Here is a 57671-nt window from a genome sequence, read left to right as displayed (position 1 = left end):
CGCCCACACCAAACATTTTCTGCATGGTATCGGGTAATTTTCCGTGAACTGCCGAAATATTAACACCACCTTTTTCAAAAACAGCTCCGTTTTCAATAACACGCGTTCTTCCGCCACCGCCTTCCGGTCGCTCCCAAAGGTCTTCCTGAAATTTGGCTTTGCCGTCAATATCTTCTAATCCTTTACAGATTTGATCTTGTAATTGTTGTATGTAGGCGTAAAATTTATTTTTCATTTTTTAAATATTCGAAAACAAATTGAACTGCATCTTTTTCAGATTTAAAAAATTCAACATTTGTTCTATTTCCTTTTTCATCTATTGAATACCAAACATATAACCCTTCTAAATCTTCTCCTGTATCAGTTAAATATCTTTGATCTGGTATAAAAGTGTTTTTAATGTTATTATTTAGCATCCATTTTTCAAGTTCATTTATTGTTTCCATATTTTCTGTCAACTGAACACTGCGACTACTTACTTTTTATACTCCTTCACCGCTTCAATAAATGCTTTCGCATGATCTACAGGAATGTTTGGTAAAATTCCGTGACCTAAGTTTACGATGTAATTATCTTTTCCGAATTCGTCAATCATTTCGTGAACCATTTTCTTGATCGTCGGAATTGGCGACAACAAACGACTTGGATCAAAATTACCTTGTAATGTAATTTTTCCACCTGTTAAATAACGTGCATTTTTAGGCGAACAAGTCCAATCCACTCCTAATGCAGAAGCTTTTGATTTTGCCATGTCGTTTAATGCAAACCAACACCCTTTCCCGAAAACAATCACTTTAGTTTCAGGCGCTAATGCTTCCACAATTTGGTTAATGTATTGCCAAGAAAACTCCTGATAATCGGTTGGCGATAGCATGCCTCCCCAAGAGTCAAAAATTTGAACGGCATTCACTCCGTGTTTTACTTTTTCTTTTAAATAAGCAATAGTGGTATCGGTGATCTTTTGTAATAATAAATGTGCTGCAACCGGTTCTGAAAAGCAGAAACCTTTCGCTTTATCGTAACTTTTTGATCCTTTTCCTTCTACAGCATAACAAAAAATAGTCCATGGCGAACCTGCGAAACCAATCAGTGGCACTTCGTTATTCAACATTTCTTTTGTCATGTCGATCGCATCCATTACATAACCTAAACTTTCATTGATATCCGGAATACGAACTTGCTCCACATCTTTCAACGAACGAATAGGGTTTGGAATGATTGGTCCGATTCCGTCTTCTAATTCTACGTCAATTCCCATAGCTTGCGGAACTACTAAAATATCTGAAAATAAAATAGCGGCATCCGGTTTTACAATTCGAATAGGCTGCACGGTAATTTCTGAAGCTAGTTCCGGTGTTTTACAACGGGTAAAGAAATCATATTTTTCGCGTAATGCTCTAAATTCAGGTAAATATCTTCCTGCCTGACGCATCATCCAAACCGGCGGACGTTCTACCGTTTCGTTATTTAAGGCTTTTAAGAATAAATCGTTTTTTATCATCTTTTTAATGTATTGCCTCTTATTTTTAAGCAGGCACGTTTTATTTATAATATTTGATTACTGTTTCTATTACCGCTTCTACAGATGGCTGCGGGGCAACAATACAGTTTTCGGTTCTATCTTCTAAGGCTTTTGCTGTGGTTTTTCCAATGCAAAAACAGTCTTGTTCTTCTAATTGATTTTCTTTCAGAAAACTTTGTACTCCCGATGGACTGAAAAACAATATTGCATCGGTTTTTACATTTATTTTATAAGGCTTAATAACGGTTTCATAGACTTCAATTTCATTGAAAACAATTTTGTGTTCTACTAGTAATTGAGGCAACTCGTTTCGTCTTAAAGAACCGGAAAAAAACGTAAAACTTCTGTTGTTGTAATCTTTCACGATTAGCTTTCCTAATTCTCTTGCATTTTCGGCTTGTGCCAAAACTTTAAATTCTTTTTTCTTTAAAAATTTTCTAGTTTGCTTGCCTACACATAAACACTCTCTTCCTTTGATTACGGAAAGTTTCTTTTTGTTTTTCAAAACGCTTTTGACAGCATTTTTACTGGTAAACAATAATAGATCATAACATTTATCGAGTTGAAAGTGTTTGGGTCTTATTTTAATAAAACTTCTTTCCATGATTAAGAAACCCGCATCTTCCAGCCTGATCTTGTTCTTTTCAGAAAGCTTTTTTGTTGATAAAACCGTTTTCATTTATTTTCTAATCTCGTGCTCTTCTTGTCCTAAACAATAATGTTCGATGTCTTTGTTATTTCCATACACTACTAAAATATCGCCTGCTTGAATAATTGTTTCGGAACTTGGTCGGCCAATAGATTCTTTAATGATGTTCTTTTTACCAATTAAATTGCGTTTTTCTCTTTTGCGAATAATGGTAATCAATGTCAAATGATATTTATCCACAGTATCTAATTCTTCTACCGTTTTCTCAAAGAATTCAGGTTTAGCTAAGACTTCAGAAATAGTAAAATTATCGTCTAACTGGTAATTTTCAAGCGTTGATTTAAAGTTGATTTGCTTGGTTAAACGGTCAGCGCTATCTTGCTCAGGATGAATAATATTTTGAATTCCCATAGCCTCCAATACCGTATCGTGGATGGGTGATAATGCACGACTGATGATCTTTACATCACTCAATTTTTTGATAATTGCCGTTGTAATAATCGCAGCTCCTTCATTTTCTCCGATAGCTACTACTACTTTATCAGCATCTTTTAACGGAACCGCTTCATAAGCTAATTCGTTCGTTGAGTCCATACAAATAGCATGTGAAATTTTGTCTTTTACAAGATTTACTTTTTCCATGTTTTTGTCAATACCAATCACTTCATTTCCGGTTTCTGTCAAACTTAAAGACAACGACATACCGAAATTTCCTAGACCAAAAACAATGATTTTCATAGTTGTTCCGTATTAGTTAATCAAAATATTTTCTTTTGGATATTGATAAAACTGATGATTCATTTGACGAAGGATTCCTATCATCAAGTTCAACATACCAATTCTACCGATAAACATTACTGCAATAATTACATATTTACTTGGCTCTGATAGAGTAGATGTAAAGCCTAAACTCAATCCTACTGTACTATAAGCCGAAAAACATTCAAAAGCCACTGTAAGCAAAGGCGTTCCTTGAGGTTCCAAGATTAATAACGCCATAATAGCAATACCAATTACAATTAAGGAAATACATAAAATAGCAAAAGCGCGAGATGTAGATTCACTGGAAATTCTTCTTCCAAAAATCTGAATGCGTTCTTTTCCTTTGGCTATTGCTATAATATTTAAAGTTGCTAATGCAAATGTACTTGTTTTAATACCACCACCAGTTGATGCGGGCGATGCTCCTATCCACATTAAAAAAATTACAAAAAGCAACGATGGAACCGTCATTTGACTAAAGTCGATTACGTTAAAACCGGCAGTTCTTGGTGTAACGGAGTTAAACGCAGCCGTAGTTAATTTACCAAAGAAAGTTCGATGAATTTCCATTGTGTTATGATATTCTGTAATAAATAAGAATACCCAACCGGAAACCAATAAAAAAATAGTGGTATAGATAACTATTTTAGAATTTAAGGTGATTATTTTAATGTCTTTGTGAATTAATTTTCTATCACAAATCTCCGTGAAATATGTTTTAATATATTGATAAAAGTTGAATACAATATTGTGTCCTAAACCTCCAAAAACAATTAGTGTCATTACTACCCATTGCAAATAATAATTAAAACGAATGCTTTCATCATACAATCCAGACGATAGAATTGAAAATCCGGCATTACAAAAAGCCGAGATAGAGTGAAAAATGGAGAAAAACAATTTATTTTCAACTGCGGAAGTATTCAAAACAGAGGTGTAAATAAAAAAAGCACCTACGATTTCTACCGAAATTGTAAAGATAACTACATTTAACGCCGCTCTAAACACATCCTTTAATCCTTCATGTGCAATAAAATCCCGTGTATTTAATCCTTCTTTGAACGAAGAACTACCTCTAAAGAAGAAAGCAAAGAATGAGGTAAAAGTCAAAATCCCAATCCCTCCTAACTGTATCAACACTAAAATAATGGATTGTCCAACAATAGTAAAATCATTTGCTGTATCTACGACTGATAAGCCTGTCACACAAACGGCACTGGTTGCTGTAAACAAAGCATTTGTGAAAGTGATTCCATTAGTAGTTGCACTTGGAAGCATCATCAAAAAAGCACCTGTTAAGGCCAATATGATAAAACTCCCTACAAAGACAATCGCGGGATTAAAATAAATATCATAAATATGACGAACAAAAACCATTAAACGAAGGAGAAAATAGAAAATAAGTCCGCCTTCTAAAACCGGTTTTATTTTTTGAAGTACATAATGCGTGCTAAAATCGTTATTGCTTATCGCTAAAAAGCCTGAAACAACTAATAATGATGTTAAAATCACGATGTTAACCAAGGCGACTTTAATATTGCTTTTGTATTTGTACCGATAGAATTTAAAAATGTTGAAACCTAATAACCCAAAGGTTAATGTAATTAAAACAATGACATGAGGTGTATTGAAATTTTCTTCAAAATCATATCCAAAATCAAACACTATAAAAAGGAGAACAATAAGATCAAAAAATCGATATATATAATTGAGTAAAGATTCTCTTTCCATTTTTTAGTGCTCTAATTTACTTGGTCTTCAATACTTCTCGCAATTGTTGCATTAATTGATTTCCACCATTAGATAGAATCTCATTTGCACAATCTCCTCCAAAAGTATTATAATCGACAAAATTACAACTTTTTTCGATAAGATATTTTTCTTTACCATCTAATGAAAATAAAGAGCCTGTAAAATGAACTGTTTTGTCTTCTTTAATTTTTGCTAAAGCGCCAATAGGAGCCGTACAACCTCCTTCTAAAGTCTTTAAAAATTGTCTTTCAACATGCACACACACTGCGGTTGCTTCATCGTTTAAGTGTGAAGTTGCTTCAATTGCAAACGAATCGTTTTCAAGGGCTACCACTAGCATTGCTCCTTGTGCCGGAGCAGGAATCATCCAATCTAAGTCTATATAACTATCGGGTTTTAAGTTGATGCGTTCTAAGCCTGCTGCTGCAAAAATAGCTCCGTTCCAATCGTTGTCCTGCAATTTCTGCATACGCGTATTTACATTTCCGCGTAAATCTACTACTGTATGATTTGGGTAACGATGCAACCACTGCGCCTTTCTTCTCAAACTCCCGGTAGCAATAGTAACCGATTCATCAGTTAAATTAGGATTCCCCTTATGCACCAAAATATCAAAAACATTGGCCCTTTTCAAAACTGCAGTTTGAACAATTCCTTTAGGTAAACTTGTTGGCACATCTTTCATAGAATGCACAGCAATATCTACCTGACCAGCCAACATAGCAATGTCTAATGTTTTGGTGAAAATTCCGGTAATACCTAATTCGTACAAAGGTTTGTCTAAAATGATATCACCTTGTGATTTTACGGCAACAATTTCCGTTTTATAACCTAAATCGTTTAATTTTTTTTCAACTGTATGGGCTTGCCAAAGTGCTAATTCGCTATCTCGGGTTCCTATTCGTATCGTTTTCAAGGGAAAAATGTTATTGGTTGTCTAATTGAAAAACTTTCTCAATCCACTGAATGCTTTCATCAACCATAGTATCTTCATGCTTTAAATGATTAGCAAAATGCGTAGTGATTTTTTGAATAATGCGGTTACTGATAATTTCAGCTTGTTCCTCATTAAAGTTTTCCAACTTTTTACGTTGATAATTCAGCTCTGCTGTTTTAATGTCGGCCAATTTCTCTTTTAGCGAATGAATCGTTGGTGCAAATTTTCGAGCTTTTGTCCAAGCAGAAAATTCCTCAGCAACTTCAGTAATGATTCGTTCTGCGTCGGGAATATGTTGTCTTCTTTTTTCTAAAGTTTCATCGGTGATTTGCGACAAATGATCCATGTGAACCAATGTTACGCCTTCTATATCGCGAACATTTTCGTTTACATTTTTCGGAATTGACAAGTCTAAGATCAACAACGGTTTTTTCAAATTTAGAATAGCTGCATCAACGGTAGGATTTTGAGCTCCGGTTGCCACAACTAACACATCGGCTTTTTGAATTTCTACCTGTAAATCGGCATAATCTTTAACTACCAAATTGAATTTACCGGCAATTTGCTCGGCTTTCTCTTTGGTACGGTTAATTAAAACGATATGATCATTTTTCGTATGTTTTACTAAATTCTCGCAAGTGTTTCTCCCGATCTTTCCTGTACCAAAAAGCAAAATTCTTTTATCTCCGATATCAGGAATAGTATTCATGATATACTGAACGGAAGCAAAGGAAACAGAAGTAGCTCCTGAACTGATTTCGGTTTCGTTTTTAACTCTTTTGCTGGCTTGGATTACCGCATTAGTTAATCGCTCTAAATAAGAATTGGCTAAATTTTCTTTTTTACTTTCTACAAAACCTTGTTTGATTTGAGAAATAATTTCGAAATCGCCTAAAATTTGACTATCTAAACCTGTTCCGACTCTGAAAATATGCTCAACAGCTTCTTTGTTCTTATACACATAAGCTACTTGTTGAAAATCCTCAACAGAACCTTGGCTATTATCACAAAGTAATTTGATTAATTGAAAAGGATGTTGCGCAAAACCATAAATTTCTGTACGGTTACACGTAGATATAGTGACTAAACTGTCTATATGTTCGTTTTTTGCCTGTTGTAACAAATGACTTTTAGCTTTTTCATCCAAGCTAAATTTTCCTCTCATTTCGGCATCTGCCTTCTTATAACTAAGTCCTACAACGTAAAAGCTCAACGGCTTGTTTGTATTACTATGATCCATAATTTTTACTCTCACCTAAAAAGTATAGCAAATGTATGATTATGGTTTTTATAAAAATAACGCTAAAAGTACTTTTTGTATCGTTGCATGTTTTTTCGAATTAAAAATAGCATTCTATCAAACTTTATCATAAATTTGTAGTAAACACAATACTTTAGATAATCATAATATAGAATGATTCTAAATAAAAAGAATTCTGTTTCTATAACTAAAGTAATAAAAAAATGTCGCTATGAGTTCATTTGAAGAAATAAAAATAGAACAAGATTTGACTTTGTTGCGTTTTCAAAATGACACCGATGAAAAACAACATTTTGAAAAGCAGGTTAAAATAGGTTTTATTCAATTTCACTTTAATATTAAGGGAAAAGGGAAATTTATTTTTAACCAAGGTACTTATGCTCTGGATTTGAGAGAAGAAAAATCATTGTTACTTTACAATCCTCAAAAAGAATTGCCTTTACATTTAGAATTAGCACCAAAATCATGGGTTATATCGGTTCTCATCTCTATTAAAAAGTTTCACACTCTCTTTTCTTCTGATGCTGAAAAGATCCCTTTTTTGAGCGATGATAATCTTGAAAAAAAGTATTATGGAGAGGAAGATATTAGCCCTTCGATGGCAATTGTTTTAAATCAAATTTTTAATTACAATCAAAATTCGTCTTTAAAAACCCTTTATTTAAAAGGAAAATGTTATGAATTGATGAGTTTGTATTTCAATCAAAATGAAGATGCGAATGCAGAAAACTGCCCTTTCTTAATTGATGAAGAAAATGTTTTAAAAATTAAAAAGGCAAAAGAAATTGTCATTAGCCGATTAGCCGAACCACCCGGATTACAGGAACTAGCTGACGAAGTGGGATTATCGCTCAAAAAGTTAAAGGTTGGCTTTAAACAGATCTATGGTGATACTGTATTCAATTTTCTTTTCGATTATAAAATGGAAGTTGCTCGAAAAATGTTAGATTCAGGTTCTTACAATGTTAATGAAGTAGGTTTAAAAGTGGGGTATAGTACATCCAGTCACTTTATAGCTGCTTTTAAAAAGAAATATGGTGTTACTCCTAAGAAATATTTATTGAATTTGAGTTTGAATCCATAATTCACGATCTTACAAGCTCAAAAAGCAAAAAGAGGTTGCCTACATTAGACAACCTCTTTTCAACAAACACAAACACAATCTAACTACAACAATTCATATTCAAAAACCGGATGTCCTCTTTCCCCATCTTCATTCGTTAGAGCGAGGAATCTTAGTTTATAAATATTACCATCGTTATCTTTTACCACATAAAAACGATCATCTTTAATGCTTGGACTAGAAGTTTGACTACCACCATTTCTCCAGTTGCTTCCAATCATTCTCTGGTCTGTAGTAGAAGCCTCAAAATTGGCATTTACAACATTTGCCAGTGAAAAATTAGCATACGTACTTTCTATATCTGCAGCTTCTCCTACCACTTCATAAACTTGTGTTCCGCCATGAATATTAGATGTAATAAAGTCTGAGAAATAATAGGTGATTTGAGATGTACCATAAGGATAATAATTTGTGAATCCGGTAAAGTTAATATCCCATTCATTCTTTTTCGGTTCTACAGATACTTTTTGTCCGTTATCTAAACTTACAAATACAAAATTATAATCCGTATCTTTTGAAATCGTCACAGCTTGTGCCGTTGTAGCATCTAAATCAGCATATTGCAATACATAATTATTTCCTTGTTTCGTAATTCTGATCTTTTTCCATCCTCTGGCATCTCCGTCTAAATCGACTCCCGAAGCAGGAAGAACAGTTTCTACCTCATATCCCAGATTAACTAAGTATACTTTGTTATCTTCAGCATTATCTGATATTTCTGCAATAGCAGTTCCTTCTCCACTTCCTGCTCCTGTTAAAATACCTGTAGGATTATCTACATATCCTAAAGTTGCAAACGTAGAATATCCTACAGCAACTGATTCATCAACGGTTTGAACTTCTGTAATATCAGTTGTGTTCAACTGTTTTACAGCCATTTTAATTGAACCATTAATAATTACTCTGAAATCGCTTCCTGTCGAGAAACCTAGATCCCAGCTATCTCTTTGCTTCAAGTTTTCTGTATTTGAACTTAAATCAAAATAAACCTGATTGGGTTGATTAGGACCTCCTACTGTTGGCGCAACAACAGCCTGTTCAACAGGTCCTGTAGTGTCGTCACTTCCATTGTTTCCATTATTTGTTGCATCATCATCACTTGAACAAGATCCTAAGAATAGCGTGATCATTGATAAAATAAAAATACTTTTTTTCATAATTACTATAATTTGAGTATGTTAAAAATTAAGATTATACGTTAGTTTTATAAAATAGCTTCGTCCATAAGCCAACAACATTTGAGAAGATTGAGCATGAGCTACTCCTTGATTTAGATTGGACTGGTTAACGCTTTTAATATTGAACAGATTTCTAGCTCCTATCGTAGCTTCTATTTTCTTTTTCCAGAAAAGCTTTCTTGCAGAAACATCTAGCCAGCTATAAGGTTCTATGTCAGAAAGCACATATCCATCGCCGCTTTCGGCATATATTTGTGTTTTTCCGGTATATTTATAGTATGCCGAAAAAGTTGTTTCCCATTTTGGAATGGTATAAGAAATGCTGTTATTAATATTAAAATTGTATAGATATTTATCGTCTGTAGCAGCATATTCCAAATTATCGATCAAACGTGAAATTCCTGTTAGAGAAAACCCTAAACTAAAATTCCAATTTCCATATTTGAGTTGATTGGTTAGTGAAAAATTAATACTGTTGTACTTACTGATATTAATATATTCATACATAGGTGTAGCTCCTTGATTGCCTATATAAGCCTGAGTAATTCTGTCGCTAACATCTGTAAAGCTGACCATTAAACTATTGGAAAGCGTTACATTATTTTTAAAAGAAGTCTGTTTTTTAATACTCGCTTCATAAGAAGTACTTTTTTCCGGAGTTAAGTTTTCATTCCCTACAAAATAATGACCGTCAAATATATTACGACTATACAATTCCTCGAAAGTTGGTGTTCTAAATGACTTTCCGAAAGAAATTCTGGTTTCAAAATTTTTAGGAAGTAAATATCTTGTACCTAAAGATAACGCGTACTGATTCTCAAACAGAGATTGTATGGAATACCTACCTCCGGGACGTATTGAAAATTTATCATTGATCTTAATCTCAGAAACAGCGAAGAAATCAATATTATCTATTTCTTTACGAACTGCTTCTTCCGTTTGATTTTCACCGCTAACTATAGAAAATCCATTATTCTTTACTGCTTCATATCCTAGTTGCAGATCAAATTTTTTCTCTTTAAAGAAATTACTCAGCGTTCCTATGGAATAAAAAACTTCCATAGATTGATCTTTTTGCTTTTCATTATTCGATTCCAGATCATACGTAATATTATAGTTAAACGTTTCTACTTCTCTTTTTTGATACTGATGAGAAAGTGAAACATTATAATTCAATTGTGAGAATAACTTCCCTACAACATTCAAATGATGATAAAATCTATCGGTAAAATAACGTTCATCATCTGCTCCTTTGTAACTACCATATTCCGAATTAAATAAAGATTGTACTGAAGAATCATAAAAATCAATTTTTTCTTTTAGAATCTCAAATTTGTAGAAAGCTCTAAAATTATTTTTCTTATACGAAAGTAACGCATTACCTTGCCACTGTTCTTTAGGCAACCAAGTATAGCCTCTTGTTCCATCATTAAAACTATAGTTTTTACCTTGCTCGTCTCCTAAATATCCTTGAAAATCATTATGATTTCCTCCTACCGATACAAACCAATTCTCATTTATATTATGAGCTATTTTTAAATTCTGAATGTGTTTTCCTTCATCAAAAAAAGCGAATTCATTTCCAACCGTTTCTTCCTGAGTTGTCGCCGAAATATTCCATTTATATTCTGATGATTTTTTAGTTATAATATTTAAGATCCCTGAAACCGCATTGGCTCCATGAGTAACTCCCATAGAACCTTCAATGATTTCAATCTGTTCAATATCATTTAAGTTGATTTGAGATAAATCGGTATTATTTCCTAAACCTCCCTCATTAACTAAGGGAACGTTGTCTACCAAAACTTTAAAATATCCTGCATCTAAACCAAACATGGAAACTGTAGATCGCCCACTGCTACTGCTGGGGCGAACAGTTATATTCAAGTATTGGTTTAATACATCTCCTAGTGTATTTGCTGCTAAATTCTTAATATCTGCTGCAGTAATTACTCTTACATTATGAATTGATTTTTTCAATGATTGCGGTTCAAACTGAGCCGTTACAACAACCTCTTTCAATCCGTTAACGGCTACTGAATCTTTGTTTTTCTCTTGAGCTCCTGCGCTGAATAAACCTGCAAAAAGTAAGTATATGGAAAATTTGTTTTTCATTATTTATAATAAATCCTAATTAAAATAATTTTGACAAATGTATGTATTATTTTTATTTATTCTAAATTAATTTAATACTTTTGTTGAAATTTAAACTCTAATTGATATGAAAAAAACTGTTTTTATACTTCTATGTTTACTCTCTTACAGCCTTTATTCAAAAGATAACACACAAAGAATCATAAGTTTAAGCGGAGCCGTAACCGAAATTATCTGTGAACTAGGCTTTCAAAAAAATATTGTTGCTACTGATGTTACCAGTACATATCCTGAAAATTTAAACGTTAAAAACTTGGGGCACGTTCGAAACCTGTCTGTTGAATCCGTTTTAGCATTAAAGCCAACTTTAGTTTTAGGAACTGAAAAAGACATAAACCCTAATCTGATTGCACAATTAAAGTCTGCGGGAATAAAAACGGTTTTCTATACACAAGAGTTTTCAGTTGAGGGAACCAGAAAACTGATTGAAGACGTTGCTAAAACGCTTCATGCTAAAAACTATGCTTCGCTACAAAAAAAGATCGATCAAGATATTTCAAAAGCAAAAAAAATAGCTGCTCCAAAAGTGCTATTTATATACGCAAGAGGTGCCGGAACTTTAATGGTTGCCGGAAAAAACACTCCTATGGAAAAAATCATTGCTTTATCGGGTGGAATAAATGCGGTTAACGGCTTTGAAAATTTTAAACCTTTAACACCTGAAGCGCTTCTAAATGCTAATCCTGATTATATTTTGCTTTTTTCAAGCGGACTGGAAAGTTTAGGCGGGATAGAAGGTGCTTTGAAAATTGATGGTATAAACAAGACTAAGGCGGGAAAAAATAAAAAAATCATTGCCATGGACGGGGCTCTTCTTTCCGGTTTTGGTCCAAGACTTGGAGAAGCTATTCTACAATTAAATACTTTGTTAGGAGGAAATGGAAAATAGAAAATATCTTTTTTTATCAGCACTTATTATTCTACTCATTCTACTGACAGTCATTTCTATGTTTGTAGGTGTTTATGAATTTGAGATGCCTTATACTTCCATTCTAAAAAATACTTTTTTCGACAAAAATTTAATTCCTGAGACCGATTTTTATATCCTTTATGAATTGCGACTGCCGAGAATTGTCATGGCAGTTTTGGTCGGAAGCGCTTTAGCTGTGGCAGGAGCTTCTTTACAAGGAATGTTTAAAAATCCTTTGGCAACACCTGATCTTATCGGAATAACTTCCGGAGCCTCTTTTTTTGCCGCAATTTCCATTGTTCTAGGAAGTTACATTAAGGATGTTTTGCCTGATGTTTTTCATTTTTCATTGATTAGTATCATGGCTTTTATCGGTTCTGTGATTACTATGATTTCTGTTTATAAAATTGCTACCATAAACGGAAAAACCAATGTAGTTATGATGTTATTGACCGGGGTAGCTATTACTGCTTTAGGATTTGCCTTTACCGGTTTTATGATCTATTTATCTGAAGATGACGAATTGCGAGATCTAACCTTTTGGAACATGGGAAGTCTGGCAGCTTCAAATTGGACAAAGATTACAATATTAGCTTCGGTCATAGTAATATCTTATTTCTTCTTACTTGGAAAAGGAAAAGCGCTTAATGCCATGATGCTGGGAGAAAATGATGCTGCCCATTTAGGCATTCCTGTTGAGAAGATAAAAAAACAAATCATTTGGTTTTCCTCTTTGTTAGTAGGAACATCTGTTGCTTTTTGCGGCACTATTGGTTTTGTTGGTTTGATTATTCCTTATATCATAAGACAGCTATTCAAATCCAATTATCAAATCATATTGCCTTTTTCTGCTATAGCCGGAGGTGTTTTATTATTAGGCGCCGACACCTTAAGCAGAACTATTGCAGCGCCTTCAGAAATACCTATCGGTATCCTAACAGCCATAATGGGAGCTCCTGTATTTGTTGCTATTCTGATTAAAAATAAAAAAGCGTTATAACATGTTAGAAACTGAAAAATTATCCTATAACATAAAAAAGCGCAATCTGCTTCAAAACATAAATATTAAAGCAGAGCAGGGCAAATTAATTGCTATTGTGGGACCAAATGGCGCAGGAAAGTCTACTTTACTGAGTCTATTGTCTCATGAAATACAAACAAAAAACAACACCATTTTATTCAAAAAAAAGGAATTAGATAATTGGAATTCAAGTGAATTACCAAAACATAAGTCTAAATTTTCACAGCATTACCATCATGATATACCATTACTTGTGGAAGATGTTGTATTGATGGGACGTTATCCTTATTTCAATACAAAACCTTCTGTACAGGATGAGGAAATTGTATTAAAAAAACTGAAAGAATTGGGCATAGAGCATTTGGCTAAAAGAGATTATGGGCAATTATCGGGTGGAGAAAAACAACGCGTTCATTTGGCAAGAGTATTGGCTCAACTTGAGAATTCCATCGAACATAAGCTGGCTTTTTTCGACGAACCCTTAAACAATTTAGATATTATGCACCAACATAGCATAATGAAAAATATAAAAAACTTTACAAAGTCGGGTAACACTGCGATGGTAGTACTTCACGATTTGAATATTACCGCGGAATATGCCGATCATATTGTATTAATGAAAAACGGGCAAATTGTAAAACAAGGAATACCAGAAGATGTCTTTAATCATGAAATTATTTCTAAAGTTTATAATTTTCCGTGTACCGTATGCAAAAATCCGGTTAATAACAATCCGCTAATATTATTTGGAATCTAAAATTTTTAAACACTTATATAATGAATACAGCCGAAACATCACTAAAAGAAAAATGGGAAGAATTAAAAGCAAATAATCCTTCTTTAAGAATACGAAATGCAGCACTTGAACTAGGTGTAAGTGAAGCAGAATTACTAGCTACTAAAATAGGTGATACCGTTACAAGGCTACGTCCCGAGTTTGCACAGATATTACAAGAAATAGAATCATTAGGGAAAGTAATGGCTTTGACTCGCAATGAAGAGTGTGTGCATGAAAGAAAAGGAATTTATTTGAATCCCGATTTCAGTAGTCCTCATGCCTCTTTATTTGTTGGAGAAGACATTGATCTGCGTATTTTTCTTTCTGCATGGGCTAAAGCATATGGTGTAATTGAAAACACAGAACATGGTCTTCGTAAAAGTTTACAATTTTTCGGAAAAGACGGTTTAGCTATCCACAAAATCTATTTGACTCCAAAAAGCAATGAGGATGCTTTTGATGCCTTAATTGAAAAATACAAAAGTGACCACCAAGAAGCCATAGAAACTGTAGAAACTGTGGTTGTTAACTTGGAAGAGAAACCCGATGCAGAAATTAATGTTCCTGATTTTCAAAAAGAATGGGAGACCTTGAAAGACACTCATGATTTCTTTGGATTATTAAGAAAGTACGGAATCACCAGAACTCAAGCTATGCGATTGGCTCCAAGTCAATATTATGCGAAACCGGTTCATAAAGATAAAATTACATCCATGTTGGAAACAGTTGCTGAAAAACAAATTCCTATTATGGTATTTGTCGGAAATCGAGGCAACATTCAAATTCACACGGGTGAAATCAAAAGAACATTATGGCACGGAGACTGGTTTAATGTTATGGATCCCGATTTTAATCTGCATTTAGACATGAGTAAAATTGCTCAAACATGGATTGTGAGAAAACCAACAGAAGACGGTATTGTTACTTCTATTGAAGTTTTTAACGAAATGGGCGATATCATTGTTCAATTCTTTGGAAAAAGAAAGCCGGGTCTTCCTGAAATAAAAGAATGGCAGGAAGTTGTGGCTGGTTTATAAGTTTAACCATAAATAAAAAAGCGAGAAAAATTTCTCGCTTTTTGTTTATTGCTCCGGTGCAATTTACGCTCCCAAAAAAATAATTTTTTAAAATTTTGGTCTTTCTATAATTTCGTATACAAAGTTTTGCTATTCGTCCCAAAAAAGCAAATTCTTTTGTAAACTATTTTATTTTTGCAAAAACCTTAATCATGAAACAAAAATATTTTTTTTCTTTTTTTATGCTTTTTTATTTTGTCTTAACTATTGGTCAAAATAATGCTATGCAAATTACTAATGATGATTATTTTAGTTGTAACCGAAGATTTTATAATACTTATTACGACTTAGACAGCAGTAATTTCACTATTGAATATGATTTTTATCTAAATTCCCTAACAACTTATAATGGTAGATTTACTGCATTTCAATATAATAGTTCATCAACAGTTGCCAAACCTATTCATTTTTATATTAATAATTTGGGAGAGTCCAACTTACTTTTAGGAAATGGTTCAACAGAAGAATCGGTTCCCGAAATGCCTTCTTTTAATGATCAACAATGGTATCATATTGCGATGGTAGTAACCAATACCGCAACCAAAAATGTTAAATTGTATGTCAATGGGGTGGCTACAGTTGATTATGACTTTACTGCTACTTTAGATGGATTTGACACACAAACATTTTTACATCTTGGAGCAACTAATCTCACTTCAGCTTCTAATACCGGTAATGCAAAATTTGATAATTTGCGAATTTGGTCTACGGCACGAACTGCAACAGAAATACTAGATAATTATGCTAGTTGTTTGAGTGGAAATGAAACAGGACTAGTAGGCTATTTTAATTTTGATGGATTTAATGGTAGATTCGTAAAGAACTTAGCTATTAATTCGAATCCAATTAATGTTTCTGTTTCAAGCACCTACATTTCATACGTCCCAGGAAGTGGCTGTACTGTAACACCATTATACGCTCCAATAACTGTTACGGGAACATATCCTGGAATCTATTATTATGTGGGACAATATAATGGGAAACCTTATTACAAAACTGATAATTTAGAGATTAACTGTAGTGACAGTAATACTCAAGCAAAATGTCAATCTAATCCGCATATCTCAAAAATTATATGGGAAAACAATCAATGGGAATTACAAGGAGAACACTGTGTATGGGAACTTGGCGAATCATGTGTGACATATTTTAATGTAATTAGCTATAATACAGATGAACCAGCCGCCATTAATACCGCTGATACTGCTTTTCCTCCATGTAGCGGGTGGTCTTTTACTAACTCCGGTGAAAACGGCACATTCTCATCTGATGATTGCACAGCATTATCAATTTCAAATCTTGAATTTGAAAAAAATATTTTGGTCTATCCTAACCCTACAAAAGATTACTTAAATATTGATGCAAAAGAAACTATTTCTATTGAACTTATCAACCTTTTAGGCGAAGTGATTAGTACAAAATCTAACTTTGACGGCTTTCATAAAATAGATGTTTCTTATTTAAACAGTGGAATTTATTTTTTAAAAGCTACTAACCAAAGTGGTAAAAATAAAAGCTTTAAAATAATTAAAGATTGATAGATATGAACAAAAAAGCGAGAAAAATTTCTCGCTTTTTTTTATTGCTCTGGTGCTATTTGCACTGCTAAACCTTCTAAACTTTCTGTTATAGGAATTTGACATCCTAACCTGCTATTTTCTTGTACATGATAGGCTTCATCAAGCATCGCTTCTTCGTCAGGATTTCTGTCGATAGGAACTACATCATTTAGAACATACACCTGACAAGAGGCACACATAGCCATTCCTCCACAAATTCCTAAAGTTCCTTCTTCGGCTAATTCGTAAGAACGAATCAACTCCATAAGGTTCATATTCATATCCGTTGGAGCCAACACTTCGTGAGTAACTCCGTTTCGGTCTGTAATTTTAATTGTAACGTCTTGAGGCATGCTTAATCAATAGATTTTACAACTGCTTTTTCTGCTTCTTTACGAGTTCCATCGAAACCATCAACACCAGAAACGGTTGTATATTTCAGAACATAACGTTTTCCCGGATTGATTCGGTTATAAACACTTTGGCACATTAATGTTGCTTCGTGGAAACCACATAAAATCAACTTCAATTTTCCCGGATAGCTATTTACGTCTCCAATAGCATAAATCCCTTCAACATTTGTTTGGTAATCTAAAGCGTTGTTTACTTTAATGGCATTTTTTTCGATTTCCAATCCCCAATTTGCAATAGGTCCTAACTTTGGTGTTAATCCAAATAACGGAATAAAATAATCACACTCCGTTTTCATACGAGCTCCATTCACTTCAATATCAACTGCAGTTACTCGTTCGCTACCATTAAAACCAACAACCTCAGCAGGAGTGACTAATTTAATTTTCCCAGCGTCTTTTAATTCTTTCACTTTTTCTACCGAATCTAAAGCACCACGGAATTCATTTCTACGGTGAACCAAAGTAACGGATTTAGCTACATTTGACAAGAAAATAGACCAATCTAAAGCAGAATCTCCTCCACCGGCAATCACAATATTTTTATCTCTATATTTTTCAGGATCTTTTACGAAATAGTCTACACCTCTATCTTCCAATTCATAAAACTCAATGTCTTTTAAAACAGGTTTACGAGGTTCAAAGGTTCCCAAACCACCTGCGATAGCAACTGCTTTTGCCTTATGTTTAGTTCCTTCTTTTGTAGTCACAATGAATGTACCATCTTCTAATTTTTCAATAGTTTCAGCAGTTTCTCCCAAAGTAAATCCTGGTTGGAATTGTTTGATTTGTTCCATTAAATTGGTTACTAAATCTCCAGCTAAAACTTCAGGATAACCCGGAATATCGAAAATCGGTTTTTTAGGATATAACTCTGCTAATTGTCCTCCGGGTTGCGGAAGCGCGTCTATAATGTGGCATTTCATTTGAAGCAAACCGGCTTCAAAAACGGCAAAAAGCCCGGTTGGGCCAGCACCTATAATCACAATATCTGTTTCAATCATTTTAAAATAGTTTTTTCAAGGGCAAATTTCAAACATGTAAAATTATAACCCAATGATTTTTATCAGTTTTAGCATTTAAGAATCAGGTTTTAATTTGTTTTTATTTCACAAAACCTAACTCTTAAATACCAAACTAAAGTAATATATTGAATTTGTTTCGTTTGTAACTTATGCTACATTCTCAACTGTTTCAATTTGAGGAACATACTTTTTAATTGTTGTTTCTACACCTGCTTTCATCGTACTGATGCTTAAACTACAACTTGTACAAGCTCCTTCTAATCGAACTTTTACATGCTTATCATCGATAATCTCAACCAGAGAAATATTTCCTCCGTCAGAATTCAAAAACGGACGAATTTCGTCTAGTGCTTTTTCAATGTTGCTTTTTATTTCTTCTTTCGTCATACTTTTTGTATTTAGTAATTAGTAATAGTGATTAGTAACTGGCTTTTAAACCGAATACTAATAACTTAATACTGCCTACTTTTTATTTACTGCAGAACAACCTGCCATTGTTGTAATCTTCACTATTTCTGTTGGCGGAAGGTTATCATTTCGGTTTACGGTTTCTTGAACAACGTTACGTGCTAATTCTTCAAAAGATTTTTCCAATGTAGTAGCCGTTTGTAATGCTGCCGGACGACCATAATCTCCAGCTTCACGGATACTTTGCACCAATGGAATTTCTCCTAAAAAAGGAATATCTAAATCTTCTGCTAAATTTCTTGCTCCTTCTTTTCCGAAGATATAATATTTGTTATTTGGTAATTCTTCCGGAGTAAAGTAAGCCATGTTTTCAATGATCCCCAATACCGGAACTTTGATGTTATCGTTTTGGAACATTGCTACTCCTTTTTTGGCGTCGGCCAATGCAATGGCTTGAGGTGTACTTACTACAACAGCACCTGTTATCGGTAAAGACTGCATGATTGACAAGTGAATATCTCCGGTCCCCGGTGGAAGGTCGATTAGCATAAAATCAATATCACCCCAATTGGCATCAAAAACCATTTGATTTAAGGCTTTTGCAGCCATAGGTCCACGCCAAATTACTGCTTGGTCAGGCTTAGTAAAAAATCCAATTGACAGAATTTCAACACCATAACTTTGTACCGGTTGCATTTTTGATTTTCCGTCTACTTCAACAGAAACAGGTTTAGCCTGCTCTACATCGAACATTATTGGCATTGAAGGCCCATAGATGTCAGCGTCTAAAACCCCGACCTTGAAACCCATTTTAGCTAAAGCTACCGCTAAATTAGCTGTAATGGTTGATTTACCAACACCTCCTTTACCTGAAGAAACAGCTATGATATTGCTAATCCCCGGAATTTGTTTTCCTTTAATTAGGTTTTCTTCTTCTTTTTTCTCCGGAGCTTCTACTTTGATATTAACTTTCACTTTTGCTTTTTCATACACTTTTTCGTGTATTACTTTCATAATATCAACTTCGGCTCTTTTTTTAATGTGTAAAGCGGGTGTATTTAATATAACCTCAACCACCACTTCGTCACCAAACGTAAGTACGTTTTGTATAGCACCACTTTCCACCATATTTTTTCCTTCACCTGCAACAGTAATGGTTTCTAGTGCTTTTAATATCTCTTTACGATCTAACTTCATTGTGTATTGTAATTTAATTTCCTTGCATTCAATCTTTTATTAAGACTGATTTTAGATTACAAAGATAAGTTGAAATTAGAAATGCACAAGAATCAATTTGTAAAACTTTTGTTATTTTACAGAAATAAAAAAAGCATCCTTGTCTAAGGGATGCTTTTAAAAACCAAATTGAAAAAAACTATTTAATATTAAAATAGAGATTAAAATCTATATCTACTTGGTTATTGACAACAATGGCGCCAAGTAGTTTTTTGGGGGCTTTAAGGGCAAAATCCTCAATATTAATTTTGAGTAATCCTTTTACATTATTGTTTTTTGCATTGTATTGAACCGGTAAAGTGTAGGTGTTTTTTTGTCCTGCTATAGAAACATTTACTTTTGCTGTAATAGGAGTGGCGATATCATTTAGCTCTAAAAGTTCAATTTTTATATTAGGAAATTCATCAGCTTGTAAGATCGTTTTTAAATCTTTTGTAATCATTTTATGTTTACAGTCAAACCCATTACTTTTTATCTCGATTGCTGCTCCGCGACATACAATTGCATTTCTTTGTTTCAAAAAACTAATACAATATTCTTCTTCTAACAAAGACGAATCATATTGACATTGGAACGAATTTACATTTGATTTTCCTTTGATTACGATTTGACTTTGTTCTGTGATAACAACTCTTGTTGGGTTAATTGACACAAAACCAAGACAAATAAAGATTCCGACTATAAAACCAATTGCTTTCATGACTCTTGATTTTAAGCAGCACGAAACATTTAAAAATCGTTTCGTGCTGCATGAAAAAAGTTTTTTTATTATTAGAAACTAATCACAGCTTCTGCGACGAATCCGTTGAATTTACCACCGTCTAATTTGTCGCCAGGTGCAAATCCATCATATTTTTGGTTTACATATTCAATTTTAGCTAACACGTTTTTAGTCATAAACCAACCGCCACCAATATTGAATCTTGTAATATCTACATCATATCCAGAAACATCTTCTGCTGATACACTGTTGTAACGACCTCCGAAGTAGAAGTTTTCATGACTTCCAAAGCGGTATAATAATTCTGCTCCTAATTGAGTAGCTTTTCTTCTATCTGTTTCTCCTAAGTTTCTACCATTTGTAAGTTCTACTACACCAAAGAATTCTAGACCTTGATATTTCACAAATGGATTAAACATGATTGCTGTTAATTTGTTATTAAAGCTAGGATCATATCTACCAGATCTGAAATCTGTTGTTGCAGTAACATCCGGAGTTGACATAACCAAGTAGTATCTTGCCCCTGCTCTATCACCAGCATATAGGTAAGTTCTTGTAGCCCAAGCTGTATTATAGATAGATCCTGTTAAACGTACTCTTAAATCATCGTTCAACTGTTTATCAAAACCTAATTTACCTATTACTGAAGGACTTGGATTTCCATTTACTTCATCGCTAACAACACTTTGGTTTAATTTTGTATTTGTTACACCAACCATTGCTAAAAAGCCATCTTTTTTAAAGTAAACTTCTCCACCAACTTCTGTAGTAAATGAATCCATTAAATAGTTACCCACAAACGGGTTGAAAAGAGCTTGTGCATTATCAGATCTTCTAAAGTGAGTATCACCGTAGTTTACTTCCATGTGACCTACTTTAATAGTTACATATTTCATTAAATCTGATGCTAAACCTTCTTTAATGAAGTCTAAATTATCTACTTGAAAATACCCTCCTTTTACATAAGTTTCATTGTGGTGGCGAGAAGATAAATAAGTTCTTAAGTGCATACGCAAACCTTTTGCTAATGCCACATCTAAGTCTAAGTTAGCTGTTGCCAAGTTAAAATTATTAGTGATTGGCATAAGATCGGCTGCTCCATCAGCATTTTCGTGATCAATCGCTTGATATTGTAAAGCGAATGCTCCTCCAATTCTTACTTTAATATTTTCGAAAGTAGAGGCTGTATCTTTAGGTGATTCAAAAACATTGATTCCGGTTTTATCTTGCTCTCTATAATTATCTAACTTTCTAGTTTGAGCTTCCATACTACCGCACATGCTTACTAAAGCAATTAGAAGTGCAGATTTGAATATTGTTTTCATGTCTATTGATTTTATTTTGATTTGTAATTTTATTTATAAGTCACGTTGAAATTTACGGTTACACTTTCTCCTGTTTTGATAGTTCCCATTAGAGCTGTTGGAGGTTCAACACTATAATGAGTCATATTAAGTGTTTGTTTACCTGACAATTGCACTTTACTATCAACTACTTTAGCTGTAAAAGATTGCGCTACATTTTTAGTTACTCCGTTAATAGTCAGATCTCCTAAAGTTTCAATAGCGAAAGTTCCGTTACTGTTTTTAGTTATTTTAACAACTTTGGTAACTTTGAAATTGATAGTTTTGTATTTCGAACTGTTTAAAGCTTTAAAAGTATTTTTATCCATTCCGCTTTTACCGCTTTTTAATTGTTCAACTTCAAGGGCAAAAGTTAAGTTTTTCAAGGCTGTAATTTCGGTTCCTGAAACTGTAAAACCTGCAGCACCTGACATTGCTTTTGCTTCAATTGACCAGTCATGCAAATTAGAAGTTCCATCAACTGTCAACTTACTTTCGCTTAATAAAAGTTTATATTCTTGCGCATTTAAAAAATTGAATGTCAAAAACATAAACAATAAAGCATTTAGTAATTTATATTGCGTTTTCATAACCTTTGATTTTAAATTATGAGTCAAAGTTCGTCTGAAAATGCGACAGAAAACATGACTTTTGTCACTTTTGTTACAAAAGGATATTGTAAGGATTAACTCAAACGTTATAGTTCGTATATTTTCAAAAAAAATCCTAAAAAAGTTTTTAAACTTTTTTAGGATTAGATAAGATTGTAATTTTCAGTATGTTACAAATCAGCTATAGCTCATTATGTTTTAAAAGATTCATTTTAATGGTTGTGAACTGAATCATTAATTGGTTCTTCAATACATCATATTGTGATTGCAGTAATTGGTTTTTAACCGAATTAAAAGTAATAGCTTCTATTTTTCCACTTTCAAACTTAGCCTGAGACGTTCTATACGAAAGCTTGGCAAAATCTACAACTTGTTGAAATCCTTTTTGTAATTGTTGGTATTGTTCTTTTTTTTCATTCTCTAAGGTCAATTGTTTTTCCAATTGCTGTTTTTCAAAGGTCATCTGGACTTTTGCTTTTTCGGTTTCTATTTTAGCCGAAGCGACTTTCTTACTATTTCTAAATCCGTTAAAAATCGGGACATTGAGTTGTAATCCAACTTGATGATTCTTATTATCTTGAAGTTGTGTTTGCAGGTTATTTACAATAACATCCGGCTGATTTAATGGTTTATAATAAAACGTAGAAAATTGGTAATAAGCCGACAATGTTGGCAAAGTATTCGATTGATATTGTAGAATAGTTTTTCTATTTAATTTATAATTTATTGTGGCTAAATCTAGTTTTGGATTCTTGAATTCATTTTCAACCAATTGCGAATTAAAATCTTCCAGCAAAACTTCGCTTACTGCAACATCTGTTTTATTAATTAATTGGAATAATTGTAATTTCAGTAGTTTTAATTGTTGTTCACTTTCCAATAATTGTGTTTCTTCTGAAGTATATGATAATTGCATATCATACTCGTCACTTTTAGGCTTACTTCCTATCTCAACTTCTTTAACAACTCTGTCTAAGTTATTTTTAGAGTTTTTAAGTTGTTCTTTTTTAATGGTTACCAATTCTTGAGCATATAATGCCTGATAATAACTTTCTGCTATTTGCAATTTATATTCATTTTCAAAAACAGCTCTTTCTGCCTTTGCTTTTTCCAACTCTAATTTGCTTTTACTTTTTGATGCCAGATTATTAAAATCCAACACATTGACCGATGCGTTGAGATAAAAATTATCATATAAAATATTAGAACTGACTCTTCCGTTTGTTGATGGATCAATGGTTGATCCAAAATTATAGGAATGATTTCCTGCTAAATTAATCGTAGGAAGCCAATAATGAATCAATGAGGTTTTACTTCTTTCTGCCCTTTTCACTTCCAGTTGCTTGAGTTGTTCTTCTAAACTTTGTGTTAGTGACGTATCAATACATTCTTGTAGCGACCAAACTTTCGCTTGGCCGGCAACAAGAACGCTAAAAGCAAATGAAAAGAGAATATATATAACCTTTTTATTCATATTTTAAGTATTTTAAAACATCTACTTTAGTCGCTTGATACGCTTTTGAAAGCACAACCGCTAAGGTTAAAACAATGAGTAATATAAATCCAATTAAAAATGGCAAAACATCTATTGAGACTCTAAATACAAAATTTTCTAACCATTTTTGCAATAAATAATAGGTCGGAAAAACGGCAATTAAAAAACCAATAATTCCAAATACAATATATTGTTTCGATAATTCTTTTAACAATGATCCGGTTTCGGCGCCTAATGTTTTTCTTATAGCAATTTCTTTCATGCGTCGCTCTATAGAAAATGCTGCTAAAGCAAACAATCCAAAAAGAGCAATTAAGATTACAACAATATTTAGCATCGAAAATAAATTGCGTTGTTTTACATATTGCTCATAAGTTCGTGCATAATTTTTATCCACAAAATCATATTCAAAAGGATACTCGCTATCTACATTTTGCACCCAAAATTTTTCAATATTTCCAATAGTTTCTTCCATATTTTCCGGATCCACTTTTACGTAAATTTGATTGACATTCCCTAACATCCATTTTACTGTTTTGAAATGAAAGAAAGCCATTGGGGGAATTTCTGCTTGCGGACCATATACATGAAAATCTTTTACAATGCCCACTACTTTTAATTTATAATTATTCCAATCAACCTCTTTACCGATTAAAGTTGAATCGTTCATCATACGGGCTGCCGTTTCATTAACCAACATAGAATTTATAGTATCAGATGCGTATTTTGGCGATAAGTTTCTTCCTTCTTTAATCTTAATATTCATCATCGGTAGCATTTCAAAATCAATTCCCATATTTTGCCCCTGAATACTTACGTTTTTATACATAAAACTTGAAGATGAATTAGCTCCGTTCCCAAAATTAAATGCTCCAGTTGCTACACCTTGAACGCCTTTTATTTTTGCAATTTCTTGCTTTATCATGCTCAAACGTGAATACATTTTATCTTCGTATCCTTCTTCGTTGTAATCATAAGAATTTTTGTACTTGATTTGTAATATTTGTTCTCCTTTAAAACCTAAATCCTTATTTGCCATAAAATTGACTTGTTGAAAGACTATATAAGAACCGACAATAAAGAAAGATGCAATAGCAAATTGCAAAATGAGCATAGCGTTTCTAAGCCAAATTCCGCTTTTACTTCTACTAAAATTTCCTTTTAAAACTTTTAATGTTTCAAAATTAGAAACATAGATTGCCGGAAAGATCCCTGCAAAAATTACTCCTAAAATGAATATTATAATTAATTGAACAAAAAACAACGAACCATTCAATTCGAGTGATTTTCCCAAGAAATCATTATAGTAAGGCAATGATAATTCTACAATAACCAATGCAAATAAAATAGAAAACAATACCAAAATAACGGTTTCAAAAACAAACTGATACACAATATTCCTTTTTGTCGCTCCCAAGACTTTTCTAACACCTACTTCTTTTGCTCGTTTGATGGTATTAGCCGTTGCCAAATTCACATAATTGACAATGGATAATATTAAAATCAAGACAGACAGTCCAAGCATAATCATCAAGAACTGATAATTTCCTCTAGGCTCTGGAAAACCATTTATTTTAGAATGCAAATGAGATGTTTTTAACTGTTCTAAAATAACTTTATTTGCTTCATCATTATATTTTTTAAGCCACTCTTCTGGTGTTAAGCCTTCATCTTTAGCCCATTTTGCCAATGTATTTTCATACATCACTTTTTCAATTTTTTCTCTTAATTGAGGCGCTTGACTAGGATTTTTTAACTTAATTAATAATCCAAAATTGTAATTCCCCCAATATGTTGCATTTTCTTTTAATCTTTTCTCAACTAAATTGGTCACAATTTCAGGAGCTATAGAAGATTTCGTATTCAATTTGTAAACCCCTTTAATTACAAATTTTTTACCTGAATACAACACTTCTTTATTCATTGGATTTTCGTCTCCAAACAAACGTTTTGCAGCTACATCCGAAATAGCAATGCTAGATTCTTCTAGGCAATTTTTAGGGTTTCCTTGTATAAACTCAAAAGGGAAAAACTCGAAAAAATTCTTTTGTACATCTATAATTTTAAAAATTTCTTTCTTAGAATTATATTTTACAATTTCATTATAATACCAATTGTTAAAATAGCAATACGATTCTACTTCTTGAAATTGTGTTTCAAAGTATGTTCCTAAAGGCGCCGGGTTATTTGCCCAAACCAATCCTTGTCCTAAATCATGTAAAACCTCAAAAACTTTTTCATTCTCGGGGTTCCAAGCGTCATAGCTCTTTTCTTCGTTATAATACAAAAGAGAAAAAACAAGTGCTGCAATACCTATGCTTAATCCTAAAACATTAAGAAATGTAAAAAGTTTATTGTTCTTGATGTGATAATAAAAAATGTGTAACCAGTTGTTTAACATAACTGTTCGTTTTTTGATGGATGATGATTATTTTTTAGTAACAGAGCCTGATGAACTCTCTTTAACACTGATTTTATCCGGAGTTCCGTAATAAATTACGTCGGCACTGGATGTTGCTTCAGCATTTAATAAAACGGTTGGACTTACCATTACATCTGCAGAACTACCGGCTTTTACATAAGCCTCTTTTGCCTGCAAATTTTTAAGATCACAATCTGATGAAGAACTGCTGTTTACCTCAACTATTTCTGCTTTTCCGGAAATTTTTACATCAGATGAACTACTCGATTCAATTTCAATTGTTTTAGCTTCAACCTGAAGAATACAATCGGAACTTGAAGATGTATCAACTGTCATTTTTTCTACTTCAAAACTTCCTTCTATACTACTTGCCGAACTGCTTTTTAGCGTCACTTCTTTTATCTTATTAGGGTTTAAAAGTTTTACCTCAGCCGCAGCACTTGTTGTAATTTCGCTTAAATAAGGTCCGGAAATCTCCACTTTTAAAACTTTAAATGAAACGCCATTATTCCAATTATTTCCGCCTTTAGTTTTTTTCTTTTTAGTATTTTCAGAATATCCCTTTGTCTCAACATAAATTTTCAACACATCATTAGCTACTTCTGTTTTTATACAAGCCATTTTTTGAGCATCATCGGTGTATACTTTAATTGACTGATTGGTACTAAATGTATAAAACACATCAATGGAATTGGATACTTTTAATTTTGAAAAAGATCCTACTTGACGATCTTCTGAAACCTGAGCTTTAAGCATTAAACTCATTAAACCCACTACTAAATAAACTATGATTTTATACATGATTTTGTTTTTTAAGAAATTAAAACATCTACTTTTTTGCTATTATTCTTTTCGGAAATAATCATTCCGTCTTTCATTACAATCGTTTTTTGTGAAAAGGAAGCATCATAATCGGAATGTGTTACCATTAAAATCGTTGCGCCTTGAGCGTGCAAATCGGTTAGTAATTCCATTACTTCGTTTCCGTTTTTAGAATCCAAGTTTCCCGTTGGTTCATCGGCCAAAATAATTTTGGGTTCGTTAATTAAAGCTCTGGCAACCGCAACACGTTGTTGTTGACCGCCTGATAATTGCTGTGGAAAATGTTTCAAACGATGTGCAATACCTAAACGTTCAGCAATGGCTTCTACTTTTTGTTTGCGCTGCGCTGCCGGAACATTATTGTAAATAAGCGGTAATTCGATATTATCAAAAACAGAAAGTTCGTCTATCAAATTAAAATTTTGAAAAATGAAACCGATATTTTGCTTTCTCACTTTTGCTCTTTCCGTTTCCTTAAGGGCAATCATTTCTTTGTCCAATAAAAAATAATGTCCTGCTTCAGCATTATCTAGTAAACCCACTATATTCAATAAGGTTGATTTTCCACTACCAGATGGTCCCATAATGGTTACAAATTCGCCTTGCGCTAATTGAAAAGAAACATCATTCAGTGCTTTTGTTTCTACTTCTTCTGTTCGGAAGGTTTTTGAAAGGTTTTTGATTTGTATCATAACTGTTCGTTTTTTGATGTTTTAAATTTTACAAAATAATCTACTAACGGATAACCTTCTTTAGAAAGAAAACCCGATCGTAAGATGAACTCATATTCTGTTTCCGGTTTTAAATCCAGTTGTAGTTTTATCGCTGAATTGTCATTCACAAACTCTGGTTTTCCAGCCAAAGGAAAATGTTCTTTACCGCTTTCTCCAAAATGAATTGACATTCTTTTTTCATTCATTTCCCTGTCAAATGTGATTATAATTTCTTTTATTGCTGCATTTACATCTGTTGCGTTATTTTTGAATTGGTCAATCGATAGAACTACCGGTCTTTTGCTTTCAAAATCTGACTTGATTTGATTAATATTTTTAGCGGTCTCATTAAAAAACTGAATGATTCTTGGATAAAAACTTCCGAAATCAGGATATTTATCTCTGCTTTTCTCATATTCCCCTAACAAATCACTTAATTCTTTGGTCCACAAAAAACCACGATTTATTTGAGTTTGAATTTCTTTTTCCACCGTTTGTTCGGTTTCATTGGTATCAATCAAATATCTTACAACCGAAGCCCTTACAAGAGATTCATTGACTAATGTTATCCAATTTCCATACGCTTGATTGTTCATTTCTTCTTTCTGAACCTGATAGATTTTTTCACCGCTTTCGGCTAATAAATCCATATTTTGTTTGCTATCTAAATAATGATTAATGAACGAATGATTGTACTCATGAATTAATGTGGGTAAGTGATCTTTTACAGAAAAAACAGCTTCTCCGGTGTTTTTATCAAAATCCCAAACTCCCATAATAGCATTCACAATTAATTGTTGGTTTTTCGGATGTACTTTTACGCCATAGTTTCCTCCTCCGTTCGCAAATCCTAAAATAAGATTGTACTTCTCATTACTGCTTACACCATAATAGTTTTGATACCAATTTTGATTAAAATTTTCCAGAATTGCATTGAAACTTCCCGCTACTTTATTGTAATATTCTAAATGGTTTTGGAAGAAAACATCGGCTTGCGAATCTTTATTAAACTCATTCAATAACTTGATGAATTTCTTTTTATCTACTTTTTTCCATCGTGTATCTAAAGTTGATGTTGCCTCTTTTACTAGCGAATATTTTCCATTATGCTGCAAATGAACTGCAAATGACATTACAGCATCATAACCCAATCCGTTTTGATTTCTGATACTTTGTATGTACGAAATAAATTTGTGATTTTTAACATTTTGAAAGTGAGCGTTGATCTCATTCACATACTCTTGGTTGTAATTAGACGAATATTCTTCATTTCCCACTAACCGAAAAACGATACTCATCAACTCAACTCTTTTATCAAATTTTGCTTGTAGCTTTTCTTGTGAAAAACCTAAAGTCGACCATAATACAACTAAAAAAAATACTTTCTTCATCACTAATTAATGTTTAAAACTGCTATCTCTTTATAATCTTGATACCCTGATGTTACCACTTTATCTCCTGGATGCAACCCTTCTAAAACTTCATAATATACTGGATTTTCCCTGCCTAATTTAATAGTTCTTCGCTCGGCTTTATCGTCGCTTGTTAACACAAATATCCATTTCCCTGAGGTTTCGTTATAATAACTTCCTTTGGGCAAAACGGTTATTTTTTCTTTTTCTGATAATAATAATCGGACACCAAAGCTCAATCCTTGTCTTAAATCTAAGTTTTCTACTTGTGGTAATTGCAATTCTACTTTAAACCTACCTTTTACGACTTCCGGAATCACTTTATCTACAACAACTTGTACTTTTTTTCCGTTGAAATCAATAGTTCCTTTTTGATCTTTTTTGACTTTATTCAAATAGAATTCGTCCACATCAGCCACTAATTTATAACCTTTCATGACATCTATTTTACCTAACGTTTGTCCTTGCGTATAACTTTGTCCTAAAACGGGTTCAAAAGATGATAATCGACCCGATAGTGGCGCTAAAACCAGGAAATTCTTTTTATTGGTTCGCAACACGCCTAAACTTTTTTCCATAATGGAAATCGACTGATTCAATTGTCCTATTTGGATTGCATTCGCTTGTTTTTCTTTAGCCACACTTTGCTTGATAATGTTCATACGCTCTTTTTGAAAACGAAAATTTTCTTGCGTTTTTTCCCATTCGTTTTTGGCTAAAATTTCTTGTTCGTATAGTTTTTTCTCCAAATCGTATTGGTTTTTAGCATCTTGATAATCGTGTTCAATACTAATTAAATCTTTTGTCAAGCTTAATTCCTGATTTCTCAAATCCAGTTTTGCTTTGTTCAAATTATTAATCTGCTCAATAATTGCCGTCTCCTGTTGCATATAATTTAATTCTGTATTCGGATTATACAAACGAGCCAACGGCTGCCCTTCTTGAACAAAATCTCCGTTTTCTACAAAAATTTCCTGAACCGAACCACCTTCCACAATATTTACTAAGATAGAATTCAAAGGTTCTGTTATCGCTTGGAAAACCATAAAATCTTCAAAATAATCTTCTTGAACCGTTTTAATAGAAATTTCACTCTTTTTTACGGTATACGCTCTTTTTTTGGTAAACGAAGCATATACTATAAAAGTCAAGATTAAAATAATTATTCCCACTAGGGCTAGTTTCTTTTTTTTGCTATTTTTACGGTTAATGATGGTGTCCATATTCTTATTTTAGTTTAGTATAAAGGAATTTTGTGCCAAAAACTTATAATTCACAAATAATTAATAATCAATACTTTAAATAAAATTTATTTTATCCAACTGTTCGCTAATGAACACTAAATGTCCGAAACCGTACACAAATGAAAAAAATACAAGCCAACATAGTAGTGATTGATGATCAGGAAGACATTCTTTTTGCAGCAAAAATGCTGTTGAAGAAGCATTTTGAGAACATCATTACGCTAAACAATCCTAAAGACAGCATAAAAATATTGGCTGAACATAAGATTGATGTTGTGCTTTTAGATATGAATTATCGCATTGGTTATGAAGACGGAAAAGAAGGAATCTATTTTTTAAAAGAAATTTTGTTGTTATCTCCTGCTACAAAAGTAATTCTAATGACGGCTTTTGGTCATGTGGAAACAGCGGTTGAAGCTTTAAAATTGGGCGCATTTGATTATATTCTAAAACCTTGGGACAATATTAGACTCATTGAAATTGTCAAAAAAGGCGTTACACAAAGTCGAAAAGAACACAAAACTTCCGAAAATAAATTAGTCAATGATTTTTTTGTTGGAACATCATCAGTTATTGTAAAAGCTTATGATTTAGCGCAAAAAGTAGCAAAAACCGATGCCAACATTCTTATTTTAGGCGAAAACGGAACCGGAAAATATGTATTGGCACAGTATATTCACCAACAATCTAGCAGAAAAGACAATGCTTTTGTACATGTCGATTTAGGTTCTTTGAATGAAAACATTTTTGAAAGCGAATTGTTTGGTTATGCAAAAGGCGCTTTTACCGATGCCAAAAATGATACTGCCGGACGATTTGAATTGGCAGAAAACGGCACAATATTTTTAGACGAAATCGGAAATATTCCACTGACGTTACAAGCTAAATTACTCCAGGTTATCCAAACCAAAACCATTACGCGATTAGGCGAAGCTAAACCGAGAAAACTTAATGTTCGTATTATTGCGGCGACCAATCTTGATTTGAAAGCCGAAGTACAACACAAAAATTTCAGAGAAGATTTGTTTTACCGACTCAATACCATGCAAATTATGTTACCACCTTTGCGTAAACGAAAAGAAGATTTAGTCGAATTGGCACACTTTTTACTCGGAAAACTAAGTGTAAAATATGACAAATACGATCTTGTTTTTGACGAAAAAGCATTGGAACAAATCCAAAAACATGCTTGGTTCGGAAATATTCGAGAAATGGAAAACCGAATAGAGCGTGCGGTAATTCTTTGTGAAAATAATACGATTACAATTCCCGATTTAGATTTGGAACTTGTGGATTCTTTTGAAATTGAAAAAGAAGAAATCCAACTTTCGAACATTGAAAAAAACAGTATCGAAAAAGTATTGTTGAAACATCAGTTCAACATCAGTAAGTCGGCAGAAGAACTCGGTTTATCCAGAGCCGCTTTATACCGAAGAATGGAAAAATACGACATCAAAAATGATTAAACAATTTGCCATTTTTATTCGTTTGTTTTTTGTGCTGATCGGTTTGGCAGGAAGTTTTATTTTATTTCAAAACCATTATCATTATACGGCTTTACTTGGTTTCATTGTTGCAATAGGATTATTTTTAGAGTTGCTTTCGTTTATCAATTCTATTTTCGCGTTTTACGACAAAACCATTCTTTCTATTCTTAACAAAGATTTCTCAGCAGATTTTAAAACTAAAAAACATCAGGAGTTTTATGCGAATCTGTTTGTGTTATATGGACAATTAAAAGCGAATCAAAAAGAACAAATTTCAAAAGACACCGTTTATCAATCCATTTTTAACACCATCGAAACCGGTGTTCTTATTTTAGAAAAAAAAGATTCCGATTGGCATATTACGTTAATGAACGATTATTTTTCGCATCATTTTAAAACACCTAAAGTTTCTAAATGGCATTATCTGAATCAATATATTCCGGCTTTGTGCCAAATTATCGAAGAACACGACTTCTCCGATTTTAAAACTCCATTACAAATTCGGGTAGAGAAACAAGACTACCAAACTTTCATTCTACAAACGGCTAAAAGTAAAATTTATGATCAAGATTATTATATCGTTTTACTAGATTCTATTCAAAAAGTAATTGAAAAGAAAGAAAAAGAAGCTTGGATTAATTTAATGAAAGTGATTTCGCATGAGTTGATGAATTCGTTAACACCCATTCATGCTTTGGCACAAAACTTACAAGAAACCACGCAACAAGATTCGCTTTCTAATGAAGATATCAGCGACATTAAAGAAAGTATTGAAACCATTACCAACAGAACGCGCCATTTGCAGCAATTTGTAGAAAATTATAGAAAACTTGCGGCGTTGCCTTCGCCTAAAAAAGAGAAAACAGCTTTACAAGAATTGCTGAAAAACAGCTTGCAAATTATGCAACCGTTATTGAAAAAAGAGCAGATTTCCGTAGTTAATGAAATTGGTTTTGATCGCTGGATTTCGGTTGACAAACAGCAATTGGAACAAGTTTTAATCAATCTTTTAACGAATAGTATTTACGCACTTGCCGACAAAACGAACAAACAAATTACACTTTCGGGCGAAGTAAAAGAAAAAAGATTGTTTGTTTACATTACCGATACGGGAAAAGGAATTGAAAAAGAAATAGAAGATAAAATCTTTCTACCGTTTTTCACTACCAGAAAAGAAGGAGCCGGAATCGGTCTTACTTTGTCCAAAAACATTATTGAAGCTCACGGAGGTTATCTTACTTTTGAAAGCAATGAAACCCAAACTAAATTCACGATTTGCTTGTTTGAGTAAACTTTAAAAATCAGGCTCCCAAAAATGTTTTTGAAAATCCACTATTTTATTGTCAACCACTTTAATACCTTCGGCTTCTAAAAGCTGTTGCATGAGATTGGTTCCGTCAAAATGATGTTTCCCGGTTAGCACACCGTTTCGATTAACTACTCTATGAGCAGGAACATCTTCCATATTGTGTGAAGCATTCATGGCATAACCCACCATTCTTGAAGATTGCGGGGAACCGATAGTTTTAGCGATGGCACCATAAGAAGTAACTTTCCCATAAGGAATTTGGCGAACGACTTCGTAAACCCTTTCAAAAAAGCTGATTTCTTTTGGTTTTACCATATCAATAAAACATTTTAATAAGAGATGTCATGGCTACTATTCCGGTAATAATAGCAATAAAAAAATTGATATTCTTAGAAAGTAAGGTTACTTTATGCTCAATTTTTCGAAAGAAAACAGCGTAAATGTAAAATATAGCAAAAGTTCCGATGCTGGCTGCTAAAGAAAAACTGATAATTTCGGCTATTGAAAAATGAAATAAATCTTTAGTAGCCAACATTAAACTCATGACACCATAATACGGTATGGCAAACATGTTTAAAGAAGACAAAGTTAATCCAAATAAAAAGCGATTGCGTTTGTCTTTTACTTCAACATTGATTTTTCGCTTCTTTTTAGCCTGAATTCCGTTGTAGATAAAAAAGAAAGTTAGCAGTATAAAAATTACGGTTCCGAACTTTTTTAAGGTTTCAGTTATATGAGGATTGGTATCAAGAAATTTAGCGAAATATGTTCCTGCAAAGCTTTGAAAAAAAACAATAACTACCGAACCGAAAGAAAAAAGCAAAGCTTGTCTTCTGTTTTCTTCCACGCTTAATCGGGCAATAGTCATATTCAACATTCCTGGTGCTATAATTCCAATTGCCGCAATGACAAATCCTGCTAAAAAAGCGATTACCAATTCCATTTACTTCAGTTTAAATTTAATGTAGGTTATAGGTTTGTTCTGCTCTAAATATTGACTTTCATAGAAGGTTTGAATACTGGTTACTTCAACCGGAGCACCTTCGTTTCTGTAAATATTATGATTCGCATACAACACTTCGTGACCTTCGCCATGCAATAAACCTAATGTATATCCGTGCATGAATTCGCTATCGGTTTTTAAATGCATGATTCCTTCTTTTTTCAGAATCTTTTTATAGCGTTGCAAAAACTCCGAATTGGTCATACGATGTTTGGTTCGCTTATATTTGATTTGCGGATCCGGAAATGTTATCCAAATTTCGTCTACTTCATTTTCTGCGAAACAATGTTCGATCAATTCAATTTGGGTACGAAGAAATCCCACATTATGAATTCCTCCTTCAACAGCCGTTTTGGCGCCACGCCAAAAACGCGCTCCTTTAATATCAATTCCAATAAAATTTTTATCCGGAAATTTTTGGGCTAAGCCCACAGAATATTCTCCTTTTCCACAACCTAATTCTAAAACAATAGGATTGTCGTTCTTAAAAAATTCCGTTCTCCATTTTCCTTTAAAAGGCAAATTTCCAGAAACCACCTCATCTCGAGTTGGTTGAACCACATTATCAAATGTTTCGTTTTCTCTAAAGCGTTTAAGTTTGTTTTTACTTCCCACAAGAAAAAAATTAATTTTTTGGTAAAATTAAGGAAATATGAGTAAAGACAAATTATTTTTACTTTACAACTTGAAAAAGAATACCTTTACTTGTAGCACAAATGCTTTCAGAAGCTGAAAACTACACAAAACGAAGCAAACGCGATTGGAAACAAAAAAGAAAATTTTAGTTGCTCCATTAAATTGGGGATTAGGTCACGCAACACGCTGTATTCCTATTATTAAAGCTTTAGAAAATAATGGTTTTGAACCTTTAATTGCTTCTGATGGTGTAGCATTAGCTTTGCTAAAAAAAGAGTTTCCTCATTTACTGCACTTGGAACTTCCTTCATATAACATTCGTTATGCTGAAAAAGGTAAAAACTTCATGTGGAAAATGTTGGCTCAAGTTCCTCAGATTGTTTCAGCCATTCAAAACGAACGCAAAACAGTAGCCAATTGGGTAAAGGAATACGGTATTGACGGTATTATTTCTGACAATCGATTAGGTGTTCATCACAAAAGAATTCCTTCGGTTTTTATGACGCACCAATTGACCGTTTTAACCGGAAGAACTTCTTGGATCACTACAAAATTGCATCATTTTTATATTAGAAAATTCAACGAATGCTGGATTCCTGATGTTGCCGGAACGCCAAATTTGACCGGGAAATTAGGTCATTTAAGCACTACTTCTTTAAAACATTTGCGTTATATAGGTCCGCTGAGTCGTTTACACAAACGCGTGGTGGATCCTAAATTTGATGTCATGATTATTCTTTCGGGACCAGAACCGCAACGAACTTTTTTGGAAGAAAAACTGCAATCGGAATTTGAGAATTACGACAAACCTGTTTTATTCGTCAAAGGAAAAATTGAGGATGAACAACAAATCAATATTGAAAAAAACATCACCTATTACAATTTTATGAACAGCGAACAGTTAGAAATAGCGTTCAACCAAAGTGATAAAATTGTATGTCGTTCGGGTTATACAACCGTAATGGATTTAGCACAATTAGGCAAAAAAGCTTTTTTTATCCCTACTCCGGGACAATACGAACAAGTGTATTTGGCTAAAAAATATAAAGCAGACGGCATTGCACCGAGTTGTAAACAGGAAAATTTCAGTTTGGATAAAATAAATAAAATCGCTTTGTACAGGGGATTGCAAAACTTTACAACGACCATTAGCTGGACGGAATTATTTCGCCTTTTCTAAGGTAAATGAGAATTCGGAGCCCACTCCAAATTCACTTTCCACATAGATTTTTTCTTTGTGTCCTTCAATAATGTGCTTCACAATAGCCAATCCTAGCCCGGAACCGCCTTCACTGCGTGCGCCGCTTTTATCTACACGATAAAAACGTTCAAACAAACGAGAAATATGATGTTTTTCAATTCCCTCGCCATTATCGGTTACTCGTACAATCACTTTATTGCTCACTAAGTCTTCAATACTTACTTCCGTAGTTCCGCCTTCTTTTCCGTATTTAATAGAGTTGACTACTAAATTAGTTACTACTTGTTGAATCTTTTCCTGATCGGCAATTACTTTAATAGGGTGTTTATAGCGCGTATCAAAAGTTAATGTAATATGTTTTTTAGCAGCCCGCATTTCAAGCAGATCAAAAACGTTTTGAATTACTTCTACAATATTGAATTCTGACAAACTTAAATTCAGATCTCCTGTTTCTAATTTGGTAATCATATCCAAATCTTTCACAATATAGATTAATCGCTCTACTCCTTTTTCGGCACGTTGCAGGTATTTTTTACGGATGTTTTTGTCATCCATAGCTCCGTCAAGAAGCGTCAACAAATAGCCTTGAATGGTAAATAAAGGCGTTTTAAGTTCGTGTGAAACATTTCCTAGAAATTCTCTTCGATATTCTTCACGAATTTTCAAAGTTTCAATTTCCAGTTTTTTATCGCGAGCAAATTTTTGTACTTCTTTCGTTAAAGTCGCCATATCGGTTGTTACCGGCTGATTTCGGAAAGAGGCATTTTCCAACAGCGAAACATCATCGTAAATTTTCTTAACTCTTCGATAAATGAAACGCTCTACTCTAAACTGAAGTACAAAAAAAGAAAAGACAAAAAGCATAATGGCATACAATAGAATATACCACACGCTTATATGTAAAAAGAAATAATTGAAAAGGATTAAAACTCCAAAAGAAAATAAGGTAATATACGTTGATGATTTAAGTGCAAACTTGTATGATTTTTTGAAGTTAACCGTCATTAAAATTCTATTTTATATCCTACTCCTTTAATAGTTTTAAAGAAGTCATCTCCTATTTTTTCTCTTAATTTGCGAATGTGAACATCGATGGTTCTACCGCCTACAACTACTTCATTTCCCCAAACTTTATCTAAAATTTCTTCACGGGTAAAAACCTTTCCGGGTTTAGTAGCTAATAGATAGAATAATTCAAATTCTTTTCTTGGTAAAACAATTTCTTCGTCTTGGCGAATGATTTTGTACTCTTCACGGTTAATTTCGATATTCCCAACTTTAATTACATCGCCTGCTTTATCCTCATCTTTTAACCTTCTTAACAATGCCTTAACTTTACTGATCAGCACTTTTGGCTTAATTGGCTTAGCAATATAATCATCCGCACCTGCATCAAAGCCTGCCACTTGAGAATAATCTTCTGAACGAGCTGTTAAAAAAGTAATGATTGTATTTTGTAATTCAGGGAATTTTCGGATGTTTTCACAAGCTTCGATACCATCCATTTCGGGCATCATTACATCCATGATAATTAATTGAGGAAGTTCTTTTTTCGCTACAGTTATAGCTTCCTTACCGTTTGAAGCTGTAACTATTTGATATCCCTCTTGAGTAAGATTGTAGCCGACAATTTCCAAAATATCCGGTTCGTCATCGACCAACAAGATCTTGATGTCTTTTTTTTTCATTTCTTGAGAATACATAGTGTTACTGCTTGTAAAGGTAAAGATAATATAAAAAGTTGAAACGGGTTAACAATTATTTAATCGGTTTACATTTTACTAACATTCTCCATACTATTTTATAACAGGTGATTAACATTTCCCTAACCTATCAGCCTTTCCTTTGCAACGAAAAATAATAACGCAACAAATACAACAAATGAAATTAAAATTATTACTACTGTTCTCCTTCTTTTCAATGTTTGCTTTTTCGCAAACCGGAACAGTATCAGGTACTATTCTTGATAAAGAATATAATGATGAACCACTACCTTTTGCAAACATTTCAATTAAAGGCACAAGTAAAGGTTCTTCAACAGATGATAATGGAAAATATAGCATTGCTAACATTGAACCGGGCAGCTATACTTTAATCATTGCTTATGTTGGTTACGAGACTAAAGAAATTCCTTTTACATTAAAAGCAGGCGAGACCAAAGTTATCAATGAAACTTTAGCAGCTAGTGGCGTACAACTAAAAGATATTGTTGTACAAACTACTGTGAGTAAGGAAAAAGAAACTACTTTACTTTTAGAACAGCAAAAAGCTATAGACATGAAACAAGCTATTGGTGCAGAAGAACTTTCTCGTAAAGGAGTTAGTGATGCAACAGCAGCAGTTGTCAAAACAACTGGAGTTTCTCAACAAGAAGGTGTTAAAAATGTTTTCGTAAGAGGTTTAGGAGATCGTTACAATTCTACTTCCTTAAATGGCTTACCATTACCTTCTGAAGATCCTAGATATAAAAATATTGCTTTAGGCTTTTTTACCACCGATATCATTAAAAACATTAATGTAAATAAAACTTTTGGCTCAGACTTAAATGGGGACGTTGCGGGAGCTAATATTGATATTGCTTCTAAAGAACTAGAGAAAAATAAAGTTTTATCAATATCAGCTGGCACAGGATTTAATACTAACGCTATAAATAACCAGCTTTTAGTTGCTAACGGCTTTAATTATTTTGGTTTTCTAGAAAATGGAAAAAATGCACCTATTACCTCTTTAAGTTCAAATGCTTTTGACACAAAATTCAAACCTTCAGAAAAAAATAATGTAGTTAACACAAGCTTTTCTTTAAGTGGGGGTGGTAAAATATACTTTTCAGACACTAAAAGTTTATCATTATTCGGAGTTGTTTTGTCTACAAGTGATTTCTCTTATAGATCTGGAAAAACTGGAACAGTAAATGCTGACGGAGGTTCTGTTCAAGACTTAAATTTTACCAGAACCGATTATTCAGCTACACAAACAGCTTTAGGAAATATTAAGTACAAATTTGGTACTGGAAAAAGCATAGCGATAAACTCTATGTACATTCACGATAACAAACAATATGTTGGTGATTATGTAGGTTTTTCAAGAAGTATAAATGATAATAGTGACGCTACTAATTCATTCATTAGAAGACAACAATTAAACAACAATAATTTATTTGTTAACCAAGTAATATTTGATTACGAATTTTCAAATAAATTCAGCTTAAATGCAAGTGCAGCTTACAATATGGTTAGAGGCTCCGAACCAGATCGTAAAACAAACTCTTATAACTACGTTGATGGACATTATGTGGTTGCAACAAATTCATCTGTTTTAAATCATCGTTATTTCTCAACACTTGATGAGAATGACTACATTGGCAAAGTAGAAGGTAAATACACCTTCAATCCGGATAGCGACTTGAAAAAAGTTTTAACCTTTGGTGGTAATATAAGAAAAACAGAAAGAGACTTTAGTGCGATTCAATTTAACTATAATTTCTTCACCAATGATAATGTTGTAGACATTAACAACCCTGATGCTACTTTCAGTCAAGAAAATCTTAACAGTGGTGCTTATGATTTAAGAACGGGAAGAGGTTATGGAGCTAATGCTTTTGTACCTTATACTTATAATGCTACAAGAGACAACTATTCAGGTTATGCTCAAATCCTATATCCTTTCAACGAAAAATTAACTATCCAAGCTGGCGCTCGCTTTGAAACTTTCCAACAAAAAATCGATTGGGACACAAATATTTCTAGCAGTGTAAACGATTTAACTGTTGATCCTGCTAAAATTGATAAAACTTATATTTTACCAAGTTTAAATGCCAAATATTCTTTAAACGATAAAAATGCGTTACGTTTTGCAGCAAGTCAAACTTATACAATGCCTCAATTTAAAGAAAATGCACCCTTTCTGTATGAAGATCTTAACTTTTCTGAATTCGGTAACCCTGATTTAATTCCTTCAACAGATATAAACTTTGACTTAAAATACGATTGGTATATAGGAAGCGGAGAATTATTTTCAATAGGTGGATTTTACAAAAATATTCAAGACCCTATCAATAGAATTCGTGTAGCATCAGCAGCAAATGAATTCTCTTATGTAAACACTGGTACAGCATTTGCAACAGGAGCAGAATTAGAATTCAGAAAAAACATTATCAAAACAGAAAGCGAGATAAGAAACAATAATTTATCTTTTGGATTAAATGCCTCTTACTTATATTCTGAACAAAAACTAGTAGATACAGACAAAGATCGTTTAACCGTTTTGTTTACTAATTCAAAAAGTAAGTTAGAGGGTGCAACACCTTTATTAATTAACTCTGATTTAAGTTACAACTTTAAGACAGAACAAAATGCTTTAACATCTACCATTGTATTTAATTATTTCTACGACAAAGTTTACTCTATCGGAACTTCTGACAATCAAAATATTATCGAAAAAACAGTCCCTACTCTCGACTTTATAAACAAATTTACATTAAAAGAAAAAAAGCTAACAATGAACTTAGGTCTTAAAAATATTTTAAATCCAAAATTCAGATTAACTCAAGAAACAACAAATGGCACAACAACAACCGAGTCTGTAGTACAAAGCTATAGAAAAGGAATGTTTATAAGTTTTGGATTAAACTGGACATTATAAAAATCAATACAAATTAAACAATCTAACTATTAAATTTCAAATTATGAAAACAATGAAAAAAACGCTTTTAGTAGCACTTGCCTCAGTTGCAATCATTTCATGTAGCAGTGATGATTCAAACGACTCACCATCAACAACTTATGACGGAGTAATTTCTTCTTTAACAGATCCTGATTTTAATGCTGCGTCTTTAAAAGGAAATATCGCTGCTGACTTAACTTTACCAGCAGGTGAATACATCCTAGATGGTGCTTTAGTCGTTAAAAGCGGGTATACTTTGACAATCTTACCAGGTACAACTTTCAAAGCTACTCCAGGTGGAACTAACGTATTTTTCGCTGTAGAACAAGGCGCGATGGTTGATGCTGAGGGTACCGCAACTAATCCAATTTTATTCACTTCAAATTCTGGTAATCCAAGATCTGGTGACTGGGGTGGAATTCTATTAATGGGATATGCTCCGATCAGTGGTGGTAATACAGCAGTTACTGAAGTAGTTGATTATATCTATGGAGGAACTAACGAACATGATAGTTCAGGTATTTTAAAATATGTAACTGTTGAATACACAGGTGCTCGTATTAATGGAGACAAGGAGTTTAACGGATTCACTTTCTACGCTGTTGGTGATGGTACTGTTGTAGATAATATTGTTTCTAAATATGGAGATGATGATGCAATTGAATTCTTCGGAGGAACAGTTGATGTAACTAACTTATTAGTTGTAAATGCAAAAGATGATATGATTGACTGGACTCAAGGTTTTACAGGAACAATTACTAATGCTTACGCTATTAGAGAATATGGTTTCAACGATGTAACTCAAGATCCAAGAGGTATTGAGGCTGATGGAAATTTAGACGGTTTATCTCCAACTCAATCAGGACAATCTAATCCAACTTTAACTGATTTAACTATTGTTTCAAACTCAGTTGTTCAATTATCAGATATTATGAAAATTAGAAGAGGAAGTGGAGCTTTAATCTCAAACTGTTTAGTTCTTTTAGGTTCTAATGCTCCTGCTCCAGACGATTTTGTTGACTGTACAGACGGAGCAGGTGATGCTGCTGCTAGTACAAACATTACTGTTGTTGGTTCAGGTAATAATTTAAATATCACAGACAATAAAGTTGGTGTTAACAATGCTACTATCAATGCTACATCTGGAACTACAGGTGGTGCTGATACTACAGCTTTTGACTGGACCGGATACTTCAATTAATTCTTTTTACACTTATAAAACATTAAAAATCCCTCAAAATTGAGGGATTTTTTTATATCAATATGTAACAAACAAATAACTTATTTTAAAAATATTCTCAATACAAATTAACTTAGGGTGGAAAAATAATATTCAAACACACAACTTAAAATATTCTTTTATTATTATTTAATTTATCATTTGATAACTTTAAGAAAATTCAGGCAAACTATCTTTAACAATAAATAACTAAAAAATATAAACATGAAAAAAATTATTTTATTGATTATCTCTAGCTTGCTTTTTTATTCACTCTCTTATGCGCAAGCTGATCGTTATCATAAACTAAGAGTCATAGGCCCAACACTAGAACAGTCTGTAATAAATAGTTTATGTTATGGTTATGATTTCTATCACAAACCTTTGGTTACTTGGAATATATATTCTACCGATCCACTAGAAGTTGGAAAGATTTACCTTTTACCAACACCATCTGACGGTATTAATAGATTTTATTGGGTAGAACAAACATTTGATACTCCATATCAGGATGCAGGAGAGTTTGTTCAAAATTTACAAATAATAGAAGGTCCAATATCATGTACAACTCCTGCAAGATCTGTTCATTTTAGAAATTTGGGTACAGACTTAGATATTTCAGAAACCAATTCTTTTTGTGAAAATGGAAATTTTTCCAATAAACCTTTACTCAAATGGAATGTTCTTTCCGCTGATCCTCTTATAGTTAATAAAGTTTATAAGATTTCTTTTAATGGGCAAATATTGTATTTCTGGGTTGAACAAACATTTGACAGCCCAAACCAAGACAGCGGTGAGACTATAGGTGAAAACGATATTATCGGAATCGAAAACATTTCATGCACAAGGTCTGTTCATTTTAGAAATTTGGGTACAAATTTAGATACTTCGGAAATTAATTCTTTTTGTGAGAATGGAAACTTCTCCAATAAATCCTTACTTAAATGGAATGTTTCCTCTACCGATCCTCTTATAGTTAATAAAATTTACAAGATTTCTTTTGACGGACAAATATTATATTTCTGGGTTGAACAAATATTCAATACTCCAAACCAAGACAGCGGTGAGACTATCAATGAAAGTAATATCATTGGGATTGAAAACATTTTTTGTGATGCAGATTTAGATGGAATAGAAGACAGTGAAGACAATTGTCCTTCAACACCTAATACAGATCAATTAGATTCTGATGGTGATGGCGTTGGCGACGCTTGTGACAACTGTAATTCTGTTTCAAATCTAAGTCAATCTGATATTGACAATGATGGAATTGGCGATGCTTGTGATAGTGATAAAGACGGTGATGGCATACCAAATAGTTCAGATAACTGTCCAACTCAAGCAGGTCCTGCCTCTAACAACGGATGTCCTGGCTTAGCAGATTTAATTATAGATACTACAAACTCTACCGCTAAAGCTTCAGGAGCTTCTTATTCTCAAACTTTTTCTAGCAATTCATCTCATACTCTTTATTTAAATGATTCTGAACTTCAGTTATACTTAACTATTAAAAATACCGGGCAAGCAAGCTCAAATACCATGAAAGTCGGCTTCTATGCTACTCAAGGGGCTTCATTTAGTAGCCCTATCCTTTTAAAAGAAGTTAATTTTACAGGAATTAACAGCAATAGTAATCAGTCTCAAGGAGAATATATCCCAAGAGCAACATTAGCAGGATATATTAACTCAAATGGTTACGTTTATATTCATGTTGTTGTTGATAAAAACAATACTGTAAATGAAGGCTCATCCGGAGGTGAAAACAATAATAGATATTCTTCCATATTAGTCAATATTTCAAATAGTACAAGACCTACCGGAAAATTTACAATTGCTGAAAGAAATATCTCAGATGAAACTCATGTGAGTCCACAATCATACGATCTATATATTTATGATTTTTCAGGAACAAAAATAAAATCCGCAAAAATAAATTCTATTGAAGAAGAAAATCAAATTATAGCAACACTTCCATCTGGTTTATATGTAATAAAAACACTTGATGGAACAAGAAAAATATCAAGATAAACAGTCAACCTTTATATAATCGATCTAAAAAATCTCTCAAATTTGAGGGATTTTTTTTTGGCATGCATTTTGTAAAATTATTTTTCGTAACTTTATGCCGTAATTTGTATGCCAATGATCAAAAAATACTTATACTTAACTTTATGTGTACTTTTCTTCTCTGCTGCTTCTCAAGCACAAGAGAACAAAAGTGCTTTTGACAATGGCAATAAACAAGAACAACCTGCCATTGAAGGGCTTTCTATTTACCCTAATCCTACTAATACAGGAAAGATATACATTAGTTCAAAATCCTCTACCGAAAAGAGAATTGAAATTTTTAATGTTTTAGGTAAAAAAGTTTTGGAAACTGTTGTCAATTCAAAAGAAGTAAACATCAGTAATTTATCGCCGGGCGTTTATATCATAAAAATAAAAGAAGGGGAAATTTCTGCAACCAGAAAACTTATTATCAATTAGAGTCTACTAGTTAATTAACCTTTTTTTTACACTAGAGACTTGTTTACAAGTTTATATTGTTTCTATCTTTGTAAAAAATTAAATCGCATAAAAATGAAAAAACTTTACTTTTTATTATTTTCAATTTTACCTTTAATTAGTTTAGCTCAAGGTTCAATTAATTTTGACGATGACACTAAATGGACTCAAGGCGCTGGAGGAACAGCAAATTACACTAGTTATTCTGACCACAGTTACACTGATGGAGTATTCACAGCAACCGGTGTAGAAATAATAAGACAAACTACTGCTGATCAAGATGGTGTTGCAGGAGCTAATGGAACTTATTCAATTAGATTAAGAAATAATGCAACTACACAACTAACAATGACTATTGCTTCAGGTGGTGTAGGTAACTTTAGCTTCCAAGTGAGACGTTGGGATGGTACTCCTGACACTAACTTTACAGTAGAATACTCTACTGATGGCGGTGGAACTTGGAACACTTCTTCAGTAATCGATGCTAGTTTAACTACAGATTCTAACTGGAAAACAGTTAATGGAGTTATCAATAGTACAAACTCTAATATTCAAATTAGACTTGTTTCTAACGGGACTACTGAAAGAATTATGGTTGATGATTTTTCTTGGACTTCTCCAAGTTCTGACCCTTCAATTTTGATTTCATCTCCATCAAATGGAACTGTATATGATCCTTATACTACAAGTGTAGATGTGGCTTTGACGATTTCAAATTTCAATGTTGCAAATGGAACTGGGGATGGACATATTCATTACACAATTAATGGTGGTTCTATAATAATGAAATACGACACTACACCAATAAGTATACCTGTTTCTGCCGGAAACACTTATAGTATCTATGTTGAGTTAGTAGACAATTCTCACAACCCTATTGTTCCTGCTACAAATGCTACTGTTAATTTTGAAGTTACAGATTTTATTACAGCTACTACAATTTCTGCCGTTAGAAATGACGTAATTACAAATGGTGCTGGAAGATATTATCAAATAACGGGCGAAGCATTAGTAACATATACTAGACCAGCTACGAGAAACCAAAAATACATTCAAGATGCTACTGGTGGCTTATTAATTGACGACAACACTAACATCATTACTAACACATTTAATATTGGTGACGGAATGACTGGTTTAAAAGGTCAAACTTCATTATTCAATGGTGTATTACAGTTCTTACCAACAGAAGACATTACCGTTTCTTCAACTGGAAATACGATTACTCCTCAAGTAGTTACTGCAGCTGAAATTTCTGCAAACATCGAAGCTTACGAAAGTGAGTTAGTTCAAATTAACAACGCTACTTTCACTACTGCAGATGGTACAATTGTATTTAGCACTTCAACTCCTGGACCTAATTACAACATTAACGACGGTTCTGACCTAACTTTCAGAGCAATGTTTTCTGAAGCAGATTATATCGGTCAAGTAATACCAACTACTGCTCAAAATTTAATTGTTTTAGTAGCTGAATTCAACGGTACCGCACAAGTAGTCTCTAGAAATATGGACGATGTAAATGGTGTTCTTTCTACAAAAAACTTTAATACAATTGATGGTTTAACAATGTATCCAAACCCGGTTTCAGGAAATACTTTATACATCAATACTACTGCTAACGCTGTAAAACAAGTTCAAGTGTATAACGTATTAGGAAAGCAAGTAATCAACACTACAGTTGCTAACAACTCATTAAACGTTGCTAACTTAACTTCTGGTGTTTACATCGTTAAAATCACTGAAGAAGGTAAAACTGCTACAAGAAAATTAGTGGTTAAATAATATAGTCATTCTATTTTTTTTAGGATCTGAAAACTAATTCAGATTGAGACAACATAATTTTAAGCACCAACTGAGTTGGTGCTTTTTTATTTCATAGCTTTGCAAAAAAATAATTTGGTTTCAGCGCACGACATATTTACCATTTCCGGAAAAAAGGATTTTGAAAAAATTACGATGAAAGTTTTTCGTTACCAATATGAAAACAATTGGGTGTATCAAGAATTTTGTAATTTAATCAAACGAAATCCTTCCAATGTAAAATCGATCGAAGCTATTCCTTTTTTACCCATTCAATTCTTCAAAAGTCACAACGTCTTAAGTTCCACTGAACCTGTTCAAGAAACATTTACCAGCAGCGGAACTACCGGCATGCAAACCAGTCGCCATTTGGTTACTGACATTTCACTGTACAAAGAAAGCTATCGCAAAGGTTTTGCTGAATTTTATGGAAATATTGAAAATTATTGTGTTCTCGCATTACTTCCGTCTTATTTGGAACGCGAAGGTTCTTCTTTAATTTACATGGTGGAAGATTTAATCCAATTGAGTAATCATCCCGATTCCGGATTCTATCTGAACAATTACGACGAACTTATTCTTAAAGTAGAAGAACTCGATAATTCCGGGCAAAACGTATTGTTGATAGGCGTCACCTATGCTTTATTGGATTTGATGGAAAAACATCAATTTCAGTTGAAAAACACTATTATCATGGAAACCGGCGGCATGAAAGGAAGACGAAAAGAAATTATTCGCGAAGAACTTCACGCTATGCTTTGCCAAGGTTTTGGTGTTACTGCCATTCATTCGGAATATGGAATGACCGAACTCTTGTCGCAAGCCTATTCGTTAGGAAACGGCATTTTTGAATGTCCGCCTTGGATGCAAATTTTAATTCGAGATCCGGAAGATGCGCTCACTCTTTTACCTCAAGGGAAAAATGGCGGAATCAACGTTATTGATTTGGCTAATATCAATTCGTGCAGTTTTATTGCTACGCAAGATTTGGGTAAAAAATATCCCAACCATTCTTTCGAAGTGTTGGGACGTTTTGATAATTCTGATATCAGAGGTTGTAATTTGATGGTTTTGTAAAACATTTGTCAAGCTGAACTTGTTTCAGCTTCTAACACGAGCATCGCGAACTGACGTAGTAATCACGTTCGAAATGACATTATTTCACTCTGATTACGTAATAATTTTTCTTTCCTTTTTGAAGTAACACAAATTGGTTATTGATCAAATCTTCTTTGGTAAGCACTTTATCTTCGCCCACTTTATCTTTATTCACAGCAATTGCATTTTGCTTCAATTCTCGACGCGCTTCACCGTTAGAAGCCAAGAAATTAGTTTTGGCAGCCAAAGCACCAATCATATCTAAACCCGCTTCTATTTCACTCATTGATAACTCAACCATTGGTACACCATCAAAAACTTCTAAAAACGTTTTCTCATTTAATTTTTTAAGATCATCAATAGAATTGCTAAACAAAGCATTTGAAGCTGCAATAGCATTATCCAAATCTTCTTGCGAATGTACAAACAACATCAACTCTTCCGCCAAACGTTTTTGCAACATGCGTAAATGTGGTGCTTGTTGGTGTTCGGCAATTAAAGCATCAATAGTTTCTTTATTTAAAAACGTAAAGATTTTGATGTATTTTTCAGCATCAACATCTGTTGTATTTAACCAAAATTGGTAGAATTTGTAAGGCGATGTTTTTTCAGCATCTAACCAAACGTTCCCGCCTTCACTTTTCCCGAATTTAGAGCCATCTGCTTTTGTAATCAACGGACAAGTCATAGCAAAAGCTTTCGCTTGTTCGTCGTTACCCACGTTCATTCTACGAATAATTTCCGTTCCGGTAGTAATATTTCCCCATTGGTCACTTCCACCCATTTGCAGTTTACAACCGTAAGCTTTGTGTAAATGGTAAAAATCGTATCCTTGGATCAATTGGTAGGTGAATTCCGTAAAGCTCATTCCGTCTCCTACTTCACCGCTCAAACGTTTCTTTACTGAATCTTTTGCCATCATATAATTTACGGTAATGCGTTTTCCAACATCACGCGCAAAAGCGATAAATGAAAACTCTTTCATCCAATCGTAATTGTTAACCAAAACCGGAGCATTAGCGTCTGTAGCGTCAAAATCTAAAAAGCGAGATAAAACTCCTTTAATTCCTTCTACATTTTTATTCAACGTAGCTTCATCTAAAAGATTTCTTTCATCCGATTTTCCTGAAGGATCTCCAATCATACCCGTCGCACCACCTACTAACGCAATAGGTTTATGACCAAAATCACGTAAGTGCTTCAACAAAATAATAGGCACCAAACTTCCGATATGCAAAGAATCTGAAGTAGGATCAAAACCAATATATGCTGTAGTAGATTCTTTCGTTAATTGCTCTTCAGTTCCGGGCATGATATCGTGTACCAAACCTCTCCAACGTAATTCTTCTACTATATTTTTCATTGTTTTACTATAATTTGCGCAAAGATAATGGCTAAGTTTCAAAGTTTCAAAGAATCAAAGTCAGAAAGTTGCATTTAATCGCATTTCTACTATTTCTAAACCAAAGATTTCTTTATTTTTACAACATGATATTAGTAACAGGCGCTACAGGATTAGTAGGTTCTCACCTATTAGTGAAACTTCTTCAAGAAAATGAAGCTGTTAAAGCCATCTACCGAAATAAAAAAAGCTTAGATGCAGTACAAAAAATTTTTTTGTACCATGATGCTCTACCCCTTTTTGAAAAAGTGATTTGGGTTAAGGCTGATATTACCGATATTCCTAAACTGAGTTTAGCTTTCGAAAATGTTACTGAAGTATATCATTGTGCTGCCTTTATTTCATTTGATCCAAAAGACGAAGAGCAATTACACAAAACTAACATAGAAGGCACGGCAAATATTGTCAATTGCTGTATTGATTTTGGAGTTCGTAAACTTTGCTACATCTCCTCTATAGCTGCCTTAGGCGACTTGAAAGAGCATGAAACTGTTATTACTGAAGAAACCGAATGGAATTCAGAAGTTGAACATAGCGATTATGCCATTAGCAAATATGGTGGCGAAATGGAAGTTTGGCGAGGTTACCAAGAAGGCTTGGAAGTTGTTATCATAAATCCGGGAGTGATATTTGGATATGGATTTCCTGAAAATGGCAGTAGTCTGATTATTCATAACATTAAAAAAGGATTTCCTTTTTATTCTAAAGGATTAGTAGCCATTATTGGTGTTGACAATGTTGTTAACTGTATGGTAAAGCTAATGAATGGCAATTTTAACGGAGAACGTTATATTTTAGTAGCTGAAGATATTTCGCAAGAAGAACTGTTCTACATTATTGCTGACACTTTAGAAGCCAAAAGGCCTTATGTCCATGCTAATAAGATGCTGACCGAGATAGGATGGCGTTTAGATTGGCTTCTATCGTTTATCTTAGGTAAAAAGAGAGCTTTTACCAGAACTATGGCAAATGCAGCTCACAGCACTTTACAATATGATAGTAGTAAAATAAAAAAAGCCGCTAATTGCAGCTTTAAATCATCTAAAGAGATTTTTTCTTTTATTCCAAAGGAAGATTTTTCGTAATGCTATCTTTTTTTGAAGCAGCTCGCTCTATAAGTCCTCTTTTTTGCTTTTTATCCAAAGAATCTTTATCGGTCTTTTCTTCACTCGGTTCTTTTCCTTCGTCTAACTGCTCACTGATTCGATCCAGAACTTGCTGATATATTTTTTTATACTTGCGCACATTAGAGGCATAATAACGCTGATTTTGATAAAAAGTAGTACTATCTATCTTATATTTATCAAAAATAAAGCTTTGCACTTCCACGCCTTTCTGTCTCAACTTTATAGAACTATGACTTTCCGAGGCCTGTAAAATTGCTAAGTCATATAAGATATCAACCATCTCTTCTTCTTTAAGTAAATGATCAGGTTCTGCAACCGGATTGGAGTTACAGGCAACTAAACTAAAAACTAAAAAAATCAGTATTTTTCTCATCTTACTCTCTTTCAAACAACAATCTTTGACCTGCTTTAACTTCTTTTACTTTACCATTAGTATACACTAATTTTCCGTTAATAAAAGTATGAGTCACTCTCGATTTAAAGTTAACTCCTTCAAACGGAGACCAACCGCATTTATACAGTATATTTTCTTTTTTTACCACCCAAGGCAAGTGTGAATTTACAATTACCAAATCGGCGTAATATCCTTCTTTGATAAATCCTCTTTTTTCAATTTTGAAAATCTTTGCCGGATTGTGGCACATTTTTTCTACAATCTTTTCAACCGAAATTTTTCCTTTTACATGTTTCTCAAACATTGCCACTAATGCATGTTGAACCAAAGGCCCTCCTGAAGGACAACTGGTATAAGGATTCATTTTTTCTTCTAATGTGTGAGGCGCATGATCGGTAGCAATCACATCAATTCTGTCATCCAACAAAGCTTCCCACAAAGCCTCTTTGTCTTCTTCCGTTTTAACTGCCGGATTCCATTTGATTAAGCTTCCTTTTGTTTCATAGTCTTTATCGGTAAACCAAAGGTGATGTACGCAAGCTTCCGCTGTAATTTGTTTTTCTTCCAAAGGAATTTTATTGGTAAACAAACTCATTTCTTTAGCGGTTGACAAGTGAAACACATGCAAACGAGCTCCGGTCTTTTTAGCCAATTCGATAGCTTTTGAAGACGAAATATAACAAGCTTCAGCACTACGAATTAACGGATGATATTTCATCGGAATTTCATCGCCATATTCAGCTTTGTAATGCTCTAAATTCGCTTTTATGGTTCCTTCATCTTCACAGTGAACGGCAATCAACATTTTGGTTGAAGAAAAAATCTTTTCTAAAACTTCTTGATTGTCTACCAACATATTTCCGGTTGAAGAACCTAAAAATAATTTGATTCCGGCTACATTTCTGGGATTGGTTTTTAAAACTTCTTCCAAATTATCATTGGTTCCTCCCATCATAAAAGAATAGTTGGCATACGAAGTTTCTGCAGCAATTTGATATTTCTGCTCTAAAAGTTCTTGTGTAACTGCATTAGGAACCGTATTAGGTTGCTCAATAAAAGAGGTAATTCCTCCTGCAACAGCTGCTCTACTTTCGCTAGCGATATTTCCTTTGTGCGTTAAACCCGGTTCTCTAAAATGCACCTGATCGTCAATAACCCCCGGAATCAAATAGTTCCCTTCGGCATCTACGATGATACATTCAGAAGATTTTGGACTAATTTTCTCAGCAATTTCTTTAATAATATCATTCTCTACTAAAATATCGCCTTCAAAGATTTGTCCTTCATTTACAATTTTAGCATTCTTGATTAAATAAGTGCTCATTATATAGTATTCAGTAATTTTTTAATTCTTAATAATATCACGCCAAAAATAGCTTCTCGAATAATAGATCCGCTCATTTTGGATTGTCCTTTAGTCCGATCGGTAAAAATAATCGGCACTTCAACTAATTTAAATCCTTTTACAAAGGCTCTGTATTTCATTTCAATTTGAAACGCGTAACCAATAAATTTTATTTTATCTAGTCCGATATTTTCCAAAGCATTTTTGCGATAGCAAATAAAACCTGCTGTTGCATCATGAATTTTCATTCCGGTAATAATACGAACATATACTGATGCAAAATAGGAAAGCAACACTCTCGACAACGGCCAATTCACCACATTAACTCCGGTAGAATAGCGAGATCCTATAGCTACATCTGCTCCTTTTTCACAAGCTTCTAACAAACGAGGTAAATCATTAGGATTATGTGAAAAATCGGCATCCATTTCAAAAATATACTCGTAATTATGGTTTAAAGCCCATTTAAATCCATGAACGTAAGCGGTTCCTAAACCTGATTTTTTTTGCCTGACTTCAACAAAAACTCTATCTACAAACTCTTGTTTGATTTCAAGTACTTTTTGTGCCGTTCCATCGGGCGAGTTGTCATCCACTATCAAAACATGAAAAAGATTACCCAGAGACATTACTGCTCTGATAATATTTTCTATATTTTCAATTTCGTTATATGTTGGAATAACGACTAACCCTTTTGGCATTCTGTTAAAATTTGGATACAAAAATACGCTATTTCCCGACTTTATCTCTTAATTATTTTATAATAATAACACTGAAGGTATTTTTTGTAATTTTGCGCTATGCATGAAATTTTCTTTACGGAAAGACTTATCGGATTAAGTGATTGGGCAACTATAGTATTCTTAGTCGCATTTATTGCTATTGCAATCAACCGAAATGTTTTTAGTCCTCGATTTAATGAATTTGTTCGATTAGGCGTTTCAGATAAATATACAAAAATTTACAAAGAATCTGCCAATATAAGAAGCGGTTTTACAGTTTCGTTATTTTTTGTACAAATGATTTCTCTTTCTTTTTTTGTTTTACTCTTGCTTTCTCAATTTTACCATAAAGACAAACATGATGGTATTTTATACATTCAAATTTTTACCTTTTTGACTGTCTTCATTTTATCGAAATATTTAATTGAAAAAATCATTGCCACTTCGTTTAAAATCGAAGAATTTGCGGAACAATTCAACTTGTTAAAAGTTTCCTACAGAACATATATAGGTCTTTTACTCCTTCCGGTAAATATAATTTTATTTTACAATCCTATTGACAGCAGCATTACCTATAGTATTCTGTTACTTTTAGTTATCATTTTTTCGGCTGCAACGTATTTAATTACACTGAGAGCATATCAAAGTTTAGTATCACGTAAAATATTCTATTTTATTTTATATCTTTGCACCTTTGAAATAGCCCCTTACTATTTCATGTATTATTGGATTACAAAAAATTGAACATCTTATGTCAAATTTGAAAGTGAAAACAATTTTGGTTTCACAACCAGAGCCTAAAGTTGAGAATTCTCCTTATTTTGAACTTCAAAACAAGCTAAAAGTTAAAGTAGACTTCAGACCTTTTATTCATGTAGAAGGCGTAAGCGCAAAAGAAGTTAGGGCTCAAAAAATTGACTTGAGTAAATTTACGGCTATTATTTTAACCAGCCGAAATGCTGTAGATCACTTTTTTAGAGTTGCCGAAGAAATGCGCTTTAAAGTGCCTGAAGATTTGAAGTATTTCTGTCAATCTGAAGCAGTTGCTTTTTACTTACAACGTTATGTAGTTTATAGAAAAAGGAAAATCTATGTGGGTCAGAAAGAATTTACTGATCTCGCACCATTAATTAAGAAATATAAAGACGAAAAGTTTTTATTACCAAACACCGATCAGTTAAATACTGATGTCCCGCAAACTTTAAACGGTTTAAAAGTGGATTGGACACAAGGTATTTTCTATCGCACGGTAATGAGTGATTTATCGGATCTAAAAGACGTTTATTATGACGTTTTAGCATTCTTTAGCCCAACAGGAATTAAATCACTTTTCAAAAACTTTCCTGATTTTAAACAAAATAATACACGCATTGCCGTATTTGGAGTATCCACTCAAAAAGAAGCCCTAGACAATGGCTTAAGAGTTGACATTATGGCTCCAACACCAGAAAACCCATCTATGACAGGCGCTTTGGAAAAATATATCTTAGAAGTAAACAAAGGAAAATAATTTCCTTCCACAGTTAACAAAATAAAAAAGGGTTTCCAAATGGAAACCCTTTTTCAAATCTACTTTTAATTAACCCAATTGCGGACCAGCGACCACAAGTGATTTACCTTCTTCATTATCTGTATATTGTGCAAAGTTCTTAACAAATTTAGTTGCTAAATCCGTTGCTTTTTTTTCCCATTCAGCAGCATCAGAATATGTATTTCTCGGATCCAAAATAGAGGAATTAACATCTTCTAACATTTTCGGAACTTCAAAATTAAAAATAGGAACAATATGGCTTTCTGCTTTTTCAATAGAACCATCTAAAATACGGTCAATAATTGCGCGAGTATCTTTTATAGATATACGTTTACCCGTTCCATTCCAACCTGTATTTACCATGTAAGCAGTTGCATTGTGTTCCTCCATTTTTTTCACTAACTCTTCTCCATATTTTGTTGGATGCAAGCTCAAAAATGCCTTTCCAAAACAAGCCGAAAATGTGGGTTCCGGTTGTGTTACACCTCTTTCTGTTCCGGCTAATTTAGCCGTAAATCCAGATAAGAAATAATATTTTGTTTGTTCCGGTGTTAATTTTGAAACCGGAGGCATTACTCCAAAAGCATCTGCTGTTAAGAAAATTACTTTAGTAGCATGCCCAGCCTTCGAAACCGGTTTTACTATATTTTCAATAAACTCAATAGGATATGAAACTCGGGTATTTTCAGTAACAGAACCGTCTGTAAAATCTATTACACCATTAGCATCAACGGTAACATTTTCTAACAATGCATCTTTTCTGATGGCATTGAAAATATCCGGCTCATTTTCTTTACTTAAATTGATGGTTTTAGCATAACATCCCCCTTCAAAATTAAAAACACCATCATTATCCCATCCGTGTTCGTCGTCTCCAATTAATTCACGTTTAGGATCGGTTGACAACGTTGTTTTTCCCGTACCTGATAATCCAAAAAATACTGCCACATCACCATCTTTACCTTTATTAGCCGAACAGTGCATGGAAGCAATTCCTTGAAGCGGCAAATAATAGTTCATCATAGAAAACATTCCTTTTTTCATTTCTCCGCCATACCAAGTTCCTCCGATTAACTGCATTTTTTCAGTCAAGTTAAAAGCAACAAACACTTCTGAATTTAAACCATATTTATCATATTCTTTAAAAGAAGCTTTTGATGCATTAACCACTACAAAATCAGGCTCGCCAAAATTTTCTAATTCCTCTTTTGTAGGCCTAATAAACATATTCGTCACAAAATGTGCCTGCCAAGCCACTTCCATAATGAAGCGAACTTTTAATCTTGAATTTTCATTAGCACCGCAAAAAGCATCTACAACATATAATTTCTTACCCGAAAGCTGTTGAGCAGATACTTCTTTTAAAGCATTCCAAGCGTCCTGAGAAAGCGGTTTGTTATCGTTTACAGCTTTTTCAGAGGTCCACCAGATTGTATTTTCAGTTACCTCATCTTTTACAATGTATTTATCTTTAGGCGAACGTCCTGTGAATTCCCCCGTCATAACGTTAACTGCTCCTAACTCTGTTAACTGTCCTTTTTCATACCCTTTTAATTGGCTATCCAATTCGGCATTGTATAAATAATCATACGATGGATTGTAAACAATTTCCTCTACGTCTTTTATCCCGTAATTTTCTAACGAAATCGTTTTCGTTAATTGTGTGTACTGCTCCATAAAATTAGTGTTATGTTGTTTTATTTAAAGTTGCAAAAGTAAGAATTATATTTTTAACCCAATCTTAATTGGTGTTTTTTAACAGCACTGCATAAAGAAGATATGCCCAGGAAGCTATCATAAACAATCCTCCGATAGGTGTTATAGGTCCTAGTATTTTTGATTTTATTCCTGTAATTAATGAAGTCGATAATAAATAAATAGATCCTGAAAATAATACAACTCCTATAGCAGCCAAATAGAAAATCACCATTTTATCTTTTATTGCAATTATCTGTAATTGGCTAACTACTAATAAAAAAAGGGCATGATACATTTGATATCGAACACCTGTTTCAAAAGAGATCAATTGTTCAGGGCTTAAAATTTTTTTTAGACCATGAGCTCCAAAAGCTCCCAATATAATTGCTAAAAGTCCAATTGCACCAGCAAAAGCAAGGATTTTCTTTTCCATAAATTGAATTTTAGACAAATGTATTAAAATAAAATTTGTTAAATAATGATATTCATCAGGAATTTAACTTTAAAAAATATAACAATTTAGTATATTCGTGTTATATTTTTATACAAACCAACCATGAAAAACATTTTAGTTATTGGTGCAGGGCGTTCAGCATCCTCACTTATACGATACCTACTAAACAAATCTGAGTCGGGCAATTTCTCTGTTACAATTGCTGATTTATCGGAAGAATTAGCCTTAAAAAAAACAGGAGGACATCCAAATGCCAGAGCTATTGCTTTTGACATATTCAATGAGAAACAACGCCAAGAAGAAATTGCAAAAGCTGACATTGTGGTTTCCATGCTTCCTGCTCACTTGCATTTAGAGGCTGCTAAAGACTGCCTTACCTTCGGCAAAAACATGGTAACTGCGTCGTATGTAAGTCCGGGTATGCAAGAATTAGACAAGGACGTAAAAGCTAAAGGTTTGGTTTTTATGAACGAAATAGGCCTTGATCCCGGAATTGATCACATGAGTGCAATGAAAGTAATCCATGAAATCACAGCACAAGGCGGAAAAATGCTTCTTTTTGAATCTTTTTGCGGTGGTTTAGTTGCTCCTGAAAGTGATAATAACTTATGGAATTACAAGTTCACATGGAATCCCAGAAATGTGGTTTTAGCAGGTCAGGGCGGAGCAGCAAAATTCATTCAGGAAGGAACTTATAAATACATTCCGTATAACAAGTTATTCAGAAGAACTGAGTTTTTAGAAATTGAAGACTTTGGACGATTTGAAGTATATGCTAATCGTGATTCTTTAAAATACAGAAGCGTTTATGGTTTAGACGATGCTTTGACTGTTTATCGCGGAACCATCAGAAGAGTAGGCTATTCAAGAGCTTGGGATATTTTGGTACAACTAGGTATGACTGATGATTCTTATATTATGGAAAATTCGGAAAACATGTCGTATAGAGAGTTTACCAATTCTTTTTTACCCTATCATCCAACAGATACTGTAGAGATCAAATTGCGTCATGCGCAAAAAATTGATCAGGACGACATTATTTGGGATAAATTGTTAGAACTTGACCTATTCAATCCTAACAAAAAAGTGGGATTAAAAGAAGCTACTCCTGCTCAGATTTTAGAAAAAATACTTTCTGAAAAATGGAGTTTAAAAGCAGAAGATAAAGATATGATCGTTATGTATCATAAGCTGGGCTATGAAGTAAACGGCGAGAAAAAACAAATTGATGCTACGATGGTTTGCATTGGTGATGACCAAACGTACACTGCCATGGCAAAAACTGTAGGTTTACCGGTTGCTATTGCTACTTTAAAAATTTTAAACGGAGAAATCAAAACGCCCGGAGTACAAATCCCTATTCACAAAGAAGTTTACGAACCTATCTTAAAGGAACTTGAAGAATATGGTGTTATTTTCAAAGAAACCGAGGTTCCTTATTTGGGCTACAATCCGCTAAATGTAGGGAGCTAATCAAACTTATTCAAAATAAACAAAATCCTGTTTTTTTAACACAAAGCAGGATTTTTTA

At 33.3% G+C, this 57671-nt stretch carries 53 protein-coding genes (1 of these 53 only partly in view); 19 read left to right on the top strand and 34 right to left on the bottom strand.

The window, feature by feature from the left end:
* The 8 genes in view from hemF to hemA are tightly spaced (at most 40 nt apart) and all read right to left on the bottom strand, a layout consistent with a single transcriptional unit that may run on beyond the window.
* Positions 1-235 carry the 5' end (the start) of an oxygen-dependent coproporphyrinogen oxidase gene (gene hemF / locus ACUSJC_RS06990; protein ID WP_449268843.1) on the bottom strand. 668 nt of this gene lie to the left of the window's left edge, so only the first 235 of its 903 coding nucleotides appear in the window; its start codon is at positions 233-235; its stop codon lies off the left edge, out of view.
* The gene (locus ACUSJC_RS06985) at positions 225-446 is read right to left on the bottom strand and encodes a hypothetical protein (protein ID WP_449268842.1); all 222 of its coding nucleotides are present in this window, start codon (positions 444-446) and stop codon (positions 225-227) included. The genes hemF and ACUSJC_RS06985 overlap by 11 nt, the downstream gene beginning before the upstream one ends.
* 29 nt (positions 447-475) lie before the next feature.
* Positions 476-1501 carry a uroporphyrinogen decarboxylase gene (gene hemE, locus ACUSJC_RS06980; protein WP_449268841.1) on the bottom strand — a complete coding sequence of 342 codons (1026 nt, stop codon included), beginning with the start codon at positions 1499-1501 and terminating at the stop codon, positions 476-478.
* A 40-nt stretch (positions 1502-1541) separates the two neighbouring features.
* Positions 1542-2201, bottom strand: coding sequence for a uroporphyrinogen-III synthase (locus tag ACUSJC_RS06975; protein WP_449268840.1), 660 nt, complete (start codon positions 2199-2201; stop codon positions 1542-1544).
* A complete protein-coding gene (locus ACUSJC_RS06970) occupies positions 2202-2909 on the bottom strand; it encodes a potassium channel family protein (protein ID WP_449268839.1) in 708 nt (235 codons plus the stop codon).
* Between the two features lie 12 nt (positions 2910-2921).
* Entirely contained in the window at positions 2922-4664 is a 1743-nt protein-coding gene (locus tag ACUSJC_RS06965; protein ID WP_449268838.1) for a TrkH family potassium uptake protein, read from the bottom strand.
* A gap of 16 nt (positions 4665-4680) precedes the next feature.
* Complete coding sequence (gene hemC, locus ACUSJC_RS06960) at positions 4681-5601, bottom strand: hydroxymethylbilane synthase (RefSeq protein ID WP_449268837.1); 921 nt, start codon at positions 5599-5601, stop codon at positions 4681-4683.
* 10 nt (positions 5602-5611) lie between these two features.
* Positions 5612-6862, bottom strand: coding sequence for a glutamyl-tRNA reductase (gene hemA / locus ACUSJC_RS06955; protein WP_449268836.1), 1251 nt, complete (start codon positions 6860-6862; stop codon positions 5612-5614).
* A gap of 232 nt (positions 6863-7094) precedes the next feature.
* On the opposite strand from hemA, the gene ACUSJC_RS06950 reads away from it, so the two are divergent.
* Positions 7095-7967, top strand: a complete 873-nt coding sequence (locus tag ACUSJC_RS06950) for a helix-turn-helix transcriptional regulator (protein WP_449268835.1) — start codon at positions 7095-7097, stop codon at positions 7965-7967.
* Between the two features lie 83 nt (positions 7968-8050).
* On the opposite strand, the gene ACUSJC_RS06945 is transcribed toward ACUSJC_RS06950, so the two are convergent.
* Together ACUSJC_RS06945 and ACUSJC_RS06940 are read right to left on the bottom strand one after the other, a co-directional pair.
* Entirely contained in the window at positions 8051-9163 is a 1113-nt protein-coding gene (locus ACUSJC_RS06945) for an HmuY family protein (RefSeq protein WP_449268834.1), read from the bottom strand.
* Between the two features lie 21 nt (positions 9164-9184).
* Entirely contained in the window at positions 9185-11299 is a 2115-nt protein-coding gene (locus tag ACUSJC_RS06940) for a TonB-dependent receptor plug domain-containing protein (RefSeq protein ID WP_449268833.1), read from the bottom strand.
* A 106-nt stretch (positions 11300-11405) separates the two neighbouring features.
* Here ACUSJC_RS06940 and ACUSJC_RS06935 point away from each other — a divergent pair, with 106 nt between their 5' ends.
* The 5 genes from ACUSJC_RS06935 to ACUSJC_RS06915 all read left to right on the top strand — a co-directional run bounded on the left by ACUSJC_RS06935 (position 11406) and on the right by ACUSJC_RS06915 (position 16661).
* A complete protein-coding gene (locus ACUSJC_RS06935; RefSeq protein ID WP_449268832.1) occupies positions 11406-12227 on the top strand; it encodes a heme/hemin ABC transporter substrate-binding protein in 822 nt (273 codons plus the stop codon).
* Complete coding sequence (locus ACUSJC_RS06930) at positions 12217-13248, top strand: FecCD family ABC transporter permease (protein ID WP_449268831.1); 1032 nt, start codon at positions 12217-12219, stop codon at positions 13246-13248. Before ACUSJC_RS06935 ends, ACUSJC_RS06930 begins: the two co-directional genes overlap by 11 nt.
* A 1-nt stretch (position 13249) precedes the next feature.
* Positions 13250-14026: a heme ABC transporter ATP-binding protein gene (locus ACUSJC_RS06925; protein ID WP_449268830.1), complete on the top strand. Its 777-nt coding sequence runs from the start codon at positions 13250-13252 to the stop codon at positions 14024-14026.
* A gap of 20 nt (positions 14027-14046) precedes the next feature.
* On the top strand, positions 14047-15084 hold the full coding sequence (locus ACUSJC_RS06920) for a hemin-degrading factor (protein ID WP_449268829.1): 1038 nt from the start codon (positions 14047-14049) through the stop codon (positions 15082-15084).
* 191 nt (positions 15085-15275) lie between these two features.
* A complete protein-coding gene (locus ACUSJC_RS06915) occupies positions 15276-16661 on the top strand; it encodes a LamG-like jellyroll fold domain-containing protein (RefSeq protein WP_449268828.1) in 1386 nt (461 codons plus the stop codon).
* Between the two features lie 41 nt (positions 16662-16702).
* Here ACUSJC_RS06915 and ACUSJC_RS06910 read toward each other — a convergent pair whose 3' ends face one another.
* The 13 genes from ACUSJC_RS06910 to ACUSJC_RS06850 form a co-directional block, all read right to left on the bottom strand.
* Positions 16703-17035, bottom strand: a complete 333-nt coding sequence (locus tag ACUSJC_RS06910) for a 2Fe-2S iron-sulfur cluster-binding protein (RefSeq protein WP_449268827.1) — start codon at positions 17033-17035, stop codon at positions 16703-16705.
* Between the two features lie 2 nt (positions 17036-17037).
* Positions 17038-18096, bottom strand: coding sequence for an NAD(P)/FAD-dependent oxidoreductase (locus ACUSJC_RS06905; protein WP_449268826.1), 1059 nt, complete (start codon positions 18094-18096; stop codon positions 17038-17040).
* 168 nt (positions 18097-18264) lie between these two features.
* Positions 18265-18504: a NifU family protein gene (locus ACUSJC_RS06900; RefSeq protein ID WP_449268825.1), complete on the bottom strand. Its 240-nt coding sequence runs from the start codon at positions 18502-18504 to the stop codon at positions 18265-18267.
* A gap of 75 nt (positions 18505-18579) precedes the next feature.
* A complete protein-coding gene (locus ACUSJC_RS06895) occupies positions 18580-19722 on the bottom strand; it encodes an Mrp/NBP35 family ATP-binding protein (RefSeq protein WP_449268824.1) in 1143 nt (380 codons plus the stop codon).
* Between the two features lie 178 nt (positions 19723-19900).
* Entirely contained in the window at positions 19901-20461 is a 561-nt protein-coding gene (locus ACUSJC_RS06890; RefSeq protein WP_449268823.1) for a YceI family protein, read from the bottom strand.
* 71 nt (positions 20462-20532) lie between these two features.
* Positions 20533-21807, bottom strand: a complete 1275-nt coding sequence (locus ACUSJC_RS06885; RefSeq protein WP_449268822.1) for a hypothetical protein — start codon at positions 21805-21807, stop codon at positions 20533-20535.
* 29 nt (positions 21808-21836) lie between these two features.
* Positions 21837-22415: a YceI family protein gene (locus ACUSJC_RS06880; protein WP_449268821.1), complete on the bottom strand. Its 579-nt coding sequence runs from the start codon at positions 22413-22415 to the stop codon at positions 21837-21839.
* A 202-nt stretch (positions 22416-22617) separates the two neighbouring features.
* Positions 22618-23910: a TolC family protein gene (locus ACUSJC_RS06875; protein ID WP_449268820.1), complete on the bottom strand. Its 1293-nt coding sequence runs from the start codon at positions 23908-23910 to the stop codon at positions 22618-22620.
* Entirely contained in the window at positions 23903-26332 is a 2430-nt protein-coding gene (locus ACUSJC_RS06870) for an ABC transporter permease (RefSeq protein ID WP_449268819.1), read from the bottom strand. Before ACUSJC_RS06870 ends, ACUSJC_RS06875 begins: the two co-directional genes overlap by 8 nt.
* A 27-nt stretch (positions 26333-26359) precedes the next feature.
* Entirely contained in the window at positions 26360-27154 is a 795-nt protein-coding gene (locus ACUSJC_RS06865; protein WP_449268818.1) for a GIN domain-containing protein, read from the bottom strand.
* Between the two features lie 11 nt (positions 27155-27165).
* A complete protein-coding gene (locus ACUSJC_RS06860) occupies positions 27166-27867 on the bottom strand; it encodes an ABC transporter ATP-binding protein (RefSeq protein WP_449268817.1) in 702 nt (233 codons plus the stop codon).
* The gene (locus ACUSJC_RS06855; protein WP_449268816.1) at positions 27864-29279 is read right to left on the bottom strand and encodes a DUF4932 domain-containing protein; all 1416 of its coding nucleotides are present in this window, start codon (positions 29277-29279) and stop codon (positions 27864-27866) included. The genes ACUSJC_RS06860 and ACUSJC_RS06855 overlap by 4 nt, the downstream gene beginning before the upstream one ends.
* A gap of 2 nt (positions 29280-29281) precedes the next feature.
* Positions 29282-30523, bottom strand: coding sequence for an efflux RND transporter periplasmic adaptor subunit (locus ACUSJC_RS06850; protein ID WP_449268815.1), 1242 nt, complete (start codon positions 30521-30523; stop codon positions 29282-29284).
* A 140-nt stretch (positions 30524-30663) separates the two neighbouring features.
* Here ACUSJC_RS06850 and ACUSJC_RS06845 point away from each other — a divergent pair, with 140 nt between their 5' ends.
* Together ACUSJC_RS06845 and ACUSJC_RS06840 are read left to right on the top strand one after the other, a co-directional pair.
* Positions 30664-32010 carry a sigma-54-dependent transcriptional regulator gene (locus ACUSJC_RS06845; RefSeq protein ID WP_449268814.1) on the top strand — a complete coding sequence of 449 codons (1347 nt, stop codon included), beginning with the start codon at positions 30664-30666 and terminating at the stop codon, positions 32008-32010.
* The gene (locus ACUSJC_RS06840; RefSeq protein ID WP_449268813.1) at positions 32003-33322 is read left to right on the top strand and encodes a sensor histidine kinase; all 1320 of its coding nucleotides are present in this window, start codon (positions 32003-32005) and stop codon (positions 33320-33322) included. The genes ACUSJC_RS06845 and ACUSJC_RS06840 overlap by 8 nt, the downstream gene beginning before the upstream one ends.
* A 3-nt stretch (positions 33323-33325) precedes the next feature.
* On the opposite strand, the gene ACUSJC_RS06835 is transcribed toward ACUSJC_RS06840, so the two are convergent.
* Genes ACUSJC_RS06835 through trmB form a run of 3 tightly spaced genes read right to left on the bottom strand, consistent with a single transcriptional unit; the run spans position 33326 to position 34958 of the window.
* Complete coding sequence (locus ACUSJC_RS06835) at positions 33326-33655, bottom strand: MGMT family protein (RefSeq protein WP_449268812.1); 330 nt, start codon at positions 33653-33655, stop codon at positions 33326-33328.
* Between the two features lies 1 nt (position 33656).
* Positions 33657-34283 carry a LysE family transporter gene (locus ACUSJC_RS06830; protein ID WP_449268811.1) on the bottom strand — a complete coding sequence of 209 codons (627 nt, stop codon included), beginning with the start codon at positions 34281-34283 and terminating at the stop codon, positions 33657-33659.
* Complete coding sequence (gene trmB / locus ACUSJC_RS06825) at positions 34284-34958, bottom strand: tRNA (guanosine(46)-N7)-methyltransferase TrmB (protein ID WP_449268810.1); 675 nt, start codon at positions 34956-34958, stop codon at positions 34284-34286. It abuts the gene before it with no gap.
* A gap of 145 nt (positions 34959-35103) precedes the next feature.
* Between trmB and ACUSJC_RS06820 the strand changes: the two genes are divergently transcribed.
* Positions 35104-36159: a glycosyltransferase gene (locus ACUSJC_RS06820; protein WP_449268809.1), complete on the top strand. Its 1056-nt coding sequence runs from the start codon at positions 35104-35106 to the stop codon at positions 36157-36159.
* On the opposite strand, the gene ACUSJC_RS06815 is transcribed toward ACUSJC_RS06820, so the two are convergent.
* Complete coding sequence (locus ACUSJC_RS06815; RefSeq protein WP_449268808.1) at positions 36142-37185, bottom strand: sensor histidine kinase; 1044 nt, start codon at positions 37183-37185, stop codon at positions 36142-36144. The genes ACUSJC_RS06820 and ACUSJC_RS06815 overlap by 18 nt on opposite strands.
* Positions 37185-37868 carry a response regulator transcription factor gene (locus ACUSJC_RS06810; RefSeq protein ID WP_449268807.1) on the bottom strand — a complete coding sequence of 228 codons (684 nt, stop codon included), beginning with the start codon at positions 37866-37868 and terminating at the stop codon, positions 37185-37187. The genes ACUSJC_RS06815 and ACUSJC_RS06810 overlap by 1 nt, the downstream gene beginning before the upstream one ends.
* A gap of 193 nt (positions 37869-38061) precedes the next feature.
* On the opposite strand from ACUSJC_RS06810, the gene ACUSJC_RS06805 reads away from it, so the two are divergent.
* The 6 genes from ACUSJC_RS06805 (at position 38062) to ACUSJC_RS06780 (ending at position 47446) form a co-directional block, all read left to right on the top strand.
* Positions 38062-40821 (top strand): TonB-dependent receptor domain-containing protein, encoded by a 2760-nt coding sequence (locus tag ACUSJC_RS06805; RefSeq protein WP_449268806.1) that lies wholly within the window; start codon positions 38062-38064, stop codon positions 40819-40821.
* Between the two features lie 43 nt (positions 40822-40864).
* On the top strand, positions 40865-42043 hold the full coding sequence (locus ACUSJC_RS06800; RefSeq protein ID WP_449268805.1) for a hypothetical protein: 1179 nt from the start codon (positions 40865-40867) through the stop codon (positions 42041-42043).
* A 243-nt stretch (positions 42044-42286) separates the two neighbouring features.
* The gene (locus ACUSJC_RS06795; RefSeq protein ID WP_449268804.1) at positions 42287-44089 is read left to right on the top strand and encodes a thrombospondin type 3 repeat-containing protein; all 1803 of its coding nucleotides are present in this window, start codon (positions 42287-42289) and stop codon (positions 44087-44089) included.
* Positions 44090-44203: 114 nt separating this feature from the next.
* Complete coding sequence (locus tag ACUSJC_RS06790) at positions 44204-44548, top strand: T9SS type A sorting domain-containing protein (protein WP_449268803.1); 345 nt, start codon at positions 44204-44206, stop codon at positions 44546-44548.
* A 93-nt stretch (positions 44549-44641) separates the two neighbouring features.
* Positions 44642-46351, top strand: coding sequence for a T9SS type A sorting domain-containing protein (locus ACUSJC_RS06785; RefSeq protein ID WP_449268802.1), 1710 nt, complete (start codon positions 44642-44644; stop codon positions 46349-46351).
* Positions 46352-46465: 114 nt separating this feature from the next.
* Positions 46466-47446, top strand: a complete 981-nt coding sequence (locus ACUSJC_RS06780; protein ID WP_449268851.1) for a LuxE/PaaK family acyltransferase — start codon at positions 46466-46468, stop codon at positions 47444-47446.
* Between the two features lie 79 nt (positions 47447-47525).
* Here ACUSJC_RS06780 and tyrS read toward each other — a convergent pair whose 3' ends face one another.
* Entirely contained in the window at positions 47526-48830 is a 1305-nt protein-coding gene (gene tyrS, locus ACUSJC_RS06775; protein ID WP_449268801.1) for a tyrosine--tRNA ligase, read from the bottom strand.
* A 125-nt stretch (positions 48831-48955) separates the two neighbouring features.
* Here tyrS and ACUSJC_RS06770 point away from each other — a divergent pair, with 125 nt between their 5' ends.
* Positions 48956-49954, top strand: coding sequence for an NAD-dependent epimerase/dehydratase family protein (locus ACUSJC_RS06770; protein WP_449268800.1), 999 nt, complete (start codon positions 48956-48958; stop codon positions 49952-49954).
* Here ACUSJC_RS06770 and ACUSJC_RS06765 read toward each other — a convergent pair.
* From ACUSJC_RS06765 to ACUSJC_RS06755, 3 genes are read right to left on the bottom strand one after another with little or no spacing between them, the layout of a single operon-like run.
* Positions 49929-50369: a DUF4296 domain-containing protein gene (locus ACUSJC_RS06765; RefSeq protein ID WP_449268799.1), complete on the bottom strand. Its 441-nt coding sequence runs from the start codon at positions 50367-50369 to the stop codon at positions 49929-49931. The two genes, ACUSJC_RS06770 and ACUSJC_RS06765, sit on opposite strands and share 26 nt — an antisense overlap.
* A 1-nt stretch (position 50370) precedes the next feature.
* Positions 50371-51714 (bottom strand): dihydroorotase, encoded by a 1344-nt coding sequence (locus ACUSJC_RS06760; RefSeq protein WP_449268798.1) that lies wholly within the window; start codon positions 51712-51714, stop codon positions 50371-50373.
* Entirely contained in the window at positions 51714-52436 is a 723-nt protein-coding gene (locus tag ACUSJC_RS06755; protein ID WP_449268797.1) for a polyprenol monophosphomannose synthase, read from the bottom strand. Before ACUSJC_RS06755 ends, ACUSJC_RS06760 begins: the two co-directional genes overlap by 1 nt.
* A gap of 99 nt (positions 52437-52535) precedes the next feature.
* On the opposite strand from ACUSJC_RS06755, the gene ACUSJC_RS06750 reads away from it, so the two are divergent.
* Positions 52536-53201, top strand: a complete 666-nt coding sequence (locus ACUSJC_RS06750; RefSeq protein ID WP_449268796.1) for a DUF4271 domain-containing protein — start codon at positions 52536-52538, stop codon at positions 53199-53201.
* 16 nt (positions 53202-53217) lie between these two features.
* A complete protein-coding gene (locus ACUSJC_RS06745; RefSeq protein WP_449268850.1) occupies positions 53218-53967 on the top strand; it encodes a uroporphyrinogen-III synthase in 750 nt (249 codons plus the stop codon).
* Positions 53968-54036: 69 nt separating this feature from the next.
* On the opposite strand, the gene pckA is transcribed toward ACUSJC_RS06745, so the two are convergent.
* The gene (pckA, locus tag ACUSJC_RS06740; protein WP_449268795.1) at positions 54037-55665 is read right to left on the bottom strand and encodes a phosphoenolpyruvate carboxykinase (ATP); all 1629 of its coding nucleotides are present in this window, start codon (positions 55663-55665) and stop codon (positions 54037-54039) included.
* A gap of 64 nt (positions 55666-55729) precedes the next feature.
* Positions 55730-56119 carry a DUF423 domain-containing protein gene (locus ACUSJC_RS06735; RefSeq protein WP_449268794.1) on the bottom strand — a complete coding sequence of 130 codons (390 nt, stop codon included), beginning with the start codon at positions 56117-56119 and terminating at the stop codon, positions 55730-55732.
* A 123-nt stretch (positions 56120-56242) separates the two neighbouring features.
* Between ACUSJC_RS06735 and ACUSJC_RS06730 the strand changes: the two genes are divergently transcribed.
* Positions 56243-57613 carry a saccharopine dehydrogenase family protein gene (locus ACUSJC_RS06730; RefSeq protein ID WP_449268793.1) on the top strand — a complete coding sequence of 457 codons (1371 nt, stop codon included), beginning with the start codon at positions 56243-56245 and terminating at the stop codon, positions 57611-57613.
* Positions 57614-57671: the final 58 nt, after the last annotated feature.

It is taken from the genome of Flavobacterium sp. U410, from assembly GCF_053570605.1.
Note: the sequence above shows the minus strand (reverse complement) of the source record. Positions and strands in the feature narration are given on the sequence as shown.

What these genes read in the sequence shown, in the direction of transcription:
- ACUSJC_RS06985 (WP_449268842.1), bottom strand. Translation starts at nt 446, where the DNA reads ATGGAAACAATAAATGAACTTGAAAAATGGATGCTAAATAATAACATT.
- hemE (WP_449268841.1), bottom strand. Translation starts at nt 1,501, where the DNA reads ATGATAAAAAACGATTTATTCTTAAAAGCCTTAAATAACGAAACGGTA.
- ACUSJC_RS06975 (WP_449268840.1), bottom strand. Translation starts at nt 2,201, where the DNA reads ATGAAAACGGTTTTATCAACAAAAAAGCTTTCTGAAAAGAACAAGATC.
- ACUSJC_RS06970 (WP_449268839.1), bottom strand. Translation starts at nt 2,909, where the DNA reads ATGAAAATCATTGTTTTTGGTCTAGGAAATTTCGGTATGTCGTTGTCT.
- ACUSJC_RS06965 (WP_449268838.1), bottom strand. Translation starts at nt 4,664, where the DNA reads ATGGAAAGAGAATCTTTACTCAATTATATATATCGATTTTTTGATCTT.
- hemA (WP_449268836.1), bottom strand. Translation starts at nt 6,862, where the DNA reads ATGGATCATAGTAATACAAACAAGCCGTTGAGCTTTTACGTTGTAGGA.
- ACUSJC_RS06950 (WP_449268835.1), top strand. Translation starts at nt 7,095, where the DNA reads ATGAGTTCATTTGAAGAAATAAAAATAGAACAAGATTTGACTTTGTTG.
- ACUSJC_RS06945 (WP_449268834.1), bottom strand. Translation starts at nt 9,163, where the DNA reads ATGAAAAAAAGTATTTTTATTTTATCAATGATCACGCTATTCTTAGGA.
- ACUSJC_RS06940 (WP_449268833.1), bottom strand. Translation starts at nt 11,299, where the DNA reads ATGAAAAACAAATTTTCCATATACTTACTTTTTGCAGGTTTATTCAGC.
- ACUSJC_RS06935 (WP_449268832.1), top strand. Translation starts at nt 11,406, where the DNA reads ATGAAAAAAACTGTTTTTATACTTCTATGTTTACTCTCTTACAGCCTT.
- ACUSJC_RS06930 (WP_449268831.1), top strand. Translation starts at nt 12,217, where the DNA reads ATGGAAAATAGAAAATATCTTTTTTTATCAGCACTTATTATTCTACTC.
- ACUSJC_RS06925 (WP_449268830.1), top strand. Translation starts at nt 13,250, where the DNA reads ATGTTAGAAACTGAAAAATTATCCTATAACATAAAAAAGCGCAATCTG.
- ACUSJC_RS06920 (WP_449268829.1), top strand. Translation starts at nt 14,047, where the DNA reads ATGAATACAGCCGAAACATCACTAAAAGAAAAATGGGAAGAATTAAAA.
- ACUSJC_RS06915 (WP_449268828.1), top strand. Translation starts at nt 15,276, where the DNA reads ATGAAACAAAAATATTTTTTTTCTTTTTTTATGCTTTTTTATTTTGTC.
- ACUSJC_RS06910 (WP_449268827.1), bottom strand. Translation starts at nt 17,035, where the DNA reads ATGCCTCAAGACGTTACAATTAAAATTACAGACCGAAACGGAGTTACT.
- ACUSJC_RS06905 (WP_449268826.1), bottom strand. Translation starts at nt 18,096, where the DNA reads ATGATTGAAACAGATATTGTGATTATAGGTGCTGGCCCAACCGGGCTT.
- ACUSJC_RS06900 (WP_449268825.1), bottom strand. Translation starts at nt 18,504, where the DNA reads ATGACGAAAGAAGAAATAAAAAGCAACATTGAAAAAGCACTAGACGAA.
- ACUSJC_RS06895 (WP_449268824.1), bottom strand. Translation starts at nt 19,722, where the DNA reads ATGAAGTTAGATCGTAAAGAGATATTAAAAGCACTAGAAACCATTACT.
- ACUSJC_RS06890 (WP_449268823.1), bottom strand. Translation starts at nt 20,461, where the DNA reads ATGAAAGCAATTGGTTTTATAGTCGGAATCTTTATTTGTCTTGGTTTT.
- ACUSJC_RS06885 (WP_449268822.1), bottom strand. Translation starts at nt 21,807, where the DNA reads ATGAAAACAATATTCAAATCTGCACTTCTAATTGCTTTAGTAAGCATG.
- ACUSJC_RS06880 (WP_449268821.1), bottom strand. Translation starts at nt 22,415, where the DNA reads ATGAAAACGCAATATAAATTACTAAATGCTTTATTGTTTATGTTTTTG.
- ACUSJC_RS06875 (WP_449268820.1), bottom strand. Translation starts at nt 23,910, where the DNA reads ATGAATAAAAAGGTTATATATATTCTCTTTTCATTTGCTTTTAGCGTT.
- ACUSJC_RS06870 (WP_449268819.1), bottom strand. Translation starts at nt 26,332, where the DNA reads ATGTTAAACAACTGGTTACACATTTTTTATTATCACATCAAGAACAAT.
- ACUSJC_RS06865 (WP_449268818.1), bottom strand. Translation starts at nt 27,154, where the DNA reads ATGTATAAAATCATAGTTTATTTAGTAGTGGGTTTAATGAGTTTAATG.
- ACUSJC_RS06860 (WP_449268817.1), bottom strand. Translation starts at nt 27,867, where the DNA reads ATGATACAAATCAAAAACCTTTCAAAAACCTTCCGAACAGAAGAAGTA.
- ACUSJC_RS06855 (WP_449268816.1), bottom strand. Translation starts at nt 29,279, where the DNA reads ATGAAGAAAGTATTTTTTTTAGTTGTATTATGGTCGACTTTAGGTTTT.
- ACUSJC_RS06850 (WP_449268815.1), bottom strand. Translation starts at nt 30,523, where the DNA reads ATGGACACCATCATTAACCGTAAAAATAGCAAAAAAAAGAAACTAGCC.
- ACUSJC_RS06845 (WP_449268814.1), top strand. Translation starts at nt 30,664, where the DNA reads ATGAAAAAAATACAAGCCAACATAGTAGTGATTGATGATCAGGAAGAC.
- ACUSJC_RS06840 (WP_449268813.1), top strand. Translation starts at nt 32,003, where the DNA reads ATGATTAAACAATTTGCCATTTTTATTCGTTTGTTTTTTGTGCTGATC.
- ACUSJC_RS06835 (WP_449268812.1), bottom strand. Translation starts at nt 33,655, where the DNA reads ATGGTAAAACCAAAAGAAATCAGCTTTTTTGAAAGGGTTTACGAAGTC.
- ACUSJC_RS06830 (WP_449268811.1), bottom strand. Translation starts at nt 34,283, where the DNA reads ATGGAATTGGTAATCGCTTTTTTAGCAGGATTTGTCATTGCGGCAATT.
- ACUSJC_RS06815 (WP_449268808.1), bottom strand. Translation starts at nt 37,185, where the DNA reads ATGACGGTTAACTTCAAAAAATCATACAAGTTTGCACTTAAATCATCA.
- ACUSJC_RS06810 (WP_449268807.1), bottom strand. Translation starts at nt 37,868, where the DNA reads ATGAAAAAAAAAGACATCAAGATCTTGTTGGTCGATGACGAACCGGAT.
- ACUSJC_RS06805 (WP_449268806.1), top strand. Translation starts at nt 38,062, where the DNA reads ATGAAATTAAAATTATTACTACTGTTCTCCTTCTTTTCAATGTTTGCT.
- ACUSJC_RS06800 (WP_449268805.1), top strand. Translation starts at nt 40,865, where the DNA reads ATGAAAACAATGAAAAAAACGCTTTTAGTAGCACTTGCCTCAGTTGCA.
- ACUSJC_RS06795 (WP_449268804.1), top strand. Translation starts at nt 42,287, where the DNA reads ATGAAAAAAATTATTTTATTGATTATCTCTAGCTTGCTTTTTTATTCA.
- ACUSJC_RS06790 (WP_449268803.1), top strand. Translation starts at nt 44,204, where the DNA reads ATGATCAAAAAATACTTATACTTAACTTTATGTGTACTTTTCTTCTCT.
- ACUSJC_RS06785 (WP_449268802.1), top strand. Translation starts at nt 44,642, where the DNA reads ATGAAAAAACTTTACTTTTTATTATTTTCAATTTTACCTTTAATTAGT.
- tyrS (WP_449268801.1), bottom strand. Translation starts at nt 48,830, where the DNA reads ATGAAAAATATAGTAGAAGAATTACGTTGGAGAGGTTTGGTACACGAT.
- ACUSJC_RS06770 (WP_449268800.1), top strand. Translation starts at nt 48,956, where the DNA reads ATGATATTAGTAACAGGCGCTACAGGATTAGTAGGTTCTCACCTATTA.
- ACUSJC_RS06765 (WP_449268799.1), bottom strand. Translation starts at nt 50,369, where the DNA reads ATGAGAAAAATACTGATTTTTTTAGTTTTTAGTTTAGTTGCCTGTAAC.
- ACUSJC_RS06760 (WP_449268798.1), bottom strand. Translation starts at nt 51,714, where the DNA reads ATGAGCACTTATTTAATCAAGAATGCTAAAATTGTAAATGAAGGACAA.
- ACUSJC_RS06755 (WP_449268797.1), bottom strand. Translation starts at nt 52,436, where the DNA reads ATGCCAAAAGGGTTAGTCGTTATTCCAACATATAACGAAATTGAAAAT.
- ACUSJC_RS06750 (WP_449268796.1), top strand. Translation starts at nt 52,536, where the DNA reads ATGCATGAAATTTTCTTTACGGAAAGACTTATCGGATTAAGTGATTGG.
- pckA (WP_449268795.1), bottom strand. Translation starts at nt 55,665, where the DNA reads ATGGAGCAGTACACACAATTAACGAAAACGATTTCGTTAGAAAATTAC.
- ACUSJC_RS06735 (WP_449268794.1), bottom strand. Translation starts at nt 56,119, where the DNA reads ATGGAAAAGAAAATCCTTGCTTTTGCTGGTGCAATTGGACTTTTAGCA.
- ACUSJC_RS06730 (WP_449268793.1), top strand. Translation starts at nt 56,243, where the DNA reads ATGAAAAACATTTTAGTTATTGGTGCAGGGCGTTCAGCATCCTCACTT.